The organism is Exiguobacterium sp. OS-77 (genome assembly GCF_000414195.2).
In the GTDB taxonomy this organism is placed as follows: Bacteria; Bacillota; Bacilli; order Exiguobacteriales; family Exiguobacteriaceae; genus Exiguobacterium_A; species Exiguobacterium_A indicum.
The window spans coordinates 1,214,649-1,272,319 of sequence record NZ_DF239008.1; the positions used below are offsets into that span (position 1 = coordinate 1,214,649).

A 57,671-nucleotide genomic window follows, 5' to 3' on the forward strand; every position below is an offset into this window, starting at 1 on the left:
TTTCAAGAGAAACTTATGATGATGGAACATGATCTATGTGTAGCTGCTCTTCAAACGACACATTTATTTCTAGAAAATCTATTAGATTCCGATGAAGAGACATTGTATAAGATGATTCATAAACTATTGATTCAGTTTAGAGATCGCGAGAAATTATTTGTCTATGCATCGCCTCAAGATTTTGAACGCTTAGTCATGATGGAAGATAAGATTCAATCTATTCTCGGAGCGACAGTCAGTGTCCAACTCCGGTTAGATCCAGAATTGTCACCACGTGATTTTAGAATCGATTCTGAAAATGGAGCGATTACGGGTGGGTTACACTCCAGTTTTAAACATCTTGAGAAAAAGATTTTTGAGGTGTTGACGGATGTATAAAGTTCAACATTTGCAAGAAGCGATTCAAGACATTAAATTTGATGATCTGCTGCGACATTCAGGTAAAGTGGTCCAAGTTATTGGTTTGATGATCGAATCGAGAGGACCTACTGCTGTATCAATAGGAGAACGCTGTTTTATTCAATTGAACGCACACCATGAAATTGAAGCAGAGGTCGTTGGCTTTAAAGAGGGGCATGTTCTACTTATGCCTTATGGTGAAACGACAGCAATCGCTCCAGGGTCCATCGTTGTTGCTTCAGGTAAACCGTTACACGTTCCTGTAGGCGAAGAGTTGATAGGTCAAGTGTTAGATGGACTAGGCAGACCATTAGACGGTGAAAACCTAGAGCATTTAAAAACAACATCCATTGTTAGAAAGCCACCAAGTCCGCTTAGTCGCCCACGTATTAGCGAAGTACTCTCAACTGGGATACGAGCAATTGATACGTTATTAACAGTAGGTGAAGGACAGCGTGTTGGGTTATTTGCAGGATCAGGCGTCGGAAAGTCCACACTTTTAGGAATGATTGCGAAACGGTCAACAGCGGATATCAACGTGATTGCTTTAATTGGAGAGCGTGGACGTGAAGTCAAAGAGTTTATCGAAGCGGAGTTAGGTGAGGAAGGAATGAGTCGGTCGATCATCGTTGTAGCAACGAGTGATCAATCGCCCCTTGTACGACTTAAAGGTGCTTACACTGCAACAGCGATTGCTGAGTACTTTCGGGATCAAGGGAAAAATGTCGTCCTGATGATGGACTCCGTTACACGATTTGCAATGGCACAACGTGAAATCGGACTAGCAACAGGTGAACCTCCCGCTTCAAAAGGATATACACCAAGTGTCTTTGCGCTACTCCCACAACTTTTGGAGCGAAGCGGTAAGACTGAAAAAGGCTCGATCACAGCATTCTATACCGTCTTGGTTGATGGGGATGATATGAATGAACCGATTGCAGATGCTGTACGCGGAATTTTGGATGGTCACTTTGTACTGGATCGGAATTTAGCGAACAAAGGACAATATCCTGCGATTCATGTATTACGCTCCATCAGTCGTGTCATGAATCAAATCACTTCAGAAGAGCATAAACAAAAGGCCATCGTTTTTCGTCAGCTTCTCTCTACTTATTTAGATGCGGAAGATTTGATTAACATTGGAGCGTATAAAAGCGGAACAAATCCAGAAATCGATCGGGCCATTCAAATCTATCCACAACTCATCGAATTTCTAAAACAGTCTGTCCATGAAGTGAGTGACTTAGATGCCGCAATTGAAAGACTATTTCAGATTATTCCATAAGGGGAGCGGACATGCGAACGATATATGAACGAATCATTCCGCTCGCTGAAGCGGAAAAGGATCGAGTCTCAAAAGAAACAGCTGAAAAAAAGATGCGTTATGAAGAGGAAATGCAGAAGCTGTATCAACTGTTAGTCCGGTACGAAACGTTTTTGAAAGAACAGGATCAAATCGGACGGATTGAGTTGGTTGATTCACAATATCGTGAAAGAGCCAGGGATGTAGTGAAGCAACAAATCGAGAGACAACAGTTGTTCGTCACGCAAGCTAAGAACGTTTATGAAAAAGCGCAATTGGCATTAAAAGAAGCCATGATCGAAGAGAAAAAATTCACCAAACTACAAGAAAATCATTTTATTGAAGTACGGCGAGAACTTGCAATAGTAGAACAAAATCAACTAGATGAGCTATCTCTTCTACATTTTAAAAGAGGTCAAACGATATGAGTGAACAAAAGACGTCAAAGCAGTGGATATTACCATTAGTGATCATCCCGTTTATCATCATCTTGCTGACAGCATACTTCGTGTTGAATTATGCGAACGGAAGACCATTATTATCTTTACCGTTCGATACAGAAAAAACAGCAAAATCTACTGCTACCTCTAATGACCAAGAGTTGGTCAAACGTTTAAAAGTAGCAAACAACGAAATTAAGAAATTACGCAATGAAAAAGAAGAACAAAAGCAAACGTTGCAAGTGAAAGAACAAGAAATCACGAAACTAATCTCAGAACGGGATCAGTTAAAAAAAGCATCAACTCCTGCTGCTTCAACTACTTCTACGAGTGAGAAGAAAACTAAGAAAACACCAGTATCTGATGTATATGCAGAAATGTCACCTAAAGAAGCGGCGTTAATCTTTAATGAACTCAGCCCAACTGAAGTGGTTTCGATCATTGAAAACATCGATGCAGAACAGCAAGCTGCAATCATTGCCAAAATGGATGCCAAAAAAGCAGCAGCATTAACTCAATTATTAGCTTCGGAATAGAGGTGAGATCATGAATATTTCAGATCTTCAAATGAATCCGGTACAAGGAACAGCGATAGGTACCGATGAGATGGGGAACGCAACAGATGCAACAGGTAAGTTTGCGACACTTTTACAATTTCTAACGAACAATGAGTTGACTGTAAATCAAGGAATACCGGATGTATCACTAAAAGATTCGGAACGTGTAGATGTAGATGGAAAATCTGAAAAGGCTGTATTGCTTCAAAATATCCAGTCGCTTATGGATCATCCAGAAATGATTTTAGAAGTGCTGGAGCAACCTGAGGTCAGTAGCCTTCCAATTCATTCGGTGAAGCATCGAGAGATTGTTCAGATTTTAAAGGCGATTCAAGATGGAAATATCGAATCTGCTGTTCAGCTACTCGATCAATCATCCATCACTCCCGCTCAAATTAATGCGTTAATCGGAAATGTATTACAGAAACAGAATCAGCAATTGAAGCCAGAAGTAAATTCCGTGCAAAGTATTGGAACGGCTCCAGTAGAAGAAAACATGGAGAAGTTGATTTTACCCGTCAAAAATGAACTGATGTCGTCGAAAGAAAAGTTCATGGAAACGGGTCAGAATAAAATAGTGAATGTTATTCAGAAACAAAGTCAAGAGCCCTCCTCAGCACTGGAACAAGATATTAAAGCGAATACAGCAGCACCGGCAGTAAGTGTAAATCGAATGAATCATGCGCTCCTTTTCAATAGCGTGAATCGCACAGTTCCATTTTTACCGGTCGATGAGCAAATCATGAATCGAATCGAAGCGGCGTTAAAGCAAGCACCTTTTATAAACGGTAAAGATGGTTCTTCAAAAATCTCTATTCGTTTATATCCTGAACAGTTAGGTGAACTAGTCGTTCAAGTAGATCGAAAAGGAAATGAACTTACGATTAAGCTTTTCATGGCGAATGAGCAAACGAAGCAATTGATCGAACAACAACTCGGAAAACTACATACGACACTACATCAACAGAGTCCGGTTGTGAAAATCGAAACAGGTATCATTGCGACTGCTGCAAGAGAATTTGAACAAGGATTCTCTTCAGAACGACGTGAACAGGAAAAACAGGAATCTTCTTCACATCAGCAAGAAGAAGAGCGAGAGGAGGAAGAAGATGACGGAAGGGATTAAAAATGACGGTTCTTCGTTTCAGTTACCTGAAAAAAAGCAAACCGTATCCAACAACTCGATGGATAAAGATATGTTCATGAAAATTTTAATCGCCCAGTTATCGAACCAAGATCCAACAGCTCCGATGGAAGATAAAGAGTTCATTGCCCAAATGGCTCAGTTTTCTTCGTTAGAACAGATGCAATCGATTGGAAAAGGGATGGAAACGATGATCCTAAATCAGCATGCGGGTGCGTTGATGACGTACAGTAACCTGATTGGGAAAGATGTCAGTTATACACCGTCTGCTAACGCTGAGGATGAAACGTCTTCAACGGAAGAGACAGCAACTGTACTAAGTGTCAAACGAGATGGTGTGGATGTCATCGCTGAATTATCGAACGGTAAACGGGTCAGTGTGTATGACCTGACGCAAATCAAATCTAAGGAGGAAAAATAATGTTACGTTCAATGTATTCAGGAATCAGTGGGTTGAAAAACTTCCAAACGAAATTGGATGTCGTCGGTAACAACATCGCAAACGTCAATACATTCGGTTACAAAAAAGGGCGTGTTACGTTCAAGGATTTAGTTAACCAATCTGTCGGATCTGCTTCTGGTGCGGGTGGCGGCGTCGGGGGAACGAACCCGAAACAAGTCGGTCTTGGGGCATCGATGTCAACAGTCGATAACGTCTACAACCAAGGAGCACTTCAAAATACCGGTCGGACGCTTGACGTCGGGATTTCTGGTGAAGGATTCTATCAAGTCATGACAGCGGAAGGTATTCGCTATACGAGATCTGGAAACTTCTATACGGATTTAGACGGAAACATCGTTACTGGTGATGGAAACTACGTTGTTGGTACTGGAACAGCTGCTGTTCCAACAGGTCCTGTTCCTAATAACTTACCGAATGGTTCTGTTCCACCTGCAGCGCCGACTCCAGGTTATCAAAAATTAAAAATCCCTACTGATGCACGAAACTTATCGATTGGGAAAGATGGATTAGTCACTTATGTAAATAATACGGGTGCGCTAACTACGGTAGGGTATATTACATTAGCAAACTTCCCTAACCCAGGTGGTCTTGAAAAGTCTGGTGTAAATTTATTTGCTTCTTCTCAAAACTCTGGTGCAGCAGCAACCGGAACCCCTAGTACAAACGGTCTCGGTCAATTGACATCTGGAACACTCGAGATGTCAAACGTCGATTTGTCAGAAGAATTTACGGAAATGATCATTGCACAGCGCGGTTTCCAGGCAAACACACGAATCATTACAACGAGTGACCAAGTGTTAGAAGAACTCGTCAATCTGAAACGATGATTCAGTTAACGACGTTACGGAAAACACCATTAGTCATTAATGCCAGCTTGATTGAATCCATTCGTTCGACTCCTGATACGACGATTCACCTCATTGGTGGACAAACGTATGTCGTACAAGAATCGATGGAGGAAGTGACGGAGGCAGCAATTCAATTTTATCGTCAAATCGGATTGACCGGTTTGACGAGTGTAAGGAGGATCGATGATGGCGGAAGAAGAGAAAAAGAAAAGTAAGCTTAAATTACCATTGATCATGGTCATCGTTGCTCTCATGATGGTTGGAGCTGGGTACATGGTAATGAAATATTTGATTGCTCCAGATGAAACGAAAGCAAAAGTAGAACAGCCGACTGGAGAAGAGCTTGATGCACGTAGTCTTCAGACTGATGATTTGACGACGAACATCTCAGACGAACGTTTCTTGAATGTACAATTTACAATCGTAACCGATGACCAAAAAACACGGGATGATTTAGAATTACGTAAATTCCAAATTAACAATATCATTCTTGGGGATTTATCTACCATGAAAAAATCGGATTTGGATTCGAAAGCCGACATGGAGAAACTGGAAGAAAAATTACGTGTCCAGTTCAAAAAACTCATCCAAGAGGGTGATGTCCAACGTGTCTACACTACGAAAAAAATCATCCAGTGAGGTGGCAGCATGAGCGAAGTATTATCACAACATGAAATTGACGCCTTGCTATCAGCTATTTCAAGTGGAGATATGGAAGTTGAGGAAATCAGGAGTCAAGAAGAAGAGCGGCGCGTTAAAGTATATGATTTCAAACGTGCCCTTCGTTTCTCTAAAGACCAATTACGAAACTTAACGCGCATTCATGAGCAATTTGCTCGAGTGCTAACGACTCACTTTTCAGCTCAGTTAAGAACATATGTCCAGTTCACAGTGAATACAGTGGAACAATTGCCTTATGACGAATTCATTCATTCTATTCCAAATATGACATTAATCAATTTGGTCAACCTTCAACCATTAGACGGGAAAGTCATTTTTGAAGTGAACCCAAATATTGCCTATGCAATGTTAGATCGTCTGCTTGGTGGACCGGGCGAAGGAATGAACAAAATTGAGAACTTAACTGAAATTGAAACACGTATTTTGACGCAACTGTTTAAACGAGCATTTGTGCAATATGGAGCGGCTTGGGAATCGATTACAGAATTAGAAGCTGAATACGATGATCTTGAGATCAATCCACAATTTCTCCAGCTCGTCTCTCCAAACGAAACGGTTATTCTTGTGTCCATTTATGTAACAGTCGGTGAAGTGAGTGGCACATTAAATGTATGTTTACCTTTCGTTACATTAGAACCGATTTTACCTAAACTATCCAGTCATTTTTGGATGCAACAAGATAAGCGTAAGTCAATCAATGATCAAGCGTCTGAACATATGCAGACTCAATTAATGAGTTCTGTCGTCGATTTGAAAGCAGTGCTTGGCCAGACGGATCTGTCGTTTGGTGAGTTGTTACACCTCGAAGTTGGCGACTGTCTATCCCTGAAGACACGTACATCTGATCCGGTTGAACTGTTCGTCGATGATCGTAAAATGTTCAAGGCGCGACCAGGTCTAAATGGGAAGCATCTCGCTTTACAAGTCATACAACGAATTGAGGAGGAATAACATGAGCGATATGCTTTCGCAAGATGAGATCGATGCTTTATTAAGAGGAACACCATCTGATTCTGATGATGCAAGCGATACCCAATCGGATGAAGAAGTTTTAGATGAGATGGAAATCGATGCGCTTGGAGAAGTAGGGAATATTTCATTAGGAAATTCAGCTACCGCTTTATCCGCATTGTTGAATCAAAAAGTAGAAATTACGACGCCACATGTTCGAATGATTACGATGGATGAATTAAGAAGTCGTTATCCCATTCCGCATGTTGCCTTACGCGTTGGATATACAGAAGGTTTTAAAGGTGAAAATGTCCTCATCTTAACACAACGGGATGCCTCCATTATTGCGAACTTAATGATGGGCGGAGATGGTGTCATTGATGAAACTGCTGAGATGGAGCCGATTGCGCTTTCAGCTGTACAAGAAGCAATGAACCAAATGATGGGAGCTGCCGCTACATCGATGTCCACGGTATTCTCCATGAGAATTGATATCTCACCTCCAGCTGTTGAAATTTTTGATTTTTCGCAAGAGAAAAGTATCGTAGATAGTTTCTCTCTTTGGGACAGTATGGTCATCATTGAGTTCGATTTGAAAATCGGGACATTGATTGATTCGAAAATCGTACAGTTGGCACCGCTCGAGTTTTCTAAACAACTCATTCAAAAGTTGTTCTTAGCAAGCACAGAAGTATCAAATGAGCCTTCACCGGTTCAACCTGCGGCACAAACTCAACCTAAATCGTCACCAGCCGTTGAAGCTTCTCCACCGCCAGCAAAACCTGCTCCAGTTCAGGAACAAGTAGTGAAAGAAAGTGTTGCTGTCAGTCCTGTCCAATTCGGTCAATTAAGTGATGCACAAGTAGACGGTACGCCGGCTAATATTGGTATGTTGTATGACGTACCGTTGAACGTCACGGTTGAACTAGGACGTACACGACGATCGGTTAGAGATATCCTAGAACTGACGCAAGGTTCCATCATTGAACTTGATAAATTAGCAGGTGAACCAGTAGATGTATTTGTAAACAACACGTTGATTGCAACCGGAGAAGTTGTAGTTATTGAAGAAAACTTCGGAGTACGCATTACAGAAATCGTAAATACAAAAGAACGTCTTCGGATGTTCTAAGGAGGAACTATAAAATGAGTGCAAAAGTATTAATCGTAGATGACGCTGCTTTCATGCGAATGATGATCAAGGAAATTTTATCGAAGAATGGCTACGATGTCGTTGGCGAAGCGGAGAATGGATTAGAGGCTGTTTCAAAGTATAAGGAATTAACACCAGATCTCGTCACACTCGATATCACGATGCCAGAAATGGACGGAATCTCTGCTTTAAAGGAAATTAAAGCAATTAATCCGGCTGCTAAAGTCATCATGTGTTCAGCAATGGGACAACAGTCAATGGTTATCGATGCCATTCAAGCAGGTGCTAAAGATTTCATCGTTAAACCGTTCCAAGCAGATCGTGTACTAGAAGCGGTTTCGAAAACTGTCTCGTCATGAAAAAAGTGACTTTGCTGATTTGTCTGCTGTTTTTGCTTTCGGTTCCCGTAAGTGCAGAAACAGTCGAAGAAAAATTAAATCCAACTCAGAACGATGCACCGGCGACTCAGCAAGTCGATGAGAGTCCTTCCATGGCGTTGACTATTTTTAAAGGAGTCGTCGTTCTTATCGTCTTGATCGGCGGATTCATCCTTGTGACACGATTCATTCACGAACGAACGCGAGGTGTCAGACATTCCGGACGATTGACCCATTTAGGTGGAGTACCACTCGGGAAAGATCGATCGGTTCAGTTAGTCAAGATACAAGATAAGATTTACGTCGTCGGTGTCGGTGAAAACGTACAATTATTAGATACATTGGATGATCTGGAAGGATATGAACCAACGGATTTTGAAGAGTCTTCCCCGAAATCCTCACCTTCGCCGTTTCTTGAGACGTTTAAACAACAACTCGAACAACTGCAAAAGAATCGAGGTCGCTCATGAATACGATTGAGAATCTGATATCACTTGATACTCCGTCAGGAACAGCGACATCGATTAAGCTACTTGTGTTACTGACGTTGTTATCACTTGCGCCGTCACTGCTCATTTTGATGACCTGCTTTACGCGTGTTGTCGTTGTGTTGTCTTTTGTCCGTTCTGCTCTTGGAACACAACAGACGCCACCCAACCAGCTCCTCGTTGGACTCGCTTTGTTCATTACATTATTCGTTATGTCGCCTGTCTTATCTGAATTAAACACGACGGCCTTAAAACCATATATGGCAGATAAAATCAGTCAAGATGAAGCGTTTGATAAAGCGGGAGATACGATGAAACGGTTCATGTCGAAACACACGCGAACAAACGATTTAGAGTTGTTTTTAAAGTACGGTAATTATGAAAAACCAGAAAAAATTGAAGATATTCCACTTGTCGCACTTGTTCCAGCTTATGCGATCAGTGAATTAAAAACGGCCTTTCAAATCGGGTTCATGATCTTCATACCTTTTCTTGTCATCGATATGGTCGTCTCAAGTGTCCTGATGTCGATGGGAATGATGATGTTGCCGCCGGTCATGATTGCGTTACCGTTTAAATTATTGTTATTTATTTTAGTTGACGGCTGGCACCTGATCGTTGAATCATTGCTCGTCAGTATGCGTTAGGGAGGGATCCGAATGACTCAAGAAATGATCATACAGCTTGCAAGTTCTGCCGTCTGGACATTACTCAAGGTATCGGCTCCCTTGCTACTCGTCTCGCTCGTCGTAGGTCTGCTCGTTAGTATTTTGCAGGCGACGACGCAAATTCAGGAACAGACGTTATCGTTCGTTCCAAAGATCGTTGCCGTATTTTTAGCACTCGTCTTTTTTGGTCCTTGGATCATGCAGGAGCTACAGACCTTTACGATTGATCTATTCAAACAAATCGCTGAGGTTTCCCGCAAATGACGTTACTTTCTTTCTTGAGTGTTTTTTTACTCATCTTTGGTCGGATCGTCGGATTTCTCGTTGCAGCTCCGTTGTTTTCTTCAAAGCAACTACCAGCACAACATAAATTAGCATTGGCGGCAGGCCTAGCTTACTTTGCAAGTTATGCCGTCAAAACAGATGTCCGCGTAGAAGATTTCGATTTTTTCTTTCGAATGGGAACGGAAGTTTTAGTCGGTCTAGCACTTGGGTTACTTGCCAGTTTTTTATTGTATGCGCCACAAATTGCCGGTTCCATCATCGATTTGCAAATGGGGCTTGCAATGGCTTCCGCTTATGACCCGATGTTTGGTGGACAGTCTCCCATCGTTGGTCGTTTTTATTACATGCTGACGTTACTCGTCTTGCTCGCTTCTGATATGCACCTGATTTTACTTGACGGAATCTACACGAGTTTTCAAATCTTTCCACCAGGTAGCCTGATTGCGGTATCGGGCGACGCAGGAATGAGCCTTGTCATCCGTGTCGTTGGGCTTGCGATGTTGACTGCCTTACAAATGGCGATGCCACTTGTCGTTTCACTCTTTTTAGTGGATCTCGCGCTCGGTTTCCTAGCGAAAACGGCTCCCCAATTCAACATTTTTGCGATTGGTTTTTCCGTCAAACTATTGATGGGATACGCGATTCTGTTTTTATTAGCAGGAGCGACGATCACAGGAATCGGTCGATTCGTTCCATTACTACAAGATGTACTTGCAGATGCCATTCGATTACTAGGAGGTTGAGGACATGCATTCATATCGATTACGCCTTGACCTTCAGTACTTCGCTGGTGAGAAGACGGAGAAGGCGACACCTCGAAAGCGGGATGATTCCCGCAAGAAGGGACAAGTCGCAAAATCAGCGGATCTGACAAGTAGTTTTATGTTATTCGCGATGTTCCTCGTCCTCTATTTTTTTGGTCCATTTCTAGGACGACGATTCGTCCTCGTTCTACAAGATGGTCTAAGTGCAAGTCAAGTGTTGCAGGCTGTTGAGGAGGGACGAATTGAACAGATTTTAGTCGAGATGCTGATTCAAATGGGAATTCTCGTCGCACCGTTCTTTTTAACAGCGGTCGTCATCGGTGTTCTCGGGAATTTTGTTCAAATTGGTGTACTTTTGAGTGGCGAGGCGATCCAACCGAAACTGGATCGGATTAATCCACTACAAGGCGTCAAACGAATTGTTAGTGTCAAAGCGCTCGTCGAATTTTTAAAATCGGTCTTTAAACTGCTTGTCATCGGTGTGACGAGCGGCACGGTCTTATGGAATAACAAGGTCGAAATTTCACGGTTGACTTCGGAACCAATCGGTGATGCATTAGCTATCATTGGTCATTTAACATTTTTACTCGGTTTATCTGTTAGTATCGCTTTGATTGCATTAGCCATTTTGGACTTCGCTTATCAAAAATTTGATTTCGAGAAGTCGATCCGAATGAGTAAACAGGATTTAAAAGATGAGCATAAAAACACAGAGGGTGACCCTCAAATCAAAGGGAAAATCAAACAACAACAACGGGAGATGGCGATGCGGCGGATGATGCAAGAAATACCAAATGCCGACGTCGTCATCACGAACCCAACCCATTATGCGGTAGCGATTCAATACGATGACGGAAAACATATGGCACCGATTGTCGTTGCTAAAGGCGTAGATGCTGTCGCGTTCCGGATTCGGGAGAAGGCGACAGCAGCTGATGTCCCGATTGTTGAAAATCGTCCGCTGGCGCGGGCGTTGTTCGCTCAATCAGAAATTGGTATGGCAGTGGATGAAACGTTCTATCAGGCGCTCGCTGAAACACTCGCCTTTGTCTATCAACTGAAACAAGCAAAATGAAAGGATGAAGCATCATGAGTATATCAACACGAGATTTAACGGTTCTGCTAGGCGTCATCATGATCGTCTTCATGCTCGTCATTCCACTGCCCGCTATCATGCTCGATTTTTTAATCATCATCAATATTTTAATTGCCTTGATGGTACTACTCGTTGCGATGAATGCCAAAGAGGCACTTGAGTTTTCTGTATTTCCGACATTGTTACTGATCGTTACGCTGTTTCGTCTTGCGCTCAATGTCTCAACGACACGGGCGATTTTATCAAACGGAAACGGTGGCGAAGTCATCGAGGCTTTCGGTAGTTTTGTTGTCGGAGGTAACGCGCTTGTCGGCTTCGTCGTCTTCTTGATTCTCGTCTTGATCCAGTTTCTTGTCATCACAAAGGGGTCAGAACGAGTCTCGGAAGTCTCGGCACGTTTTACGCTCGATGCGATGCCAGGGAAACAAATGGCGATCGATGCTGATTTGAACTCCGGCATGATTGACGAATTGCAAGCCCGGACTCGTCGCCAAAAAATTCAGTCGGAAGCGGATTTTTATGGTGCGATGGATGGGGCGTCGAAGTTCGTTAAAGGAGATGCAATCGCAGGCATCATCATCGTCATCATCAACTTGATTTTCGGGATGATCATCGGTGTTGTCCAGCAGGGTTTACCGATGATGGAATCCGTCAATTTGTATACGTTGCTAACAGTTGGTGACGGTCTTGTCAGTCAGATTCCAGCCCTTTTGATATCGGTTGCGACCGGTATTATCGTCACACGTTCAACGTCTGATGGAAATCTTGGAGAGGATGTCATCGGTCAATTGACACGGACACCACTCCTCGTTGGAATTGCAGCAGGAGCGATCTTCTTACTTGGACTGTTCACGGCGATTCCGGATTACGTCACGATGCCGATCGCTGCACTGTTTGGATTCTTTGCTTGGCGAATGAAGCAGGCGACGAAGACGATGCAAGAAGAAGTTGCTGTCGAAGAAGCACCAAGCGAAAATTTACGATCAAGCGAATCAGTTATTTCCTTACTGAATGTTGATACGATTGAATTCGAATTCGGTTATGGTTTGATTCCGCTTGCTGATGAAGCGCAAGGTGGTGATTTACTCGATCGTGTCGTCATGATTCGTAGGCAACTAGCTCTTGAACTCGGATTCGTTCTTCCGACCGTTCGGATTCGGGATCACTTACAGTTATCACCGAATCAGTACCGGATTAAGATACGCGGAAGTGAGATGGCAACCGGCGAACTGTTACTTGATCATTACTTAGCGATGAGTCCGGGTGTCGACGATCCAGAGATTCGAGGGATCGAGACAGTTGAACCGGCATTTGGTATGCCAGCACTTTGGATTGATGAACAGACACGGAGCCGAGCAGAAATGTCAGGCTATACGGTCGTTGATCCACCATCTGTTGTTGCCACGCACTTAACAGAACTCTTAAAGAAACATGCTGCTGAATTACTTGGTCGAGAAGAAACGAAACAATTGGTCGATCATTTAAAAGAATCTCATCCGATTTTAGTGGAAGAAGTTACGCCGCAACTACTTTCGATTGGGGATTTGCAAAAAGTGTTCGTTCAATTACTAAAAGAGAAAATATCGATTCGAAATTTACCTTTAATTTTTGAAACGCTTGCTGATTATGCCGCAGTAACCAAGGATAGTGAATTACTAGCAGAGTATGTTCGCCAATCCTTATCACGTCAAATCACTGAACAAGTCATGCAAGGAGAGGTGTTACACGTCGTAACAGTCTCAAGTGAGATGGAACTCGATATCCAGTCGGCGATCCAGAAGACAGAGTTTGGTAATTATTTAGCGCTTGATCCCGAAAAAGCGAGTCGCTTCATCGAAACGCTGCAAGAACGGACGATGGAGTTTGAACGCTATGGCGCACATCCAATCATTCTGACTTCTCCAAGTATTCGAATGTTCGTTCGTCAGTTGACGGAACGATACTTCCCGGATATTCCGGTCTTATCGTATAACGAATTGATGCCGACGATCGAAGTGAAGAGTATTGGGGTGATATAAGCAATGATAGTGAAAAAAATCGTAGCAGATACGGTGGCTGAAGCAATGGAGCGAGTTAAACAGGAGTTAGGCGAAGAAGCTATCATCTTGAATACACGGCATATAAAAGTCGGTGGTATTTTCGGGGTTTTTGCAAAACGAAAAGTAGAATTGGTCGGTTCGGTGGATGAACATGTAGAGGATAAAAGGACTGTTAAAGTAGAACAGCCGAATAGAGTGAACCCTCATGTAAACCAAATAGAACAGCGATCAATCGTAGAACGCCCTACAATTATTACGACAGGGGAAAGACCATTACCAAGAGAACTAAGACAGTACGCTAAGTTACTTGCGGAGCCAGCGTTGAATCAGTTGGCAGAACACCTACACGAGAAACTTGTGTCAACTTATTATCAAACGCAGCAAGCTGAATTGAACACGGTATTACTCGAAGAGGTTCAAGCGAAGATTCGGACGAAAACGACGCATTCGAAATTCATTATGTTAACAGGTCCTACAGGCGTCGGAAAGACGACTACGATTGCAAAACTAGCAGCACATTTTACGTTAACAGAAAAAAAACGAGTCGGTCTTATTACGACGGATACATATCGGATATCTGCCATTGAACAATTAAACACATATGCAGATATACTAGGTATCCCGATTCATGTTGCATACGATCTGAATGACTTTGAACAAGCGAAAGAAGCATTACAATCATGCGATATCGTTCTGATTGACACAGCGGGTAGGAATTTCCTTGATGTCGGGTATGTTGAACAATTAAAAAGTCGACATACTTTTGAAGAGACGGATGTATTTCTCGTACTCAGTCTGACTGCGAAATATCAAGATCTACTTCGTATGTATGATCGCTTTCAATCCGTACCTGTATCTGGAATTATTTTCTCAAAAGCGGACGAGACAAGTGAATTATGGTCAATCGTTGGTCTCGCGGAAGAAAGTGATGTACCCATCTATTGTATAACCACTGGTCAAGAGGTACCTGAAGATATCTTATTTAGTTCTGTAGAAGAGATATCCCAGATGATCGTCGAGAGAGGAATGGGATGATGCAAGAAGATCAAGCTCGAGTCCTACGCTCTAAGTTATCCGTAAATGAAACTAAAACGATTGCTATTGTTAGTGGTAAAGGTGGCGTTGGGAAAACGAACGTCGCTGTCAACTTAGGTGTTGCTCTATCTCTTCAAAACAAGAAGGTACTTATTATCGATTTAGATATCGGTATGGCCAACATTGGTATTTTACTCGGTAAATCTTCTAAGTTATCACTGATGGAATGTGTGAAGAAAAGAGAATCACTACAACAGTCAATTGTAGAATATTCACCAACCCTTCAGTTCATTCATGGGGGAAGTGGATTTGCTGAATTGACGAATTTCACGAGTGATGACATTACCTTTTTATTACGTGAATTTCGATTCTTCTATGAATATGATTATGTATTACTTGATCTAGGTGCCGGTGCTAATCATCAAACGTTTGATTTCATTGGTAGTGCAGATGAAGCATGGCTAGTTGTTACACCAGAACCTACTTCCATCATGGATGGGTACGCGTTTGTAAAATTAGCCCATCATCATGCGAATGAATTGCCTGTTTCCGTGATTGTTAATCGAGCTACGAATGGTGAAGAAGCTCTTGAAACATTTGATCGGCTCGAATTAGTCAGCTCTCAATTTTTAAGAAAATCACTACGTTTCATTGGTTTTCTACCTGAAGATCAAACAGTAGTGAAAGCGGTCAAAGCCCAAATGCCATTTTATATCATGGATCGAAAAAGTCATGTCAGTTGGCGAATGGATCACATTACTACTTCATTGACGGGTGTTCGCGTAAAAGAACGAAAGTTTTTAGATCGATTATTAAGTCGGCTAAAGCATGGGAAAGATCATGTCCATTAAGTTGGAAATAAAGGAGGAAATCATTCATGGACTTAAATGAATATGTAGGATTGTTCCTTGATGAATCAATGGAGCACCTTCAAGCAATCAATACAAGCTTATTGGATTTCGAACAACGTATGGATGACGAAGCTGTCATTGATCAAATTTTCCGGTCAGCTCACACACTCAAAGGAATGGCAGGAACGATGGGGTATGATGCTATCGCTGACTTAACGCATGAAATGGAGAGTGCTCTCGATTTAGTTCGCTCTAAAAAACAACCAGCTACTTCCGAACTGATTGATGTATTATTCGTCGCGGCAGAACAACTTGAAACGATGGTTGAAGATATTAGTCGAGGCGGAAAAGGAAAGTTAGATGTAACGGAGACGGTTAATCGATTGAAGCGATTCATTCAACCGAATGATGTACAAGTTGAAACGAATGTTCTACCTACTACGCAACAGAATTTTGAATGTGATGTCTATTCAAAAGCGGTTGTCCAACAATCGATTGCAGCAGGCTATCAAGCATACGTGTTATCAGTCGAACTATCAGCTGATGTCATCTTAAAAGCTGCTCGCGTTTATATGGTGTTTGATCGTCTTCAATCACTGGGGGACGTCATTTTATCAAATCCGACTTCAGATGACTTAGAGCAAGAACATTTTGATACATCATTTGAGATTTTATTCGTAACACAAAGTGAAAAAGAGACGATTCGAGAAGCAGTTGAAGCCGTATCAGAAGTGGCGAATGTTTCCATCGTCCCTTTTGAGACGACGTCAGAAGCAGAAGTTGCCACTTCTACGTTGCAACAAGAACCTGTTACTGAAGAGATTCAAAAAGAGGCGACTTCTACGACGAGTGAACCAATGGATGTCACTGCACCAGTCGCTTCAAAAACGATCCGTGTCAATCTTGAACGGATTGACCGCCTCATGAACTTATTTGAGGAGTTCATCATCGATCGAGGTCGCTTAGAACGAATTGCGGCAGAAGTAGGTTCTCCTGAATTGACGGATACTGTTGAGCGAATTAAGCGTGGGACGAACGAATTACAGTCTCTCGTATTGACTTTACGTATGATGCCAATTGAACAAGTATTTAATCGTTTCCCACGAATGGTACGTTCTGTATCGAAAGATGTCGGAAAACACATAAAACTTCATATCACTGGTGCTGAGACAGAGTTGGATCGAACAGTCATCGATGAGATCGGAGATCCATTAGTTCACTTGATTCGTAATGCAATCGATCATGGAATCGAAAACAAAGCGGACCGAATTCTTGCTGGAAAACCTGTTGAAGGGAATTTATCATTACGCGCCTATCATTCGGGAAATCGAGTCTTCATTGAAATCGAAGATGATGGTGCTGGAATTAACCACGAGCGCGTCACACGAATCGCGATTGAAAAGGGGCTAATTACGGAAGAAGAGGCGGCACTATTAACAATTGAAGAAGCATCGATGTTATTATTCGCTCCAGGTTTTTCGACAGCAGAAACGGTGACAGATTTGTCCGGGCGAGGTGTAGGACTCGATGTTGTGAAATCCAAGATTGAATCTCTTGGTGGGGAAGTATTTGTAGAAACACGTCGTGGTGAAGGTACTATTTTCCGAATTAGTCTACCACTTACGTTATCTATCATTTCAGCAATGTTGGTTGAACTTGGTAAAGAAACGTATGCTATTCCGTTGACGGCAATCATCGAGACAACATCATTAAGAAGCTCTTCGATCTTACAGGCGCATCGCGAGAAAGTATTCGATTTCCGTGGACAATTGGTTCCATTGATTTCGTTAAATGAAGTCTATGGATTGCCGCAACATGATGCGGAGGCTTACTCCGTTGTTGTTGTTCGTAGTGGTGAAAAGCTGGCAGGTTTAATCGTTTCTGAATTGATTGGACAACAAGAAATTGTCATGAAGCCGCTAGGTAGTTATCTCGAAGGTATTCGGGCTATTTCCGGAGCAACTATACTTGGCGATGGGCAAGTGGCATTAATCATTGACAGTAACGCTCTATTACGAAAGTGAGGGAATTGAAGATGGAACAAAAGTGGGTTGTTTTTCAACTAGAAGAGAATTCATATGGGATTGACGTACAATCTGTTCGTTCAATTGAACGTCTCATTCCCATCACACGAATTCCAAATGCTGCTTCTTACGTTAAAGGTGTAATTAATTTGCGTGGAGTCGTAACACCTGTGATTGATTTACGTTCACGTTTAGGTTTTGACGTGATCGAAGAAACAGAAGAAACACGGATCATCATTGCAACACTTGAGCACGGAGACGCTGGATTCATCGTTGATCGAGCGAATGAAGTCGTAGAATCTTCTGAAGTTAGAATCGAGCCTTTGGGCGAACAAAAACAGGAAGATGCATCTTACCTAACGGCAGTCGCAAAAGGAGAAGACCAACTGTTTTCTTTAATCGAACCAAATCGATTATTTGAGGATATCGTTCATGCTTAATTCAGATCAAAAAGATATTTTCAGAGAAATTGGAAATATCGGAGCAGGTCATGCTGCTACAGCATTGTCTACACTTTTAGGGAAACCAATTGAAATCGAAGTGCCTTCTGCCGAATTAGAATCGTTTACAACGATCATAGATCGTGTGGGCGGTGCAGAAGCTTACACGGCTGGCGCATTGTTACGGTTTTCAGGTGATATTCGAGCGACCTTGCTTTTTTTGATGCCACTCCATGATGCAGAAAAGTTAATTGGACAGCTAATGAAATCTGAATTCCAATTTTTCTCTGATTCTCATGAAATGGGGGTTTCTGCCTGGGAGGAAATCGGGAATATACTAATTGGGGCATATGCACGATCGATTTCAGATTGGTTGGATTTGTCCCTCCAAGTCAGTGTTCCTGCTTCTGCATTTGATATGGTTGGTGCACTTCTCGAGGTGGCATTGCTTGAATCTTCAACATCGGGAAATATGGCTTTGTATATCGACACTCATCTTTCTAGTGCCGGGAATGAATTGACTGGACACTTGCTTCTCCTTCCAGAAGCAAATGCGTTTCAGACAGTTTTTCAGCGATTGGGTGTGGACATTGATGGATGAACTCATACGTATTGGAATTGCAGAATACGCAATCAGTAAACAGCCTGTCATTCTTCGCACTGCTGGTCTTGGTTCTTGCGTTGGGGTCGTCATCTATGATCAAGAGCGAGGGTTATCAAGCATGGCACATGTGATGTTGCCAGATTCGGCCATTAGTCGTAATCGCGAGGCAGAAATCGGTAAGTTTGCAGATACTGCTATTTTAGAAATCGTAAAACGCTTACGAGCAAATGGTGCATTACGCTTACGTGCTAAGATTGCTGGTGGTGCACAGATGTTCCAATTCAAATACGAACATGAATCGATGCGAATTGGAGAACGAAACATTGCGTCCGTCAAAGATATGTTACAAAAGACAGGAATCCCACTCGTTGCAGAAGATGTAGGTGGCACGAATGGGCGGACGATCGAGTTCCACTCAAAGTCAGGACGTCTCGTTATCCGGACAGTAAATGTCGGGACGTTGGAAATATAGAGGAGGAATGGTCATGCGTGAGGAATTACAACAACTTTGGGATCGATGGCTATCGACACGTGATATCACGGTAGCAGATGAATTACTTTTGAATTACGAGCCTCTCGTTCAGTATCATGTTCAACGACTAAGTGCAACATTACCTAAAAGTGTCGATCGGGATGAATTGAAAAGTTTAGGGATGATGGGATTGTACGATGCTCTTCAAAAATTCGATCAAAATCATAATAATAAATTCGACACGTATGCCGCCTTTCGGATTCGAGGAGCAATTTTAGATGGATTGCGAAAAATCGATTGGTTACCACGTTCTTTACGAGAAAAAGCAAAGCGGGTCGAAGCAGCTGTTGAAATACTAGAGCAATCTCTTCAAAGAACTCCGACGATTGAAGAAGTATCTTCGATTGTAGAAATGTCTACAGATGAAGTGAAGAGTGCGTTAGCTGAAAGTTATTTTGCAAATATATTATCGATTGACGAAGCCGTCACTTTACAAGATGAAGGGAAAGCAATGACCGTTTCCTATCTAGACCCTGATACTGCGACTCCGGAAGACATGTTATTAATGCGTGAGTTGATTGCTAAATTAGCAGAGGAAGTGAAAGAGCTGTCAGAAAAAGAACAACTCGTCGTTTCCTTGTTCTACTATGAAGAATTAACATTGACTGAGATTGGCGAAATCCTTGAATTGTCAACATCTCGAATTTCTCAAATCCACTCTAAGGCTCTCCGTAAATTAAAAAATGCATTGGGAAGTGCCTACTTAGCAGATCGTGTCGCAATGTGAAAGGAAATCAATCATGACAGTCGTGTATATACTCTTAGCAGCTCTTATATGCTACGCACTACTTGTGCTGTTTCGTCAGCAAGCGGATTTAAAAGATCGTATATCCCGTTTAGAGCTTGAAAAAAGCGAAACAGAGCAAGTTTTATTAAGCTTTATGGAGCAAGTAAATGAAATGACCGAGCAGAACGTAAAATCTGAGGTATCATCTAATCCTATAAATGAAACATATCAGAATCCATCAATAGAATCAGTTTTACCTGAGGAAAATGTTGTACAAAATGAACGAGCTGAATCATATATTGAAACACCAGTTCCTTCTGAAGTACAGAACGAAGAACAGGTCTTAACAGATGTGGAGCAGGCTTTACGCGAAGGAACAGATATTGAGACACTCGCTCGTTCTTTGAACCGGGGAACGGGTGAGGTCGCTTTAATTGCTAAACTTTCTCGTCAAACGAAGGTTGCTCCTCGTTAATCTTTATGCTATATTAGTCTACGGTGTTAATTACGCACGCATGTATCGCCAGCTGCGGTGCCTTTAATAGGTTAGCTGGACAGACGATCATCGCGGAGGACATCCAAAACCCAAAAGGAGGAATTCATCATGGCAGTAATCTCGATGAAACAATTGTTAGAAGCTGGTGTACACTTCGGTCACCAAACACGCCGTTGGAACCCAAAAATGGCGAAATACATCTTCACAGAACGGAACGGAATCTACATCATCGACCTTCAAAAAACGGTCAAAAAAGTAGACGAAGCATACAACTTCATCCGTGAAGTAGCGTCTGAAGGCGGAAACGTTCTTTTCGTTGGTACGAAAAAACAAGCTCAAGACACTGTGAAAGAAGAAGCGATCCGTGCAGGTCAATACTTCATCAACGAACGTTGGTTGGGTGGAACTCTCACGAACTTCTCTACAATCAAAAAACGTATCAACCGTTTGAAACAACTTGAAAAAATGGAAGAGAACGGTACATTCGAAGTTCTTCCTAAAAAAGAAGTCATCATTCTTAAAAAAGAAATGACTCGTCTTGAGAAATTCCTCGGCGGTATCAAAGATATGCCAGGCGTTCCGGATGCACTCTTCATCGTTGACCCACGCAAAGAGCGTATCGCGATTGCAGAAGCACACAAACTCAACATCCCAATCGTTGCGATTGTTGATACGAACTGTGATCCAGACGAAATCGACTACGTCATCCCAGCGAACGACGATGCGATCCGTGCAGTCAAATTGCTCACTGGTAAAATGGCTGACGCAATCCTCGAAGTTAAACAAGGCGAAGATAACGTAGCACCTGAAACTACTGAAGAAGTAGTAGCAGACGCTGAGTAATTCGTGATGCCAGGTGATAAAGGGAATCGACCTTTTATCACCTTTTTTTTGAAACTAAGGATGTTATAAGGAGGAATATCGAATGGCTATTACAGCAGCAATGGTTAAAGAACTTCGTGAAAAAACAGGTGCAGGTATGCTCGACTGCAAAAAAGCACTCGTTGAAACTGACGGTGACATGAACGCAGCAGTAGATTTCTTGCGTGAAAAAGGGATCGCTAAAGCAGCAGCAAAAGGCGATCGTATCGCAGCTGAAGGGTTGACTGCAGTTGCAGTTGACGGCAACAAAGCGGCACTCGTTGAAATCAACTCAGAAACAGACTTCGTTGCGAAAAACGAACGTTTCCAAACACTCGTTCAAAACATCGCAGACGCTGTTCTCCGTAACGGTTCTGAGACAGCAGAAGCTGCTCTTGCTTCTGAATACGAAGCAGGCAAAACAATCGACACATACATCTCAGAAGAAGCTTCAACAATCGGAGAGAAAATCTCACTCCGTCGCGTAGCGCTCTTCACAAAAGCAGATGATGCAGTCTTCGGTTCTTACCTCCACATGGGTGGTCGCATCGGTTCAGTCGTCGTTATCGAAGGTACGACAGACGAAACAGTTGCAAAAGACGTTGCAATGCACATCGCAGCAGCACGTCCACTTTACGTTGACCGTACTTCTGTCACAGAAGAAGAAAAAGCACGTGAAGAAAAAGTCCTCACTGAGCAAGCATTGAACGAAGGAAAACCAGCTAACATCGTTGAAAAAATGATCGTTGGTCGTATGAACAAGTTCTTCGAGGAAATCTGCCTCGTCGATCAAACGTTCGTTAAGGATCCAGACTTCAAAGTTGGTAAATATGTAGAATCTAAAGGCGGTAAAGTCGTGTCATTCGTACGCTTCGAAGTTGGAGAAGGTATGGAAAAACGCGAAGAGAACTTCGCTGAAGAAGTTATGAACCAACTTAAAAAATAAGAATCGGGATCATCCTGATGACAAGAGAAGGAACACGTATGCTTCAATCCACTTTCGTGTGGAAGTGGTTCGTGTTCCTTTTTTACGGAATTTAGCAAGGGGGACATAGTCATGCAACCGAAATATAACCGGATTGTGTTAAAATTGAGCGGAGAAGCGCTCGCAGGAGATCAAGGGTTTGGGATTAATCCTGTCATCGTCAAATCCATCTCGGAACAGATTCGCGAATTGATTGAATTAAATGTTGAAGTAGCGGTCGTTGTCGGAGCTGGAAATATTTGGCGTGGTAAAACAGGTGCAGAACTTGGGATGGACCGGGCCAATGCCGATTATATGGGGATGCTAGCGACAGTCATGAACTCGCTTGCGCTTCAAGACAGTTTAGAAGATGTAGGTGTTGAAACACGTGTTCAAACATCGATCGAGATGCGCCAAGTAGCAGAACCATATATTCGTCGCCGTGCAATGCGTCATCTTGAAAAAGGACGAGTTGTTATTTTTGCAGCAGGTACCGGAAATCCTTATTTCTCAACTGACACAACGGCTGCTCTTCGTGCAGCAGAAATCGAAGCAGAAGTCATCTTGATGGCGAAAAACAATGTCGATGGTGTGTACTCAGCGGATCCGAACGTTGATCCAGAAGCGAAAAAATTCGAGACGCTCTCTTACTTGGATGTCTTAAAAGATGGACTCCAAGTCATGGATTCTACAGCTACATCACTTTGTATGGACAATGACATCCCGCTCATCGTCTTCTCGTTGATGGAAGAAGGTAACATCAAACGTGTCGTCATCGGTGACGAAATCGGGACAATCGTAAGGGGGAACTAATATGTCAAAAGAAATCTTAAAACAAGCCGAAGAACGGATGGAAAAAGCACATCTTTCACTTAAGAAGGAACTTGCGACACTCCGTGCAGGTCGTGCGAACGTTGCGATTTTGGATCCCGTTCAAGTCGAATACTATGGTTCACCAACACCGCTGAATCAAGTAGCGAATGTCAACACACCAGAGGCACGCCTAATCTTGATCACTCCTTGGGATAAGTCAATGGTGAGTGAGATTGAAAAAGCGATTCAACGTGCTGATCTTGGTCTTGCACCATCATCTGATGGTACGGTCATCCGTCTTGCGATTCCACCATTAACGGAAGAGCGTCGGAAGGAACTGGTTAAACTCGTCAAGAAGTATACGGAAGAAGGCAAGGTTGCCCTCCGTAACATTCGTCGTGACACGAACGAACAGTTGAAGAAACAAGAAAAAGATGGTGCATTGACAGAAGATGATCTACGTGGTTATACAGAAGATGTTCAGACGTTGACAGACAAGTTCGTCAAACAACTTGATCAAACGGCAACGGAAAAAGAACAAGAAATCATGGAAGTATGACGCGACGGATCGTCATGTGGGGGACTCTTTGTCACACGAAGAGTCCCTTTCTTCATAATTGAGAGAGGAGGAAGTGCGAATGTTTCAATGGTTGAATCAGACGAAAGAAACCGAAACCTATGAACGGGTGCCAGAACATGTTGCGATCATCATGGATGGAAATGGACGATGGGCAAAAAAACGTGGGCTTCCGCGAATTATGGGACATCGTGAAGGGATGAAATCGATTCGAGAAGTCGTTCGAGTTGCAAATGAGCTTGGTATCAGAAGCTTGACACTATATGCCTTTTCAACTGAAAACTGGACGCGTCCAGAAGAAGAAGTTAATTTTTTGATGAAGCTCCCAGCTCAGTTTTTAGAATCAGATTTGAAAGAACTCGATGCCCAAAATGTTAAGGTCGAGGTAGCAGGTGAAGTATCTCGCCTCCCTCATTTCACGCGTGAGGCGGTCGAACAAGCGAAACTGGATACGCAACACAATACAGGACTTCGTCTGATTTTCGCTCTGAATTATGGAGGACGCGATGAACTCGTGCAAGTCATGCAAAAACTGGGCGCACAGGTTCAGGCAGGAACATTGTCACCGGATGCGATTACACCGGAGACGATCGAGCGCGAGCTAATGACAGGATCTGTAACCGATGTCGATTTCGTGATTCGAACGAGTGGCGAACAACGGTTATCGAACTTCTTACTTTGGCAAGCGGCGTACGCAGAGTTTTATTTTACAGATGTCTTGTGGCCAGAGTTTCGTCGGGATGCTTTCTTGGCAGCAATTGAAGATTACAATCAACGGACACGCCGATTTGGCGGCGTCTGATTAAATGAGGAACTAGCTTATGAAAACTCGGATTATCACAGGGATATGGGCAGGCGCCATCTTTTTGGCGCTTTTGTACATCGGTGGACTTCCCTTTTTAGCGTTTATGGCAGTACTAACGATTCTCGGTTATACCGAGCTCGTCCGGATGCGACAATGGAGCGGCTCGCGCATTCCACGGATTTTATTCGGGATCGGTACGTTATTACCATTCGTCGGTATCTATGAAGAGGCAGTCGATCGGACACTCCCAATCGGACTTTCACCAATCGCTTGGGCAATGATCATTTTATTGATCGGTCTCTTTTGGAACGTGTTTTCGAAAAATGTCTTTACGTTCGATGATGTCGCCTTTTTACTTCTGACTGCGGTTTATGTTGGTGTCGGTTTTGCATCGTTCGCCTACATCCGCTTACTCGAACATGGATTAACGTGGTCGCTCTTGATCATTCTCTTGATCTGGTTTACGGATTCAGGGGCGTACTTCGTCGGGAAACGATTTGGTAAGAATAAACTGTGGCCGTCAATCAGCCCGAACAAAACGATTGAAGGGGCAGTCGGTGGCGTGCTACTTGCCATCTTACTCGGTGTCGTGTTTGAAAGTATCGAACCGACAGTCGGTTTTGGGAAAGTCATTGTCCTTGCCATCATCGTTGCCGTCGTTGGGCAACTTGGTGACTTGGTCCAGTCCGCTTACAAACGCCATTATGGTGTGAAGGATTCTGGAACGTTACTACCGGGCCATGGTGGTATTCTAGATCGGTTCGACAGCATGATGATCGTCTTTACGGTCCTCGTCGTACTCGATATCTTTGCTTGAGGAGGCACTTCATTATGAAGAAAATCAGTATCATCGGTGGAACGGGATCGATTGGTACGCAGACACTTGATGTCATTGCGGCTAATCCAGACCTTTTTGAATTGACGAGTTTTGCATTTGGTCGCAACACGACGGTCGCCGTACCGTGGTTGAATCGTTTGCAACCGATGCTTGTCGGAGTTCAAGATGAGACAACACGTCAAGAACTCGAGCAGCAGTTGAGTTATCAGCCGACGATCGTCATCGGTGAAGAAGGATTGCTTGATATCGTGACGCATCCTGAAGTCGATACAGTCATTACAGCGGTCGTAGGAGCTGTCGGCTTACGTCCGACGCTTGCCGCGATCGAGGCGGGTAAGACGATTGGTCTTGCGAACAAAGAAACACTCGTCACGGCAGGGCACCTTGTCATGAAGCTCGCGCGCGAAAAAAACGTGACGATTTTACCTGTTGATAGTGAACATGCGGCAATCTTCCAATGCTTGAACGGGGAGCGGCGAGAGGATATGCGTCAAATCATCTTAACGGCGTCAGGCGGAAGCTTCCGTGATCAATCACGGGAAGATCTGGCAGACGTGACGGTCGAACAAGCACTGGCGCATCCGAACTGGTCGATGGGAGCAAAAATCACGATTGATTCGGCGACGATGATGAACAAAGGGTTCGAAGTCATTGAAGCGCACTGGTTATTTGATGTCGACTATGCGGATATCGATGTCGTCATTCATCGTGAATCGATCATCCACTCGATGGTTGAGTTCAACGATGGTGCCGTCATGGCGCAGCTTGGTATGCCCGACATGCGGGAGCCGATTCAGTACGCTCTTACATATCCGTCCCGCCTTGAAATCCAAGGGGGAGAACGGTTAAACTTAAAGGAAATCGGACGCTTACACTTTGCTGATGCTTCATTCGAACGTTATCCGTTGTTACGACTTGCTTTTGAAGCGGGTCAAGCCGGTGGTTCGATGCCATCAGTACTCAATGCTGCGAACGAACAAGCAGTGGACCGTTTTTTAAAAGGGGACATTCGCTTTTTAGAAATCGAAGCGAGCGTTGAGGCGGCGCTTCAAGCTCATACCCTTATCGACGAGCCTTCCTTGGATCAAATCCTTGAAGCCGATCGATGGGCGCGTGAGTTCGTATCGTCTCTTACATTCGCTAACTAAGGATGGGATAAGTAATGACGACCTTTATTTCAATCGTACTGATGTTCGGTGTACTCGTCGCCGTCCATGAATGGGGTCATCTCGTAATGGCGAAGCGGGCAGGTATTCTCTGTCGGGAATTCGCGATTGGATTTGGACCGAAGATCTTTTCAGTGTTTAAGAATGAGACGTTGTATACGGTACGCCTGTTGCCGATTGGCGGTTATGTCAAGATGGCGGGTGAAGAACCTGAACTCGTTGAGATCAAATCAGGTCAAACCGTCGGATTACAGTTAAAGGACGGTGTCATCGAGACGATTTATTTCGATGCAGATCAGCCACAAGTCGACCAAGTCGTTACTGTCGAGCGGATTGACTTGTTGCGTCAACTCGAACTCGTTGGGTTACAGGATGAGACCTCGGTCCGATACCCTGTCTCCCCGACAGCATTTCTTGTCGAAGGTCAGACACGGACACAAATTGCGCCGTATGATCGCACATTTGGTTCGAAATCCGTTTGGAAACGCGTCCTTGCGATTGCTGCAGGACCGTTCATGAACTTTGTCCTCGCGTTCGTCATTTTATTCGGTCTTGCCTTATATAATGGCTCTCCGACAGGGGAAAGCGTCATCGGAACAGTACAAAAAGGTTCACCTGCCGATCAAGCAGGACTTGTTGAAGGTGACCGGATCATCTCAGTCAACGGACAGGATACAGCCAAATGGACGGATTTGCGTGCTGGATTCCAAGATCGTGCTGGGAAAGCGACAGAAGTAAAATATGAGCGTGATGGGAAAGAGACGACAACTGAGATCACGCCAAAAGTGCAACAGCAAGGAGAACAGAAGGTCGGCATCATCGGTGTTACGAATGAGACAGAAAAATCATTCGGAACAGCACTACAAACGGGCGTTTCAGAAACATGGCGGATGTCGACGCTCATCGTCGGAGCGGTTGGAGATCTCGTGACCGGTGTCGTTGGCGTCGATCAATTATCAGGACCAGTCGGGATCGTCAAGATGACCGATCAGGTCGCAGATAGTGGGTTCTCGATGCTATTGACATGGACTGCATTGTTGTCCGTGAACTTAGCAGTCTTCAACTTGTTGCCACTTCCAGCACTTGACGGAGGACGCTTGCTGTTCCTCTTCCTTGAAGCCTTACGCGGTAAACCGGTCGATCCTCAAAAAGAAGGATTGGTTCACTTCGTCGGTTTTGCGCTTTTGATGTTACTCATGCTCGTCGTTACTTGGAACGACATTCAAAAATTCTTTTAATTAATCACTCAGTCAAAGGAGTTCGTGACTCATTATGAAACAATCAAAACTATTCATGCCAACGTTGCGTGAAGTACCATCTGATGCAGAAGCCATCAGTCACCAACTCTTGCTTCGTGCAGGATTCATGCGTCAAAATGCCGCTGGAATCTATTCGTATCTCCCACTCGCAAAACGCGTTCTCGCAAACATCGAGACAATCATTCGCGAGGAATTAGAGGCAGCGGGTGCGCAAGAATTACTGATGCCAGCGATTCAACCAGCTGAACTATGGGAAGAAACAGGGCGCTGGGATATCTATGGACCTGAATTAATGCGCTTGACGGATCGTCATGATCGCCGGTTCGCGCTCGGAGCAACGCACGAGGAACTGATCACTTCAATCGTTCGTGATGAATTGAACTCGTATAAAAAGTTACCGGTCAATCTTTTCCAGATTCAAATGAAGTACCGTGACGAACGTCGTCCACGTTTCGGTTTATTACGCGGTCGTGAGTTCATCATGAAAGATGCCTACTCCTTCCATTCGTCACAAGAGAGCTTAGACGAAGAGTATCAAAACATGTTTGATACGTATTCGCGGATTTTCTCACGTGTTGGTCTTGAGTTCCGTCCAGTCGTCGCTGACTCAGGTGCAATCGGTGGTAGTGGAACACATGAGTTCCATGCGTTAGCAGCAATCGGTGAAGACACGATCGTCTACTCGGACCAATCGGATTATGCAGCGAACTTAGAGATGGCAGAGTCGATCGATGCCTATCCGAAGCAAGACAAAGCACCAGAAGCACTTGAAGAAGTGCATACGGCAGATGCGAAGACGATTGAAGCGGTCAGTGCACATCTGAACTTACCAGCAAATGAATCGATCAAGACCGTCATTTTCAAAACGGAACAAGGACTTGTCATGGCACTCGTCCGGGGCGATCACGAAGTCAACGATATCAAATTGAAAAACTATCTGGGCGCACTCGACATCACGATGGCGAGCGACGAAGAGATTGAAGCAGCGCTTCACTCAACGCCTGGAACACTCGGACCGATCGGGGCAGACATGAAGATCGTCGCCGATTACGCGGTACGTGCCTTGACGAACGCTGTCTGTGGTGCAAACAAAGCGGAAACACATTATATCCATGTCGATCCAAGCCGTGATTTCGAAGCAGACTATACGGACTTGCGCTTCGTCGAAGAAGGTGACGCGTCACCAGACGGCAACGGAAACGTTAAATTCGCACGTGGCATCGAAGTCGGTCAAGTCTTCAAACTCGGAACACGTTACTCTGAAGGAATGGGAGCGACGTTCCTTGATGAAGGCGGTAAAGCACAACCACTCATCATGGGATGTTACGGCATCGGTGTCTCGCGGACATTGTCGGCAGTCGTCGAACAACATTATGATGAGCGCGGAATCATTTGGCCAAAAGCGATCGCACCATACGATGTCCATTTGATTGTCGTCAATGGTAAAAATGCAGAACAGCTTGAACTCGGAGAAACACTATACCGTGAATTGACAGCTGCAGGATTCAGCGTCCTGCTTGACGACCGGAAAGAACGAGCAGGCGTCAAATTCGCCGATGCGGATTTGATTGGTCTACCGGTTCGCTTGAACGTCGGCAAAAAAGCGGCAGAAGGAATCGTCGAATTAAAAGCTCGTCGCGGTGGCGATGCAGAAGAAATTGGACAAGAACAAGTCGTTGAGGCTGTTCGTTCACTCTATGAAGGTTTAGAATAAAGAATGGAGACGGTCACTTTTCATAAAGTGACTGTTTTCTTGTCTCACACCCATTCGCCCCTTGGGCAATCCGCAAGAGGAGGAGGAGTTGCTGTCACGGTGTGAAGCGATCAGACAGCACAATTGCGAGTGGATACACAACAACGCATGTCACTGTTGCTGAGTGACTTGGAATTACCGAACGGTATCATTGAAGAATACTTTAACGAAGCAGTTCTTGAGAAGCTTCGCGTCAATAAAGCAAAAGCAACCTGGACATTTGAAATCCGCTTGCCACACGTTTTGCCCCAAAACGTCTATCAACTCTTTACGAGTCGTTTGATAAGTCGGTATCAGCAATTCGCCGAAGTCAAAGTTATCCTATACGCGGATAGTCGACCAGACGAACGCCTATATCATGATTACTGGCCATATGTCGTGCAAGATCTCGCCGACGTTTCATCGGCGCTGCGGACACAACTCGGACGTGTCTTACCGGAGTTCAAAGAACAGAAATTATTCATTCCAGTCCGAAGTGAACCGGAAGCAGGATTCTTAAAAAGTAGCTTATGTGGGGAATTGCAGTTACTTTATAGTGCTTACGGATTTCCGAAATTCAACTGTGAACCGATTGTTCAAATCAACGAATCGAAACAAGAAGCGTTGCGCAATCAGGTAAAACAGGAAGACATGGAAGAAGCAAAACGGATGCTCGAGTTGCAGTTCAAACGAGAACAATCGCGGGATGACGATGAAGGACCGGTTGAGATTCGGATCGGGAAACCAATTCAAGATGAGATTGTCCCGATTAAGACGATCCAAGATGAGGAACGACGGATTGCGATTCGTGGTCTCGTCTTCTCGGCAGAGAGTCGTGAACTACGAAGTGGAAAGACAATCTTTACGTTCAAAATGACGGATTATACGGACTCCCTCGTCGTCAAGATGTTTGCGCGTGACGAAACAGACGTCAAGATACTCTCTGCGATCAAAAAAGGGATGTGGATTCAAGCTGCAGGTCGCGTTGAGTTCGATACGTTCCTGCGCGATCTTTGTATGATGATTGCCCAACTGTCAGAGGTGAAGATGGAAGCCCCTGCTGACCCTTGGGCAGGCGAGAAGCGTGTCGAGTTACATGCGCACTCGCAAATGAGTCAAATGGACGCCGTCATGAACGTGACGAAATACGTTGAACGCGCGGCGAAATGGGGTCATCCTGCTGTTGCGATCACGGATCACGCGGGTGCCCAAAGTTTCCCGGATGCCTACTATGCCGGAAAGAAAAACGATATCAAGGTATTGTATGGAATCGAAGCGAATGTCGTCGATGACGGGGTGCAAGTCGCCTATCATCCCGTGGACCGTAACTTAGATGACGCGACATTCGTTGTCTTTGACGTCGAGACGACGGGTCTATCGGCGATGTACAACAAGATCATCGAACTTGCAGCCGTCAAGATCCACGACGGTGATATCATAGATAAGTTCGAAGCGTTCGCGGATCCGAAGCATCTATTGTCGGCGACGACGATTGATTTGACAGGAATCACCGATGATATGGTCCGCGGAAAACCAGACCCGGAACAAGTCGTCAAGGAATTTATGGACTGGGTCGGCGATTCGATTCTCGTTGCCCATAATGCCTCATTCGATATCGGATTCTTGAATGCGACACTCCGTTCCGGTGGACACGATGAATCGGTCTTGCCAGTCATTGATACGCTTGAGCTAGCCCGTGTTTTGATGCCGACGCTAAAAAACCATCGATTGAACACACTCGCGAAACGATTTGACATCGAATTGACGCAGCATCACCGCGCCATCTATGACGCGGAAGCGACAGGCTATTTGATGGTCAAATTGCTGCAAATGGCAGATGAGATGTTCGACATGAAGACACACGCTTCGCTCAACCGGGAGATGGGGAAAGATATCTCGCGGGCACGGCCATACCACGCGACGGTCTATGCGAAGAACCGGACGGGCTTGAAGAATCTGTACCAATTGATTTCGATTGCTCACACGAAACACGTGCACCGTGTCGTCCGCACACCACGCTCGCAACTCGTCGCGCATCGGGATGGATTGATCATTGGATCAGCTTGCGATAATGGCGAGGTGTTTGATGCTGCCTTGAACAAGTCGGACGAAGATTTAGCAAAAGTGATGCAGTTCTATGATTTCATCGAGATTCAGCCACCCGCAATGTATGGTCATTTGATTGAACGGGAAATCGTTCAGAATGAACTCGAACTGCGCGAACTGATCAAAAAGATCATCCGCGTCGCGGAAGAACATGATATCTTACCAGTCGCGACAGGGAATGTGCATTACCTCGATCAACATGACGCGACGTACCGGGAGATCTTGATCCGGACGCAAGGTGGAGCGAACATGCTGAACATGCGAAAACAATTGCCACCGGCACACTTCCGGACGACGAAGGAAATGATGGATGACTTCAAGTTCCTCGGACCGGATGTGTCGGAACGTCTCGTCATCACGAACAGTCAAGCCGTCGCGGAACAGTTCGAGAACATCGACATCATTCCAAAGGATCTCTATACACCGAAGATCGAAGGGGCAGATGAAGAAGTACGGAACTTGTCGTACGATATGGCGCACCGGATTTACGGCGACACGTTACCGGAGATCGTCGAAGCCCGCCTCGAAAAAGAGTTGAAGTCGATCATCGGTCACGGATTCGCCGTCATCTATCTGATTTCCCATAAACTCGTTAAAAAGTCGCTTGACGACGGCTATTTGGTCGGTTCACGAGGATCGGTCGGATCAAGTCTCGTTGCGACGATGACCGAGATCACGGAAGTCAATCCATTGCCACCGCATTACGTCTGTCCGAATTGTAAGGAATCGGAGTTCTTCGATGACGGTTCCGTCGGTTCGGGATTCGATTTACCGGATAAGTCTTGTTCGAAATGTGATGTCCCATTGTTTAAGGATGGTCATGATATTCCGTTCGAGACGTTCCTCGGATTTAAAGGGGATAAAGTACCGGATATCGATTTGAACTTCAGTGGAGAATACCAGCCACAAGCACACGCCTATACGAAAGTCCTGTTCGGTGACGATTACGTCTACCGTGCCGGAACGATCGGTACGATCGCTGAGAAGACAGCGTATGGCTACGTCAAAGGGTATCAGTCGGAGAATGAGTTGACGTATCGGAATGCGGAAGTCGATCGTCTCGTCAGTGGTGTCACCGGTGTCAAACGGACGACCGGACAACACCCGGGTGGGATCATCGTTGTACCGGACTATATGGATATTTACGATATTAGTCCGATTCAGTATCCGGCAGACGATATGGGTTCTGAATGGAAGACGACACACTTTGACTTCCACTCGATTCACGATAACTTACTCAAACTCGATATCCTCGGTCACGATGACCCGACAATGATCCGGATGCTACAAGATCTGTCAGGACGTGATCCGAAGACGATTCCGGTCGATGACCCAGAAGTCATGAAAATCTTCAGTTCGACGGAATCGATCGGTGTAACGCCGGAACAGATTGATTCAAAAACAGGAACGCTCGGCATTCCGGAGTTTGGAACAAAGTTCGTCCGCCAAATGTTAGAAGAGACGAAACCGACGACGTTCTCAGAGCTCGTTCAGATTTCAGGACTCTCGCACGGAACGGATGTCTGGCTCGGAAACGCCAGCGAATTGATCTACAACGGAACGTGTGAACTAAAAGACGTCATCGGTTGTCGAGATGACATCATGGTCTACTTGATCTACGCCGGTCTTGAACCGTCGCTTGCCTTTAAAATCATGGAGTCGGTCCGAAAAGGGAAAGGACTCTCGATTGACATGGAAGAGGCGATGATCGAGAACGATGTACCGCTCTGGTATATCGATTCTTGTAAGAAAATCAAGTACATGTTCCCGAAAGCCCATGCTGCCGCCTACGTCTTGATGGCTGTCCGGATTGCTTACTATAAGGTCCACCATCCGATGTATTACTACGCTTCGTACTTTACGGTTCGTGCGGGTGACTTTGATATCGGTGCGATGAATAAAGGCTCTGCTGCCGTTCGGAAAGTCTTGCAAGACATCAAGGATAAAGGATTTGAAGCGACGGCGAAGGATAAAGGGCTGTATACGGTTCTTGAAATCGCGCTTGAGATGATCGAACGTGGCTTTACGTTCCAAAAGGTCGATCTCTACCGCTCAAGTGCAACGGAATTCCTCATTGACGGAGATACGTTGTTACCACCGTTTAATGCCGTGACAGGTCTCGGGACGAATGCAGCGAAGCAGATCGTCGAAGCACGTAAAGGCGGCGAATTCCTCTCGAAGGAAGACCTCCAAAAACGCGCTAAGTTATCGAAATCGATCATTGAGACGCTCGATAACCTAGGCTGTCTCGAAGGGTTACCGGACGAGAATCAGCTCTCCTTGTTCGACTTGTAAGCCCTTAGGAACACTTGCTTTGAGCGCTTTCCTATGCTATATTGAGTGAGGAAATGTTTTTTATACTACGACTTGGAAGGAGTAGGGGGACCTGCTCCTTTCTTGTTTGTTTTTTGAAGGAGGATGAAGATGACGAACGTAACGGAAAAGGTCGAAGCGCTCGCAAAACCAATCGTCGAACGAGAGGGGATGGAGCTAGTCGACGTTGAATTCGTCAAAGAAGGGGCGGATTGGTTCCTACGTGTCTCCATCGACAAAGAGGGTGGCGTAGATCTTGAAGACTGCGTCAAAATCAATGAACAGTTATCGGAAGCATTGAATGACAATGATCCGATCGACGAGCCGTATTACCTCGACGTCGCTAGTCCAGGAGCGGAACGTCCACTGAAGAAAGACGAGGACTTCGAAAAGGCGATTGGGAAACATGTGTACATCAAAACGCACGATCCAGTAAAGAATGCGGTTGAATTCGAAGGAACGTTGCTCGCGTACACACCTGAGATGCTTGAAATCGAAGTGCGTGTCAAAACAAGAAAATTGAAAATTGAGATACCGGTCGACAAGATTTCACTTGCGCGACTTGCGGTAATGTTCTGACGGAAAGGAAGAGAACGATGGGACCACAGTTACTCGAGGCGATCAATCAAATCGCGAAAGAGAAGGAAATTGACAAGAACATCATCATCGATGCGCTCGAACAGGCATTGATTTCAGCGTACCGACGCAACTTCGGAAAAGAATCGGAGGCTGTAAAGGTCGAATTCGACCAGCAGACAGGAGACATCCGTGTCTTTGCGCTTAAGGAAGTCGTCGAACGATTGACACAACCAGAAGAGCAACTTTCGCTTGAAGAAGCGCACGAGATCGATCCGACATATGAACTCGGCGATTTCCATAAAGTCGAAGTGACGCCAGGCGACTTCGGTCGTGTTGCAGCACAAACAGCGAAACAGATCGTCACACAAAAAATGCGTGAAGCAGAACGCGAACGCATCTACAATCACTTCGCGGATCGTGAAGATGAGATCATGACAGGTATCGTCGAGCGTCAAGATGCACGCAACTTGTACGTCAACCTAGAAGGTATCGAAGCTGTCTTGACGACACACGAGCAAATGCCGAACGAGCGTTTCGGGATTCGTGATCGCATCAAGGTGTACGTCACGAAAGTTGATCCAATGGTCAAAGGATCAGGGGCATCGATTCTTGTATCACGGACACATCCAGGTCTCTTAAAACGTCTCTTTGAAATCGAAGTACCAGAGATTTCAAGTGGCGAAGTCGAAGTCAAGTCTGTGGCGCGTGAAGCGGGCGACCGTTCGAAAATCGCAGTCGCGGCGGATGACATCGATCCAGTCGGTGCATGTGTCGGACAAAAAGGGGCGCGTGTTCAACGCATCGTCAATGATTTAAACGGGGAAAAAATCGATATCGTCCGTTACTCGGATGATCCGAAAGAATATGTCGCGAACGCACTCAGCCCAGCTCAAGTCGTTGCGGTCTATGTGAACGAACCAGCGAAAGCGACAATCGTCGTCGTTCCAGATTTCCAATTGTCGCTTGCAATCGGGAAACGTGGTCAAAACGCGCGTCTCGCAGCGAAATTGACAGGATGGAAAATCGACATCAAGAGCGAGTCTGAAGCGGAAGCAATGGATCTCGAAGATGTCTTCGCGACGGAAGAGCCGGCAGTAGAAGCGGTCCAAGTCGAAGGCGAGGAATAATTCGTGCAAAAAAAGGTACCATTACGTAAGTGTGTCATCACACAAGAAATGAAACCGAAAAAAGAATTAATTCGTGTCGTCCGGACACCTGAACAAGAGGTCGTCATCGATTTAAATGGTAAGATGAATGGGCGAGGTGCCTATTTATCGAAAGATGCGGCAGTCATTGCGACGGCGAAGAAAAAACGGACGCTTGATCATCATTTGAAGGTCAAGACGACAGATGCCTTATACGATGAATTGCTTGAAATCGCGGGAGGTACAAATGAGTAAATGGGAATCCCTTCTCGGTCTCGCGAATCGAGCTAGAAAAGTGACGACGGGAGAAGAACTCGTACTGAAAGAAGTACGAGGAGGACAAGCGAAGCTTGTTCTTTTAGCAGCAGATGCGGGGGCTGCCACGCGTAAGAAAGTCACAGATAAATGTACGAGTTATCAGGTTCCTTACCTAGAAGTCGCCGACCGGACGATTCTCGGTCAAGCATTAGGAAAGGATGCGCGTGTTGTCGTGTCAGTCAATGAAGCCGGATTTGCGAAAAAGCTAACTGAACTCCTCTCGAACGACTAATTGGAGGTGGATCCTTTGGGTAAGCGTGTATACGAATTCGCCAAGGAACAAAACGTAACAAGTAAGCAGGTCATCACCCAGCTCGAAAAGCTGGAGAAACCAGTCAAGAATCATATGGCAGTATTAGATGAACAGACAGTACAGAAACTCGATCAAGTATTTAATCCCGAAAAATATCGGGCTCAAAAGACGGAGGCTCCAAAACAAGTGAAATCAGATAATAAACCGAACCGACCAGGAAGTACAAACAAACCAGCAGGTAACCAATCACGTAACAGCAAAGGCGGACGCCCAGAATTCGGCAACCGTAACAACCGTGGCGGCAAACGTCGTCCGAACCAAAAGAAAGCAGAACCACGCAAACTTGAAGTAGCGGATCCGAACTCGAAGTCGAGTCAACGGAAAGCAGCTCGCCGAGCGCAAGAAGAGGCGATGGCAAACGTCGTTCAATACTCTGACAACTTGACAGTCGGTGAACTCGCTGAAAAAATGGCGAAAAAACCGAATGAACTGATCATGAAATTGATGGGTCTCGGTGTCATGGCGACGATCAACCAAGATCTTGATGACGAGACAGTCGAACTGCTCGCGACAGAGTTTGGTTTTGAAGTCGAAAAGACTGTCCAAGTCGATGAGACGGACTTTGATCAATACGAATTGAACCTTGACCAGTACGAATTGTCTGAGCGTCCACCGGTCGTTACGATCATGGGACACGTCGACCACGGTAAAACGACATTACTCGATTCGATCCGTAACACGAAGGTCACTGCAGGCGAAGCCGGCGGGATCACGCAGCACATCGGTGCTTACCAAGTTGAGATCGACGGCAAGAAGATCACGTTCCTTGATACACCAGGTCACGCGGCGTTCACGACGATGCGTGCACGTGGAGCAGATGTCACGGATATCGCAATCATCGTCGTTGCAGCCGATGACGGTGTCATGCCGCAGACGGAAGAAGCGATCAGCCACGCGAAAGCAGCTGGCGTTCCAATCATCGTCGCTGTCAACAAGATGGATAAAGAGGGTGCGAACCCTGACCGTGTCAAACAAGAATTGACAGAGTTCGAACTCGTTGCAGAGGACTGGGGCGGCGATACGATCTTCGTACCGGTTTCAGCTCTTAAAGGAGACGGTATCGACGAATTGCTCGAGATGATCCTTCTCGTCTCAGAAGTTCAAGAATACAAATCAACACCAGACATGAACGGTCGCGGAACAGTCATCGAGGCGAAACTCGATAAAGGACGCGGTCCAGTCGCTACACTTCTCGTTCAACACGGAACACTTCGCGTTGGTGACCCGATCGTTGTCGGTCACACGTTCGGTCGTATCCGGGCAATGGTCAACGATATCGGTCGTCGTGTCAAAGAAGTCGGACCATCGACGCCAATCGAAATCACAGGTCTAAACGATGTTCCGAAAGCGGGCGATCAATTCTTCGCATTCGAAGATGAGAAAAAAGCACGCCAAATCGGTGAAGCACGTTACCAACGTGAAATCGAAGCACAACGTCGCGATTCAGCGAAAGTTAGCTTAGAAGATCTCTTCGACCGCATCAAAGAAGGCGAAGTCAAGGACCTCAACATCATCATCAAAGGTGATGTCCAAGGTTCAGTTGAAGCCTTAGCCGGTTCATTGAAGAAAATTGATGTCGAAGGTGTTAAAATTAACATCGTACACTCAGGTGTTGGTGCGATCACGGAAGGTGACGTCATCCTCGCCTCGGCAGCAAATGCGATCATCATCGGATTCAACGTTCGTCCGGATGGTAACGCGAAATCAATGGCGGATCAGGAGAAGGTTGAAATTCGTCTTCACCGGATCATCTATAACGCGATTGAAGAAATCGAGCAAGCGATGAAAGGTCTCCTTGATCCTGAGTTCGTCGAGAAAATCATCGGTCAAGCTGAAGTCCGTGATGTCATCAAAGTATCGAAAGTCGGTACGATCGCGGGTGGATATGTCACGGAAGGTAAGTTAACGCGTGATGCAGGTGTCCGTGTCGTTCGTGACAGCATTGTCATCTACGAAGGAAAACTCGATACACTTCGCCGCTTCAAAGATGATGTCAAAGAAGTCGCTGCTGGTTACGAGTGTGGTATTAAGATCGAACGTTATGATGACGTAAAAGTCGATGATGTCATCGAAGCGTTCATCATGGAAGAAGTCAAACGGAAGTAACAGAACGGAATCCATTCTTCCGAACTGGAGGGAACAAACATGAGTTTACGCTCGAATCGTGTCGCCGAACAGGTGCGTAAGGAAATTACGCAACTGCTCATCAAGGATGTCAAGGATCCACGCGTCAAGCCGATTACCGTCACAGGTGTCGAAGTGACAGGAGACTTGCAACAAGCGACGATCTTCTATTCAGTCCTCGGTGACGAAAAAGCACGTGAGGATGCGCGCATCGGTCTTGAAAAATCAAAAGGCTTCATGCGTAAGGAAATCGGATCGCGGATTCGTCTGCGGAAAACACCTGAACTATTGTTCGAGGTCGATTCTTCTGTCGAATACGGATCACGCATTGATGAGTTGCTTCGGAATTTGAACAAAGATTAACACCTAAGGCAACCACGCGTGTGGTTGCCTTTTTTCAAGGAGGACATCACGTGGAACCCATCGGAGTATTACCACTAGATAAACCAGCCGGCATGACGAGTCATGATTGTGTCTTTCGTCTACGTCGCTTGTTTCAGACGAAAAAAGTCGGACATACAGGGACGCTTGACCCAGAAGTAACAGGTGTCTTACCGATTTGTCTCGGTCGAGCGACGAAACTTGCCCGTTTCATCACGGATGAAGGAAAACGTTACGCGGCGGAAGTGACGATCGGTTTTGCAACGACGACAGAAGATGCACACGGAGAGATCGTTCGTGAAACACCGGTCGAACCCGAAAGTATTACTGAAGAGGCGATCGCTGATATTCTGAGCGCCTTGACAGGAGAAATCGAACAGACGCCACCGTATTATTCAGCAGTCAAAGTGAACGGGAAGAAACTATACGAATATGCACGAAAAGGGATTGAAGTCGAGCGACCGACACGGATCGTCCGTATCGATCGATTGGAACGGACATCGGACCTTGTGTTCGAAGATGGTCTTTGTCGCTTCCGCCTTGATATCGCATGTGGAAAAGGGACCTATATCCGGACACTAGCAGTCGAAATCGGAGAACGACTCGGTTATGCGGCACACATGAGCGACTTACGCCGGACAGGTTCTGGTGCGATTGCTGAGACGGACACCGTCACACTCGAGACACTCGAATCGTATGAGACAGTCGAAGAGCGGATGCAACACGTCCTTCCGATCGAACACGTCATCCAAAAATGGCCACGATTGACGGTTGATGCAGCAACAGCGCAACGTGTCTTGAACGGAGCAAAGCTGACAAGCATTCCAGTCGAATTCGAGCTGTTTACTGTCTATAATGAAGAGGACGTACCTTTAGCGCTATATCGACGTCTTCCAGAAGAACAGGTAGCACGCGTCGAGGTCATGCTACAAATCGATTAAGATCGGAGAGAGCATCATGGACATCATACATTTGACATATCCGGAACAGCCTCAAAAAGCCCCTGCTGTCATCGCACTTGGCTTTTTTGACGGTGTACATCTCGGACATCAGCAAGTCATCGAAGCAGCACGGAAAGAAGCGGAGGCTCGTCGCCTGCCTTTGGCTGTCATGACCTTTGATCCACATCCGAAACAAGTACTTGGTAAAGGGGATGAACCGGTCCGCTACATCACGCCGCTTGAACGTAAATTAGAGAAAATCGAACGCCTTGGTGTCGATCGTGTTTACGTCATTGAGTTCACGATTCCTTTCTCGGAATTGTCACCGCAAGCTTTCGTCGATGAATATCTGATTGCGTCCGGTGCAGAGCATGTCGTCGCTGGATTTGATTATTCCTATGGTCGCTTCGGAGCTGGCAAAATGACGACGCTTGATTTTCATAGTCGTGGCACGTTCACGCACACCGTTGTAGCAGAGTTCCAAGAAGAAGCAGAAAAAATCAGCTCAACCCGGATTCGTCGTTTACTTGCTGCAGGAGAAGTCGAACCGGCTGCACGTTTACTCGGAGAACCCTACCAAATCAAAGGCACGATCATTCACGGTGACGCACGCGGTCGACAAATTGGCTTCCCGACAGCCAACATGCGCCCAGAATTCGCCTACGTCATACCGAAACTTGGTGTGTATGCGACATTCGTTCGCTTAGCGGACGGTCGTCGATTCAAAGCGATGACGAACGTCGGCAGACGCCCGACGTTTTATGAGACGGGAGACGTCAGTATTGAGACACATCTTCTTGACTTTGATGAGGATCTTTATGGTCAAGAATTGACGCTTGAATGGATTGCTTATTTACGCGATGAAAAAGCCTTCAATGGTATCGATCAATTGAAAGAACAGTTGACACGAGACCGCGAAGAGGCAAATACACGATTAAGCGTTTGACAGTACGGACAGGGTTCGTTATGATAGGTCAGTACGATTACGTACAGCCGATTCACTTGGCATCTGGTCTCACCATCCGATGCTCGGGAATACGGTCATTCATAAGATGGAGGTGGAGTGACAATGGCACTCACAAAAGAACGTAAAAACGAAATCATCGAAGCATATGCTACGAAACAAGGCGATACTGGTTCGCCGGAAGTACAAGTTGCTGTTTTAACTGAACAGATCACAACTTTGAACGATCACTTACGTACACACAAAAAGGATCACCACTCACGTCGTGGTCTCTTGAAAATGGTCGGTCGTCGCCGTAACTTGCTCACATACCTTCGTAACAAGGATGTTGCACGTTACCGTTCGTTGATCGAGCGTCTTGGTCTCCGTCGCTAATCCCGACGAGAACGAGGTAGGGAAGCAGGAGCATCGTCTCCTGTTTCTTTTTTTTGCCGATTCATGGACTTTTTGCGCAAGAACCTACATAATTAGATTTGAATGAAAAAACGGATAGCAGTGAGAGGAGATTTGTGCATGTCACAAACAAAACAGACGTTTTCGACCGAACTCGGTGGACGTCCATTAACGATTGAAATCGGTCAATTAGCAAAACAAGCGAACGGAGCAGCATTGATTCGCTACGGCGATACAGCCGTTCTTGCTACGGTCGTTGCATCAAAACAACCGAAGGACTTAGATTTCTTCCCATTAACAGTGAACTATGAAGAAAAATTATATGCGGCAGGGAAAATCCCAGGTGGATTCCTTAAACGTGAAGGACGCCCTGGAGAGAGCGCGATCTTGACTTCGCGTCTGATCGACCGTCCGATCCGTCCATTATTCCCGGACGGTTTCCGTCACGACGTACAAGTCGCGACGACGGTCCTTTCGTCAGATGCTGATAATTCACCAGAAGTCGCTGCGATGATCGGGGCTTCGATTGCCCTTTCGATCTCGGATATTCCATTCGATGGTCCAATCGCAGGCGTGACGATCGGTCGCGTCGACGGAGAGTTCGTCGTGAACCCGACTTCAGCGCAAATGGAAGTCAGCGATATCGACCTTCAAGTTGCCGGAACAAAACATGCCGTCAACATGGTCGAAGCAGGTGCGAAGGAAGTATCGGAACAAGCAATGCTTGAAGCGATCTTGCTTGGACACGATGTCATCAAGGAAATGATCGCTTTCCAAGAGGGGATCGTCGCACAAGTCGGTAAAGAGAAGTTCGAATATACGGTATCAAGCTTCGATGAGACAATCGTCAATCGCCTGAAAGCAGAAGCATTGGCAGAAGTCACACAAGCAGTTCAAGTCGAAGAAAAACAAGCACGTGACGTTGCCATCAACGAAGTCATCGCAAAATACATCGAGTTGTATGCAGCTGACGAGTCAGTCACAGCAGAACAACTAGCAGAAGTATCAGGCGTTCTCAACAAGTTCGTCAAAGACGAAGTCCGCCGTCTGATCACAGAAGATAAAATCCGTCCAGATGGTCGTGGTCTTGCTGAGATCCGTCCACTTGATTCAGAAGTCGGTCTCTTACCACGTGCACACGGTTCAGGTTTGTTCACTCGCGGTCAGACACAAGTCTTGTCTGTTGCGACACTCGGTGTTGCGGGTGACGCTCAAATCATCGATGGACTGGGTCTGAAGGAAGAGAAGCGTTTCATGCACCACTATAACTTCCCGCCATTCTCAGTCGGGGAAGCACGTCCGATGCGTGCACCAGGTCGTCGTGAAATTGGTCACGGGGCACTTGGAGAACGCGCACTCTTACCAGTTCTTCCGAATGAAGTCGATTTCCCGTACACGATTCGTCTCGTGTCAGAAGTCCTTGAGTCGAACGGTTCTTCATCACAGGCTTCAATCTGTGGTTCGATCCTTGCCATGATGGATGCTGGTGTTCCACTTAAAGCACCTGTCGCTGGTATCGCGATGGGCTTGATCATGGAAGGCGACAATTACTCGATCTTGACAGATATCCAAGGGATGGAAGATCATCTCGGAGATATGGACTTCAAAGTCGCTGGAACTCACGAAGGTGTCACAGCTCTGCAAATGGATATGAAAATCGGCGGAATCACGCGTCAAATCCTCGAAGAAGCACTCGAGCAAGCACGTCTTGGTCGTCTGCACATTCTTGAGCATATGCAAACGGTCATCGCTGAACCACGTGTCGAATTGTCACAATACGCACCAAAAATCGTCACACTCAAAATCAATCCAGATAAAATCCGTGATGTCATCGGACCTGGTGGTAAAGTCATCAACGGTATCATCGATGAGACAGGCGTCAAGATCGACATCGATCAAGACGGAACCGTCTTTATCGCTTCGACTGATCAAGCCGGCATCGATCGTGCCCGTCAATTGGTCGAAGATATCGTCCGTGAAGTCGTCGTCGGTGAAGAGTTCGATGGAACAGTTCGTCGTGTTGAGAAATTCGGTGCATTCGTCGAATTGTTCAAAGGAAAAGACGCACTCGTCCACATTTCGGAACTCGCACTTAACCGTGTCGGTCAAACGGAAGATGTCGTCAAACTTGGAGATAAGCTAAAAGTCCGTGTCACGGAAATCGATGACAAAGGACGCGTCAACGCTTCACACAAAGTCCTGCTCGTCGAAGGCTTAAGTGAAGAAGATCGTGCTGCATACGAAGAAAAGAAAAAGACAGAGCGTGAGAACCGCCCGCCACGTCGGGATCAGGGTTCACGCCCACCACGTGACGGACAACGTCCACCACGTCGTAACTAATGAATCCAAGGTGGCTCGACGGTGCAGAGAATGCAACGAGAGCCACCTTGTTTCCTATATTTGGAGGAATTACTATGATCGAACGGATACAATTAGAAAACGGAGTTCGACTGATCGTTGAACGGATGCCGGAAGCACGCAGCGTCGCGACCGGAATCTTCATTCAAGCAGGAAGTCGGACGGAACAGATCGAGGAGCATGGTATCAGTCATCTCATCGAGCATATGATGTTTAAAGGAACAAAACGCCATACGGCAAAAGAGATTGCGGTTTACTTTGACCGACTTGGTGGAAATATTAATGCGTTCACGAGTAAGGATCAAACGTGTTATTACGTCAAGACACTAGATGAACATGCAGGCGAAGCCTTTCACGTATTGGCGGACATGTTCCTTGAATCGACGTTTGACGCGGATGAACTGGAAAAAGAGAAAAAGGTCGTCATTGAAGAGATCAAGATGTACGATGACACACCGGATGATCTCGTCCATGAGTTATTAGCTGTTGCGGCTTACGGAGAAGATGTCATGGCTCGACCGATTCTTGGAACGGAAGAGAGTGTGCTTCGGATTGATCGTGCGATGATCGGACGATATCTCGAAGAAGCGTATGCTCCGGATCAAATCGTCATTTCCGTTGCCGGAAACGTCTCAGACGAGTTGATTGCGCAGATTCAAGAGCGGATGTCGATTCTCGAATCACGATCGAAGACACGCGAGACGACAGAGCCAAGGTTACAAAATGGTGTGATTCGTAAGGAAAAGGATACGGAGCAGGCTCATATTTGTTATAATTTCCGTGCGATTCCTTCTGCTGACCCACGTTTGCCTGCCCTCGCCTTACTCAATAATGCATTCGGTGCGACGATGTCGAGTCGCTTGTTCCAATCCATCCGAGAGGAACGCGGTCTTGCCTATTCAGTCTTTTCCTATTACACGACGTTTGACGATCATGGAACGTTCACGATCTATGTCGGCACGTCTCCGGAATCGGTCGAAGAGGTCGAACAGGTCCTCGCTGCTGAAATCGATCGCTTGAAGCGGGATGGATTATCGACGAAGGAACTCGAAGATGGGATTGAACAGCTGAAAGGTTCTCTGATTCTAGGCAACGAAGGCACATCGAGTCACATGAATCGAAACGCCCGAAATGAGTTGCATCTACATCGCCATCCATCACTTGAAGAAGTGTTAGCGGATGTCGAACGGATTCGTCCATCGGATATCGAAGGGCTGATTGAGCACATCTTTTCGGAGGAACCGGCAAAGGCCTATATTCTTCCGGCAGACGAAGAAGAGGAAGCATGATAGCAGAACGGAATAGATGAAACATATGAAATGACGATGTCGAGAAAGAAGGAATACCGTTGAATTTAGCTGAATTGATTCAAGTCATACAGACGCAAAAAATCGAACGAATGGTAGAAGTGGACGTTACGTCCATTACGACCGATTCACGGGATGTTAAACCGGGAACATTGTTCGTCGCCATCAAAGGATATACTGTTGATGGACACGACTATGCTAAACAGGCGGAAGCACAAGGAGCGGTCGCGATCGTTGCGGAACAACCGGTCGACGTGTCGATTCCTGTCATTCTTGTTCGTAGTACATCACGTGCCATTGCCGAGTTGGCTGGCAAATTCTATGATTATCCTTCTGAAAAGATGCGGATGATTGGTATTACGGGAACGAATGGGAAAACGACGACGACGACGATCGTCCGTGATATATTAGCGCACCTTGGTCGGAAGACGGGCATCATCGGTACGGTTGAAGTCAAGATTGGTGACCGCGTCGTGCCAAGTCGCAATACGACACCACAAAGCTCCGAGTTACAAGCCTTTCTGTATCAGATGCACGAAGAAGATGTCCAAGATGTCATCATGGAAGTCTCTTCACATGGATTAGAGCTTGGTCGGGTAACGGGTGTCGATTACGACGTTGCGGGATTCACGAATCTGACGCATGATCACCTTGATTTCCACAAAACGTTTGAAAACTATGCGCGTGCCAAAGGATTGTTGTTTGCACAACTCGGTCAACGGCTGTCGACAGAGAAAGTCGCGGTCTTGAATGCGGATGATCCGACGAGTGAGCTGTATGAGATGATGACAGGTGCTCGTGTCATGACATACGGCATCGACAACGCAGCTGATCTTCGAGCAACAGCGATTGAACAGTCGCTTCAACAAACGACGTTCACGATGCTGTACAAGGAAGAACAAGTCGATGTCACGGCGAATTTCATCGGTCGCTTCAACGTCTACAATCTGTTGCTTGCGACAGGGATCCTCTTATCTTGCGGATATGAGCTAGCGACGATTGCAGGCGCGATTTCAGCAATCCGTCCGGCAAAAGGTCGGATGCAACGCTTGCCGATTGAAGGATATAACGTGTATGTCGACTATGCGCATACGCCTGACGGCATCGAACAGTGTCTGAAAGCACTCGTTGACGTACCGAAGGAAAAGATCGTCTTCCTGATCGGGACAGGTGGAAATCGCGATGTGACGAAACGACCAAAGATGGGCGAACTCGCTTCGACGTACGCAGGAACCGTTGTCATCACAACGGATGATCCACGATATGAAGCATATGAGTCGATTACATCCGGCATCGCCAAAGGGATGACCCACGATCAGTTCGTTGAAATCGGTGATCGGGAAGAGGCTGTGCGTTACGCAGCACGACTCGCACGACCAGATAATATCGTCATCTTAGCCGGTAAGGGCCATGAAAAATATCAAATCATTGGGGATGAGAAATTCCCGCTCGATGAGGAAATCATCGTCAAAGAGATGATACGGCAAATGGAGGAACAGAAGTGACTTATCAACCAATCGTTGTAACCATAGATCAATTTGAAACATTCGTAAAAACACATCCCAAAGGCGACTTACTCCAGCTTCCAGCATGGGGAGAAGTCAAAAGCGCGACAGGATGGACACATGAACGGATCGCGGTCGGAACGGCTTCCGGTGAGATTGCCGGAGTTGGTCTTCTTTTGTTCAAGAAAGTACCGAAGCTACCGTTCACGCTTTGTTATGCACCGCGCGGTTTCGTCGTCGATTATACGGATACGGACGCACTTCGCGCCCTTCGTGACGAAGCGATTCGTGTCGCAAAACAACAGAAGGCAATTGCGATTAAATTTGATCCAAACGTCGAGCGGGAAGAATATCCTGGTCTGTTGCAGGAGATGCAAGGACTTGGCTTTAAACATAATGGCTTCGGTGGCGGTTTTGACTACGCGCAGCCACGCTTTACGATGGAGACGAGTCTTGTAGGGACAGAAAAAGAGATCTTCGACGGTTTCCATTCGAAGTTCCGCTACAACGTCCGCCTTGCTGAACGCAAAGGTATCGTATGCGAACAAGCGGATCGTGAAGGGCTAAAGACATTTGCGAAACTGATGGTCGAGACGGGCGAACGGGATGGTTTCTCAATCCGCGGTCTGGATTATTTCGAGAATCTGTACGATCATCTCCATCCAAAAGGTGATGCGGTCTTGTTTTTGACGAAACTCGATGTCGTACGTGCGCTTGAGAATACAGAAGCCTTATTACTTCAAGCCGATAAGGAACTCTCGAAGATTCATCGTCAGCTTGAGAAAGAGACGGCTGAGAAAAAGTTAAAGAGCTTAAACAATCGCTTGGAGCAGACGACAGCACAAATCGAAAAAGCCGAGAAGTCGAAGACGGAACTGATGACGATTGCTGCCAAACATCCAAACGGTGTCATCCTGTCTGGTGGTCTTTTGACGCTTGCTGGTCGTCGCTCGTATTACTTATACGGCGCTTCATCGAACGAGTACCGGGAATTCATGCCGAACCACTTGATGCAGTGGACGATGATGCAATATGCGAAAGAACATGGTGCGCTCTCCTATGACTTCGGTGGAGTCAGTGGTTCGACAGACCCGGATGATCATTACGCGGGACTCTATGCCTTTAAATCTGGTTGGGGTAGCCGGATGATTGAAAAAATCGGTGAGTTCGATTATGTACTCAATCGTCCACTCTATCTGTTGCTTGAGACTGGGTTACCGATTCTACAAAAACTTCGGAAGAAGCTTCGCCGCTGATGAAACGGGGAACAATCTTCGGTTGGATCGTATTTTTATTGACGATGTTTGCGATTGGATTGTTTCTTGCGGCATCCATGAATCGGATGCCGACGATTTTGATGGATCAACCGGAGCTCGGGATTGATAGTTGTCCACGAGATGTAGCGGGAGAAAATCGTTTGATTAATGCAAGCGAGACGAACCTGAAGCGTCTCCACCCAGCTGTCGAAGCAGGGGTAAAGGATCTGATCCGTGTGGCGCATTCTTGCTACAATATCGATATCAAGATTACGCAAGGATACCGCTCGATTCAGCAACAGAATGCGCTTTATGAACAGGGACGTTCTGAGGCAGGGGAAGTCGTCACGAATGCACGAGGTGGTGAATCGATGCACAATTATGGACTCGCTGTCGATTTCGTTCAGCTCGTGAATGGAGAGATTTCATATGATCTTGAGTATGATGGGAATCGGTCAGGGAAAAGTGATTGGCGTGAAGTCGCTGATATCGGAAAAGCGCTCGGTTTCGAATGGGGAGGCGATTGGAAACGATTCGTCGACTATCCTCATTTTGAGATGACGTTCGGGTATTCGCTCGACGAACTGAAGGCTGGTGAACGTCCAAGCCGTTCGGAAAAAGCGAAACGAACGGAAGAAGTCGAAGATTTGTTGAATACGTGATCAACGTCATTCCTGGAGTAATGTGGCAGGAATGACGTTTTTTTTAGATTTCCTAGTCCGATTGTTGGCAGATTGTGAAAATTCGGCTAGAATAGTGATAGTGATAAGTGGACGGCTCACGAAAAGTGAATATGAATTATAGGAGGTCATGTTGTGTCAAAGAAGAAGACGGAAAAAGTAAGCGTCTTTGCTCTTGGTGGCGCCGGTGAGATCGGGAAGAACATGTACGTCGTCGAACTCGACGAGGACATCTTCGTCATCGATGCCGGATTAATGTTCCCAGGAGACGAGATGCTTGGAATCGATAAAGTCATTCCAGACATCAGTTATTTAAAAGAAAACAAAGAGCGGATTCAAGGGATTTTCATTACCCATGGTCACGAGGATCATATCGGGGCACTCAGTTACGTCTTGCGTGACTTAAAAGTACCGGTTTACGGAACGCGTTTGACGCTCGGTTTGATTGAACACAAATTAAAAGAAGCCGGTTTATTGAAAAAGGCAGATCTTCGTCCAATTGATGCCAAGACGAAATTAACCGTTGCAGGTCATTTTATTACGTTCTTCCGGGTCAACCACTCGATTCCGGATGCAGTCGGGGTATGTATTCAAACATCTCAAGGTGCGATCGTCCATACAGGGGATTTCAAGTTCGATTACACACCAGTTGATGGAAAACAGGCGGATTTCGGGAAGATTGCAGCAATTGGTCAACGGGGAGTGCTTTGCTTACTGTCTGACTCAACGAATGCAGAGCGACCAGGGATGTCTGGATCAGAATCGATCGTCGGTTCTGAACTGAACGACGTCATCTATGAGGCACCAGGTCGTGTCATCGTCGCTTCATTTGCTTCGAACATTCATCGTCTACAACAAGTGTTTGCGGCAGCAGAAGCGAACAATCGAAAAGTAGCGGTCGTTGGTCGTAGCATGGTCAATAACGTCGAAGTGGCACAGCGTTTGAATTACTTACGCTTCAAACAGAAAACATTGATTGATCTATCTGACATCAACCGCCTCGACGACAACCAAGTCGTCATCTTGACGACAGGATCGCAAGGTGAGCCGATGGCAGCCTTGACACGAATGGCGCGTAACGCACATAAGCAAGTCAATATTCGCTTGAACGATACGGTCGTCGTTGCGGCTTCGCCGATTCCGGGTAACGAAAAGTCGGTTTCGAAAACGATCGATCTTTTGTTCCGTGCTGGTGCGAATGTCATTTACAACCAACGGAAAGTACACGTGTCCGGTCATGGTCATGCGGAAGATCTGAAGTTGATGCTCAACTTGATCAAACCGAAATTCTTCCTACCGATTCACGGAGAATTCCGGATGCAAAAGGCACACAGTCGTCTCGCACAGACGGTTGGCGTCAATGCGAACAACATCTTCATCATCGAGAATGGGGATGTCGTTGAGTTCGAGAAGCGCAAAGCACGGATGTCACGCAAAGTGAACGCTGGAAACGTCTTGATCGACGGAATCGGTGTGGGTGATGTCGGAAACATCGTCCTTCGTGATCGTCGCTTGTTATCGCAAGACGGTGTCGTCCTTTGTGTCATTACGATCAGCCGGAAAAACAAAACGATCGTATCGGGACCAGAAATCATCTCTCGCGGATTCGTCTACATGCGTGAATCAGAGGATATGATCAACGAAGCAAACCGAATCGTTGCGAAACAACTACAAGGTAAATTAAACGGAGAATTGGATTGGACGGAGATGAAGTCGTTGATTCGAGATAAACTGAGTGCTTATCTCTATGAACAGACGAAACGCCGCCCGATGATTCTTCCAATCATTATGGAGATTTAACAAACGAGCGGCTCAGATTGACCAATACCTGGTCCACTGAGCCGTTTTTTTATCAGGAGGGATGACGTATGGCGACGACGAAACGAAAACCTGTACGAAAAAAAACGCCGCCACGGAAACGACCGGCAGCGAAGAAACAACGTCAGCCGATTGCGTATCGTACATATGCGACCATCATCGCAATCGTCTCATTATTAGCTTTCGTTCTCGCTTTCGGGGAGTTCGGGAAAGTCGGACTGACGCTAGCCGATGGAGGAGAGCGGTTAATTGGTCAGTTCGGTTCCTTATTATATGGTGGAATCGGTGCTGTGCTACTTTTACTCCTCTCGAATGCGTCGCGTGCTCAAAAATGGGCATGGTCGATGTTACTGATGGGTTCAGTCGTCTGGATTGATCTATTGCTCGGAGCACCGCGTGGCATTCTCAATGGATGGCTCTATCAAAACGCAGCTTATTATATTTCGAGCGCGGGTGCCTTCTTGATTGGTCTGTTCTTCATCGGAACGGCCGTTCATATCCTACGCCCATCGTTTTATGGAGAGCTGTGGCTTGGGCTCCGGGAACGTGCAGAAGAGTTTCGCAATCGTGAACGGACACCACGTCCTCGTGTCGAAAAAGAGTTGAAACCGAAACCGGTTCGTGAGAAAAAACCGAAGACGTTGCGACCAGCAACTGTCGAGGAACCGATCGAAACGGAACAAGAAGCAGAAGATCCTTCCGTCAACATTCAAGACGTTCCAATCATCGGTTTCACGGATCACGTTGAACCGCAAGCAGCGGAGACACAAGGACCGTTGACGATGACAGAGACACCCGACGGTTATCAATTGCCGTCGCTTGATTTGTTAGCAGAACCAACATCAAAAGACTTGTCCGGTGAGAACAAACGATTGAAGGACAATGCGACGAAATTGATTGCGACCTTAAAGTCGTTCGGGATCGGAGCAAAAGTTTTAAAGATTCATCTCGGACCTAGTGTCACGAAGTACGAGATTGAACCAAAACAAGGAATCAAGCTTAGTCGAATCACGGGACTCGCCGATGACTTAGCGCTAGCGTTAGCCGCAAAAGATATCCGGATCGAAGCACCGATTCCGGGTAAAGCGGCTGTTGGAATCGAGGTGCCGAACCGTGAAGTCGCCATGGTATCACTTCGAGAAGTACTAGGAGCGGAGAGCGTCCAATCGGACAGCGATCGTTTGCTCGTCGCACTCGGACGAAGCATTTCTGGTGAGACGGTGACAGCGAAGTTGAATAAGATGCCACACGTCTTAGTTGCCGGCTCAACCGGTTCCGGTAAATCGGTCTGTATCAATGGGATGATTGTCTCGATATTGATGCGGGCACGACCGGATGAAGTCCGCTTGATGATGATTGACCCGAAAATGGTCGAATTGAATGTCTACAATGGCATTCCGCACCTCTTAGCGCCCGTCGTCACCGATCCTAAAAAAGCGGCACAGGCATTAAAACAGGTCGTCTCGGAAATGGAACGCCGTTATGAGATCTTCAGTCAAAACGGAGCGCGCAACATCGAAGGCTACAATGCACTGATTGATAAGATGAACGCAGAGGAGAAAGTGCATCAACGATTACCGTACATCGTCGTCATCGTCGATGAGTTAGCTGACTTGATGATGGTCGCGTCAAACGAAGTCGAAGATGCGATCATGCGACTTGCACAAATGGCGCGAGCAGCAGGAATTCATATGGTCATTGCGACGCAGCGTCCGAGTGTTGACATCATCACCGGTGTCATCAAGGCGAATATCCCGTCGCGGATCGCATTCAGTGTATCGAGTGCGACTGACTCGCGGACGATTCTTGATACGGGAGGCGCTGATAAATTGCTCGGACGAGGAGATATGTTGTTACTTGGTAATGGCATGAACAAACCGGTCCGCGTACAAGGAGCCTTTTTATCGGACGAAGAAGTCGAGAAGATCGTCAATCATGTCATCAGTCAGCAAAAGGCACAGTATGTTGAAGCGATGATTCCAAAAGATGTACCAGAGGGCGAAACAGAGGTCGACGATCCACTTTACGATGAGGTCGTCCAGTTCATTCTGACACAAGAGACGGCATCAACGTCGATGATTCAACGAAAGTACCGCATCGGTTACAACCGAGCTGCCCGTCTTATTGATGCGTTAGAAGAAAATGGTCTGATTGGTCCATCTGAAGGATCTAAACCACGTCGCGTCATGGGACGTTAATCGAGTAGAAAGGAAGTCGTGGAATATTCCAAGGCTTCCTTTTCTTTTCTAGAAAAATGTATAGAGAAGACCCGGTATCTCGAAAAAAGTAAAAGACATATGAAAAAAAGACATGATGATTTTGTATAAATAGAAATGACTGGAAAAATTAATGAAGGCATCAAAAATAAAATCGCTTTCATGAAAATAGTTGTCAGACGTCTGTTGATTTTCAGTAGTGTTTTTGGCATACTCAGTCATATGAGTGACCGACCTTCAACACGAGGGCTGGGAGCGGCTTTTTCACAAATAGATAATGAAAGCGCTCTCATAATTGCAGAGGAGATGGATGAAATGAAGAAGAAACAGGTAATCGTATCGATGATGTCAGTAGCGACAGTTGGTCTTGCTGCTTGTGGTGGTTCAGGTGAGAAAGCCGATCAAAAAGATCAATTCTCTGTTGCGATGGTAGCCGATAAGGGTGGGATCGATGATAAATCGTTCAACCAATCCGCTTGGGAAGGTCTGCAAGCGTACGGTAAAGACAACAAACTTCAAAAGAATGAAGGGTTCTCTTATCTACAATCTAAATCGCAACAAGATTATCAACCGAATCTATCGCGTCTTGCTCGTGGGGGAGAAGATTTAGTTTTCGGAATCGGGAACACGTTCAATGAGGATATCAAAACAGTTGCTGATCAATTCAAAGACACACAATTCGCAATCATCGATAACGTCGTGGAAGGAAAGAACGTCACGTCGATCACATTCAAGGAAAATGAAGGAGCATATCTTGCAGGGATTGTTGCTGCAATGGAGACGAAAAAAGATCATATCGGTTTCGTTGGTGGGATGAAGATGGACGTCATCGAGCGTTTCCGTTCCGGTTTCGAAGCAGGTGCTAAGTCCGTCAATCCGAAGATTAAAATCGATGTCCAATATGCGGAAGACTTCGCAGCTCCAGAAAAAGGTCAAGCGATCGCAGCTGGAATGTATGGTAAAGGCGCAGATATCATCTTCCCAGCAGCAGGTGGTACAGGAAACGGTGTCTTCACAGAGGCGAAAAACCGCAAGAAAAACGGTGAAAACGTCTCAGTCATCGGTGTCGACCGAGACCAAAAAGAAGAGGGGATGCCGGAAGACGTTACATTAACTTCTGTCATCAAACGTGTCGACCGTGCAGTCGAAGATACAGCAAACGCAGCGAAGGATGGTAAACTCGAGGGCGGCAAAACGATTCGTTATGGTCTGAAAGAAGATGGAGTTGATATCGTACCATCTGAAAAGATTTCGAAGAAGACGTTGACTGCGCTTGAGAAAGCAAAATCAGATGTCGTTTCTGGAAAAATCGAAGTACCTGAGCAATAAGCGTTGAAAAAAGAAGGGGCATTCTTAGGTAGAATGCCCTATTTTCTTCCATTATTGATTGCGTTATGAAAAGGGTTACAAAAGCGCCAGAAGTCAGACTTCTAACCTGTTACAAAATGATTGCAGGATTGTGTTGGGCGTCATATACTTATCTTGGCTGGAGTTCTCATACGTCAGAAGTCTGAGCACTGGTTACAACTAGATAGAGGATGGAGATGCGTCATGTCGATTAAATTAGATCATCGTTTGCTTTATTTACGTGTGATTGAAAAGATCAAGTCTGACATCGATGACGGCGTTTACAAGGAAGGCGAGAAGCTCCCTTCAGAGTTTGAACTTTCAAAGCAACTTGGCGTCAGTCGAGCTACTCTTCGAGAGGCATTACGAATTCTTGAAGATGAGAACATCGTCATCCGTAAACACGGTGTCGGTACGTTTATCAATGCAAGACCACCGTTTACTTCTGGAATCGAAGAATTGTACAGCGTAACAGAAATGATTGCGCGCGCAGGTATGGTTCCGACATCAGAAGTGTTATCATCCGAGATGGTCCAACCGACTGAGCGCGACCGAGAGCGTTTTCAACTTGGTCCGGATGAATTGGTTTATCGAATCGAACGAATCCGACTCGCAGGGGATGTTCCTGTCGTCTATTGTATCGATAAGATTCCAAGCCATTATATTAAAAATGAAGAGCAGTTCACCTCTTCGACATCATTATTTGATGCTTTAGAAAAAGAACTTGGACGACGTGTCACGCATGCCGTGACGCACATCGAGCCACGTATTGATCCGAAAATCGCTGAACAATTACATACGGACCAACCTCTGCTCGCTTTGCGTCAAACGCATTATGATGAGCTCGACCGTTCCGTTCTTTTTTCAGCGAACTATTTCCGAGCAGATAAGTTTGATTTCCACGTCATCCGTAAACGTGTGTGAGCCATTGTTTTAGGATGAATACTGAAAGCGCTTTCCGTCATAACCTACGTAACGCTCCTCATCGCCAGCCTCGGGTGCTAGACGTAGTCTTGAACTTTGTATGACCATATTCGAAAGGGGATTTTCCAGATGAAAAAGAAGTCACTTCTCGCATTAGCAGCAACAGGTTTAGCAATGAGTTCGGTCCTTGCAGCATGTGGTGGCAACGACGATTCAAAAGATTCAGGTAGCGGTAGCAAATCAGAAGGCTTTAAAGTAGGTATGGTTACAGATACAGGCGGCGTGGATGATAAATCATTCAACCAATCTGCTTGGGAAGGTATCCAGAAGTTCGGAAAAGACAACGACTTAAAAGAAGGTACTGGCTACAAATATCTTCAATCTGCAAAACAATCGGATTACCAACCAAACCTTCAGCAATTAGCTCGTGCTAAATACGACTTGATCCTCGGTATTGGATTCTTGATGGCTGAAGATATCGGTAAAGTAGCGGATCAGTTCAAAAAGAACAACTTCGCACTCGTCGATATGGTCGTTGACAAGCCAAACGTCGCGTCAATCGTCTTCAAAGAAAATGAAGGATCATTCCTTGTTGGTGTCGTTGCTGGTTTGACGACGAAATCAGATAAAGTCGGATTCGTCGGCGGCGTTAACTCTGACTTGATCAAGAAGTTCGAAAGTGGATTCAAAGCAGGTGTTAAAGCAGTCAACCCAGACGCTGACATCGAAGTTCAATATGCAGAAGACTTCAACGCTGCTGAAAAAGGACAAGCGATCGCTTCAGGTATGTACGGTAAAAAAGTCGACGTCATCTATCATGCAGCTGGTGGTACAGGACAAGGGGTATTCACAGAAGCGAAAAACCGTAAGAAAAACGGTGAAGATGTTTGGGTTATCGGTGTAGACCGTGACCAAGTCGAAGAAGGTATGCCAGAGAACGTCACATTGACGTCAATGGTCAAACGCGTTGATACAGCAGTTGAACAAGTCGCGAAAGATACGAAAGACGGCAACTTCCCAGCAGGTAAAGTCGTTGAGTTCGGTTTGAAAGACGGCGGTGTTGATATCGCACCTTCAAAAGACAACGTTTCGAAAGAAGCGCTCGACAAAGTCGAAGAGTACAAAAAACAAATCATCGATGGCGACATCAAAGTCCCAGCGACAGACGACGAGTACAAAGAATACGAAGCGTCACTGAAATAATAATGAAAGCGGGGGTCGCTAGCATTGCGGCTCCCCCTTTTAAACTAAACATGGGAGTGGATTTTCTTGGAATACGTCATTGAGATGCTAAACATCAGAAAAGAGTTTGGCAGTTTCGTCGCAAATGATAACATCACGCTCCAGCTTCGGAAAGGTGAGATTCACGCTTTACTTGGTGAAAACGGTGCCGGAAAATCGACGCTGATGAACGTCTTATTTGGTTTGTATCAGCCTGAGGCTGGAGAAATTCGTGTACGTGGTGAAAAAGTCAATATAACGAGTCCGAACGTCGCGAACGATCTTGGAATCGGTATGGTGCACCAACACTTCATGCTCGTTCAAAATTTCACTGTTACTGAAAACATCATTTTAGGTGCAGAGCCACGTGCCGGAATTAAGATCGACCGTGCAACTGCACGTGAGAAGGTACGCCAGATTTCTGAACAGTATGGTCTTGCTGTTGATCCTGATGCAAAAATCGAGGATATCTCAGTCGGAATGCAACAGCGTGTTGAAATTTTAAAGACGTTGTACCGTGGTGCAGACATCTTGATCTTCGATGAACCATCTGCTGTCTTGACACCACAAGAGATCAAGGAATTGATTCAGATCATGAATCGTTTGATCGCAGAAGGAAAGTCGATCATCCTCATCACGCATAAACTGAAAGAAATCATGGAAGTAGCTGATCGCTGTACGACGATTCGCCGTGGTAAGTATATTGGAACGGTCGATATCGATGAGACGATGACACAGTCGCGTCTTGCTGAAATGATGGTAGGTCGTGAAGTCAACTTTAATGCGGAGTATTCCAAGGCAACTCCACAAGAACTCGTTCTCGACATCAAGGACTTAGTCGTCAAGGACAGTCGTGGCATCAAAGCCGTCGATGGATTAAATCTCGACATTCGTGCTGGAGAGATCGTCGGAATTGCCGGAATCGACGGAAACGGGCAGACGGAATTGATTGAAGCCATCACTGGTCTTCGTAAAGCGGATAGTGGGGAAATCTTCCTCAACAATAAATCGATCAAAAACTTGAAGCCACGTAAAGTGACGGAATCAGGTGTCGGTCACATTCCGCAAGACCGTCATAAACATGGACTTGTCCTCGATTATTCAATCGGACATAACATGGTCTTACAAACGTATTACAAACAACCGTATTCAAAAGCAGGCATCATGAACTATAAACAAGTCATGGAAAAAGCAAAAACGCTCATCGAGAAGTTCGACGTCCGAACTCCAAGTCCAGAGACGTTTGCTCGTGCCTTGTCAGGTGGTAACCAGCAAAAAGCGATCATTGCGCGTGAAGTGGATCGTTCACCAGACCTATTGATTGCAGCACAGCCGACACGTGGCCTTGATGTCGGAGCAATCGAGTTCATTCATGAACAGTTGGTTCTTGAACGCGAAAAAGGTCGCGCTGTCTTGTTGATTTCATTCGAACTCGAAGAAATTCTTCAAGTATCAGATCGGATTGCCGTTCTTTATGAAGGAAAAACAGTTGCCTTCTTGGATCCAAAAGAAACGAATGAGATCGAGCTTGGCTTCTTGATGGCCGGCGGTAAGAAAGAGGAGGTAGGTCATTCATGAAGTTAGAGCGTTTTTACGGCATCCTCATTCCGATTCTTTCCATCATCCTTGGAATGGTCGTCGGGGCGATCGTCATGGTCATCGGCGGGTATGATCCGATTGCCGGTTTTGATCAGTTATTCTATGGTATTTTTGGCGAACCATACAGCATCGGTGAAACATTGCGAGCAGCAGCTCCGTTGATCTTTGCCGGTCTTGCTGTCGCATTTGCTTTCCGAACTGGACTCTTTAACATCGGGGTTGAAGGTCAGGTTCTCGTCGGGTGGATGGTCGCAGTTTGGATCGGGATTGAGTTTGATCTACCGATGGCGATTCATTTACCGCTTGCTCTAATTGGAGCAGGTTTAGCAGGTGCACTTTGGGCATCGATTCCTGGTATCTTAAAAGCGAAGTTCCACGTGCATGAAGTCATCACGTCAATCATGATGAACTATATCGCGTTGTATGTGACGAATGATATTTTACGTCACGTCATCGGTATTACGAACGAGCGGACGGAGTCAG

57 protein-coding genes (2 of these 57 cut by a window edge) are annotated in these 57,671 nt (G+C 45.8%); all 57 read left to right on the forward strand.

Annotated elements, in window-relative coordinates; translation table 11 throughout:
• On the forward strand, positions 1–378 hold the 3' portion of the coding sequence (locus EXG77_RS05910; RefSeq protein WP_023468719.1) for a FliH/SctL family protein. It extends 348 nt beyond the left edge of the window; only the last 378 of its 726 coding nucleotides appear in the window; the start codon falls outside the window, past its left edge; it ends in the stop codon at positions 376–378.
• Entirely contained in the window at positions 371–1,684 is a 1,314-nt protein-coding gene (fliI, locus tag EXG77_RS05915) for a flagellar protein export ATPase FliI (RefSeq protein ID WP_035396772.1), read from the forward strand. The genes EXG77_RS05910 and fliI overlap by 8 nt, the downstream gene beginning before the upstream one ends.
• Before the next feature lie 11 nt (positions 1,685–1,695).
• The gene (locus EXG77_RS05920) at positions 1,696–2,130 is read left to right on the forward strand and encodes a flagellar export protein FliJ (protein ID WP_023468717.1); all 435 of its coding nucleotides are present in this window, start codon (positions 1,696–1,698) and stop codon (positions 2,128–2,130) included.
• A complete protein-coding gene (locus EXG77_RS05925) occupies positions 2,127–2,678 on the forward strand; it encodes a MotE family protein (protein ID WP_023468716.1) in 552 nt (183 codons plus the stop codon). The genes EXG77_RS05920 and EXG77_RS05925 overlap by 4 nt, the downstream gene beginning before the upstream one ends.
• Positions 2,679–2,688: 10 nt before the next feature.
• The gene (locus EXG77_RS05930) at positions 2,689–3,825 is read left to right on the forward strand and encodes a flagellar hook-length control protein FliK (RefSeq protein WP_052017098.1); all 1,137 of its coding nucleotides are present in this window, start codon (positions 2,689–2,691) and stop codon (positions 3,823–3,825) included.
• Complete coding sequence (gene flgD / locus EXG77_RS05935; RefSeq protein WP_023468714.1) at positions 3,809–4,264, forward strand: flagellar hook assembly protein FlgD; 456 nt, start codon at positions 3,809–3,811, stop codon at positions 4,262–4,264. Before EXG77_RS05930 ends, flgD begins: the two co-directional genes overlap by 17 nt.
• Positions 4,264–5,133 (forward strand): flagellar basal body rod protein FlgG, encoded by an 870-nt coding sequence (gene flgG / locus EXG77_RS05940; RefSeq protein WP_023468713.1) that lies wholly within the window; start codon positions 4,264–4,266, stop codon positions 5,131–5,133. Before flgD ends, flgG begins: the two co-directional genes overlap by 1 nt.
• Entirely contained in the window at positions 5,130–5,369 is a 240-nt protein-coding gene (locus tag EXG77_RS05945; RefSeq protein ID WP_023468712.1) for a flagellar FlbD family protein, read from the forward strand. Before flgG ends, EXG77_RS05945 begins: the two co-directional genes overlap by 4 nt.
• Positions 5,341–5,793, forward strand: coding sequence for a flagellar basal body-associated FliL family protein (locus tag EXG77_RS05950; protein WP_023468711.1), 453 nt, complete (start codon positions 5,341–5,343; stop codon positions 5,791–5,793). The genes EXG77_RS05945 and EXG77_RS05950 overlap by 29 nt, the downstream gene beginning before the upstream one ends.
• A gap of 9 nt (positions 5,794–5,802) precedes the next feature.
• Positions 5,803–6,786, forward strand: a complete 984-nt coding sequence (gene fliM / locus EXG77_RS05955; RefSeq protein ID WP_023468710.1) for a flagellar motor switch protein FliM — start codon at positions 5,803–5,805, stop codon at positions 6,784–6,786.
• 1 nt (position 6,787) lies between these two features.
• Positions 6,788–7,918: a flagellar motor switch phosphatase FliY gene (gene fliY, locus EXG77_RS05960; protein WP_035396775.1), complete on the forward strand. Its 1,131-nt coding sequence runs from the start codon at positions 6,788–6,790 to the stop codon at positions 7,916–7,918.
• A 14-nt stretch (positions 7,919–7,932) separates the two neighbouring features.
• Complete coding sequence (locus EXG77_RS05965; protein ID WP_023468708.1) at positions 7,933–8,298, forward strand: response regulator; 366 nt, start codon at positions 7,933–7,935, stop codon at positions 8,296–8,298.
• Positions 8,295–8,786 carry a flagellar biosynthetic protein FliO gene (locus EXG77_RS05970; protein WP_023468707.1) on the forward strand — a complete coding sequence of 164 codons (492 nt, stop codon included), beginning with the start codon at positions 8,295–8,297 and terminating at the stop codon, positions 8,784–8,786. The genes EXG77_RS05965 and EXG77_RS05970 overlap by 4 nt, the downstream gene beginning before the upstream one ends.
• Positions 8,783–9,451: a flagellar type III secretion system pore protein FliP gene (gene fliP, locus EXG77_RS05975; RefSeq protein ID WP_023468706.1), complete on the forward strand. Its 669-nt coding sequence runs from the start codon at positions 8,783–8,785 to the stop codon at positions 9,449–9,451. The genes EXG77_RS05970 and fliP overlap by 4 nt, the downstream gene beginning before the upstream one ends.
• A gap of 12 nt (positions 9,452–9,463) precedes the next feature.
• Positions 9,464–9,736: a flagellar biosynthesis protein FliQ gene (gene fliQ / locus EXG77_RS05980; protein WP_023468705.1), complete on the forward strand. Its 273-nt coding sequence runs from the start codon at positions 9,464–9,466 to the stop codon at positions 9,734–9,736.
• Positions 9,733–10,500: a flagellar biosynthetic protein FliR gene (gene fliR, locus EXG77_RS05985; protein ID WP_023468704.1), complete on the forward strand. Its 768-nt coding sequence runs from the start codon at positions 9,733–9,735 to the stop codon at positions 10,498–10,500. The genes fliQ and fliR overlap by 4 nt, the downstream gene beginning before the upstream one ends.
• Positions 10,501–10,504: 4 nt before the next feature.
• Positions 10,505–11,596, forward strand: a complete 1,092-nt coding sequence (flhB, locus tag EXG77_RS05990) for a flagellar biosynthesis protein FlhB (RefSeq protein ID WP_023468703.1) — start codon at positions 10,505–10,507, stop codon at positions 11,594–11,596.
• Positions 11,597–11,610: 14 nt separating this feature from the next.
• Complete coding sequence (flhA, locus tag EXG77_RS05995; protein WP_023468702.1) at positions 11,611–13,635, forward strand: flagellar biosynthesis protein FlhA; 2,025 nt, start codon at positions 11,611–11,613, stop codon at positions 13,633–13,635.
• Positions 13,636–13,638: 3 nt separating this feature from the next.
• Positions 13,639–14,691 (forward strand): GTP-binding protein, encoded by a 1,053-nt coding sequence (locus tag EXG77_RS06000; RefSeq protein ID WP_035396778.1) that lies wholly within the window; start codon positions 13,639–13,641, stop codon positions 14,689–14,691.
• Positions 14,688–15,542, forward strand: coding sequence for a MinD/ParA family protein (locus EXG77_RS06005; protein WP_035396779.1), 855 nt, complete (start codon positions 14,688–14,690; stop codon positions 15,540–15,542). The genes EXG77_RS06000 and EXG77_RS06005 overlap by 4 nt, the downstream gene beginning before the upstream one ends.
• A 26-nt stretch (positions 15,543–15,568) precedes the next feature.
• Positions 15,569–17,566 (forward strand): chemotaxis protein CheA, encoded by a 1,998-nt coding sequence (locus EXG77_RS06010; RefSeq protein WP_035396781.1) that lies wholly within the window; start codon positions 15,569–15,571, stop codon positions 17,564–17,566.
• 11 nt (positions 17,567–17,577) lie between these two features.
• Positions 17,578–18,006 (forward strand): chemotaxis protein CheW, encoded by a 429-nt coding sequence (locus EXG77_RS06015; RefSeq protein WP_023468698.1) that lies wholly within the window; start codon positions 17,578–17,580, stop codon positions 18,004–18,006.
• The gene (locus EXG77_RS06020; RefSeq protein ID WP_035396783.1) at positions 17,999–18,607 is read left to right on the forward strand and encodes a chemotaxis protein CheC; all 609 of its coding nucleotides are present in this window, start codon (positions 17,999–18,001) and stop codon (positions 18,605–18,607) included. Before EXG77_RS06015 ends, EXG77_RS06020 begins: the two co-directional genes overlap by 8 nt.
• On the forward strand, positions 18,600–19,082 hold the full coding sequence (locus tag EXG77_RS06025; protein ID WP_023468696.1) for a chemotaxis protein CheD: 483 nt from the start codon (positions 18,600–18,602) through the stop codon (positions 19,080–19,082). Before EXG77_RS06020 ends, EXG77_RS06025 begins: the two co-directional genes overlap by 8 nt.
• A 13-nt stretch (positions 19,083–19,095) precedes the next feature.
• Complete coding sequence (locus EXG77_RS06030) at positions 19,096–19,869, forward strand: FliA/WhiG family RNA polymerase sigma factor (protein ID WP_023468695.1); 774 nt, start codon at positions 19,096–19,098, stop codon at positions 19,867–19,869.
• Positions 19,870–19,882: 13 nt separating this feature from the next.
• Positions 19,883–20,344 carry a hypothetical protein gene (locus EXG77_RS06035; RefSeq protein WP_035396785.1) on the forward strand — a complete coding sequence of 154 codons (462 nt, stop codon included), beginning with the start codon at positions 19,883–19,885 and terminating at the stop codon, positions 20,342–20,344.
• Positions 20,345–20,473: 129 nt separating this feature from the next.
• Complete coding sequence (gene rpsB, locus EXG77_RS06040; protein ID WP_012370721.1) at positions 20,474–21,208, forward strand: 30S ribosomal protein S2; 735 nt, start codon at positions 20,474–20,476, stop codon at positions 21,206–21,208.
• 82 nt (positions 21,209–21,290) lie between these two features.
• On the forward strand, positions 21,291–22,172 hold the full coding sequence (gene tsf, locus EXG77_RS06045; protein ID WP_023468693.1) for a translation elongation factor Ts: 882 nt from the start codon (positions 21,291–21,293) through the stop codon (positions 22,170–22,172).
• 111 nt (positions 22,173–22,283) lie between these two features.
• Complete coding sequence (gene pyrH, locus EXG77_RS06050) at positions 22,284–23,003, forward strand: UMP kinase (RefSeq protein WP_023468692.1); 720 nt, start codon at positions 22,284–22,286, stop codon at positions 23,001–23,003.
• A 1-nt stretch (position 23,004) separates the two neighbouring features.
• On the forward strand, positions 23,005–23,562 hold the full coding sequence (gene frr, locus EXG77_RS06055; RefSeq protein WP_023468691.1) for a ribosome recycling factor: 558 nt from the start codon (positions 23,005–23,007) through the stop codon (positions 23,560–23,562).
• Between the two features lie 79 nt (positions 23,563–23,641).
• Complete coding sequence (locus EXG77_RS06060; protein ID WP_023468690.1) at positions 23,642–24,382, forward strand: isoprenyl transferase; 741 nt, start codon at positions 23,642–23,644, stop codon at positions 24,380–24,382.
• 19 nt (positions 24,383–24,401) lie between these two features.
• On the forward strand, positions 24,402–25,202 hold the full coding sequence (locus EXG77_RS06065) for a phosphatidate cytidylyltransferase (protein ID WP_023468689.1): 801 nt from the start codon (positions 24,402–24,404) through the stop codon (positions 25,200–25,202).
• A gap of 14 nt (positions 25,203–25,216) precedes the next feature.
• Complete coding sequence (locus EXG77_RS06070) at positions 25,217–26,371, forward strand: 1-deoxy-D-xylulose-5-phosphate reductoisomerase (protein ID WP_035396787.1); 1,155 nt, start codon at positions 25,217–25,219, stop codon at positions 26,369–26,371.
• Positions 26,372–26,385: 14 nt separating this feature from the next.
• The gene (gene rseP, locus EXG77_RS06075) at positions 26,386–27,627 is read left to right on the forward strand and encodes an RIP metalloprotease RseP (RefSeq protein WP_023468687.1); all 1,242 of its coding nucleotides are present in this window, start codon (positions 26,386–26,388) and stop codon (positions 27,625–27,627) included.
• Between the two features lie 34 nt (positions 27,628–27,661).
• A complete protein-coding gene (locus EXG77_RS06080; protein WP_023468686.1) occupies positions 27,662–29,362 on the forward strand; it encodes a proline--tRNA ligase in 1,701 nt (566 codons plus the stop codon).
• Between the two features lie 147 nt (positions 29,363–29,509).
• Positions 29,510–33,781 (forward strand): PolC-type DNA polymerase III, encoded by a 4,272-nt coding sequence (locus tag EXG77_RS06085; RefSeq protein WP_174316770.1) that lies wholly within the window; start codon positions 29,510–29,512, stop codon positions 33,779–33,781.
• A 129-nt stretch (positions 33,782–33,910) separates the two neighbouring features.
• Positions 33,911–34,378 (forward strand): ribosome maturation factor RimP, encoded by a 468-nt coding sequence (rimP, locus tag EXG77_RS06090; protein ID WP_023468684.1) that lies wholly within the window; start codon positions 33,911–33,913, stop codon positions 34,376–34,378.
• A gap of 17 nt (positions 34,379–34,395) precedes the next feature.
• A complete protein-coding gene (nusA, locus tag EXG77_RS06095; RefSeq protein WP_023468683.1) occupies positions 34,396–35,505 on the forward strand; it encodes a transcription termination factor NusA in 1,110 nt (369 codons plus the stop codon).
• A 3-nt stretch (positions 35,506–35,508) separates the two neighbouring features.
• Positions 35,509–35,778: an RNase P modulator RnpM gene (rnpM, locus tag EXG77_RS06100; RefSeq protein ID WP_023468682.1), complete on the forward strand. Its 270-nt coding sequence runs from the start codon at positions 35,509–35,511 to the stop codon at positions 35,776–35,778.
• Complete coding sequence (locus EXG77_RS06105) at positions 35,771–36,073, forward strand: YlxQ family RNA-binding protein (protein ID WP_023468681.1); 303 nt, start codon at positions 35,771–35,773, stop codon at positions 36,071–36,073. Before rnpM ends, EXG77_RS06105 begins: the two co-directional genes overlap by 8 nt.
• Positions 36,074–36,088: 15 nt before the next feature.
• Positions 36,089–38,260, forward strand: a complete 2,172-nt coding sequence (gene infB, locus EXG77_RS06110) for a translation initiation factor IF-2 (protein WP_035396789.1) — start codon at positions 36,089–36,091, stop codon at positions 38,258–38,260.
• A 39-nt stretch (positions 38,261–38,299) separates the two neighbouring features.
• The gene (rbfA, locus tag EXG77_RS06115) at positions 38,300–38,641 is read left to right on the forward strand and encodes a 30S ribosome-binding factor RbfA (protein ID WP_023468679.1); all 342 of its coding nucleotides are present in this window, start codon (positions 38,300–38,302) and stop codon (positions 38,639–38,641) included.
• Positions 38,642–38,691: 50 nt separating this feature from the next.
• Complete coding sequence (gene truB, locus EXG77_RS06120) at positions 38,692–39,600, forward strand: tRNA pseudouridine(55) synthase TruB (RefSeq protein ID WP_023468678.1); 909 nt, start codon at positions 38,692–38,694, stop codon at positions 39,598–39,600.
• 16 nt (positions 39,601–39,616) lie between these two features.
• Positions 39,617–40,546, forward strand: coding sequence for a bifunctional riboflavin kinase/FAD synthetase (locus tag EXG77_RS06125; protein WP_035396791.1), 930 nt, complete (start codon positions 39,617–39,619; stop codon positions 40,544–40,546).
• Between the two features lie 123 nt (positions 40,547–40,669).
• Complete coding sequence (gene rpsO / locus EXG77_RS06130) at positions 40,670–40,939, forward strand: 30S ribosomal protein S15 (RefSeq protein WP_023468676.1); 270 nt, start codon at positions 40,670–40,672, stop codon at positions 40,937–40,939.
• 138 nt (positions 40,940–41,077) lie between these two features.
• Positions 41,078–43,297 carry a polyribonucleotide nucleotidyltransferase gene (gene pnp, locus EXG77_RS06135; protein WP_035396793.1) on the forward strand — a complete coding sequence of 740 codons (2,220 nt, stop codon included), beginning with the start codon at positions 41,078–41,080 and terminating at the stop codon, positions 43,295–43,297.
• 74 nt (positions 43,298–43,371) lie between these two features.
• Positions 43,372–44,604, forward strand: a complete 1,233-nt coding sequence (locus tag EXG77_RS06140; RefSeq protein ID WP_023468674.1) for a pitrilysin family protein — start codon at positions 43,372–43,374, stop codon at positions 44,602–44,604.
• Positions 44,605–44,663: 59 nt separating this feature from the next.
• On the forward strand, positions 44,664–46,127 hold the full coding sequence (locus tag EXG77_RS06145) for a UDP-N-acetylmuramoyl-L-alanyl-D-glutamate--2,6-diaminopimelate ligase (protein ID WP_023468673.1): 1,464 nt from the start codon (positions 44,664–44,666) through the stop codon (positions 46,125–46,127).
• Complete coding sequence (locus EXG77_RS06150; protein WP_029342035.1) at positions 46,124–47,383, forward strand: lipid II:glycine glycyltransferase FemX; 1,260 nt, start codon at positions 46,124–46,126, stop codon at positions 47,381–47,383. The genes EXG77_RS06145 and EXG77_RS06150 overlap by 4 nt, the downstream gene beginning before the upstream one ends.
• Positions 47,383–48,045, forward strand: coding sequence for a M15 family metallopeptidase (locus EXG77_RS06155; RefSeq protein ID WP_035396796.1), 663 nt, complete (start codon positions 47,383–47,385; stop codon positions 48,043–48,045). The genes EXG77_RS06150 and EXG77_RS06155 overlap by 1 nt, the downstream gene beginning before the upstream one ends.
• Before the next feature lie 153 nt (positions 48,046–48,198).
• Positions 48,199–49,863 carry a ribonuclease J gene (locus EXG77_RS06160; protein ID WP_023468670.1) on the forward strand — a complete coding sequence of 555 codons (1,665 nt, stop codon included), beginning with the start codon at positions 48,199–48,201 and terminating at the stop codon, positions 49,861–49,863.
• Between the two features lie 68 nt (positions 49,864–49,931).
• Complete coding sequence (locus EXG77_RS06165) at positions 49,932–52,079, forward strand: DNA translocase FtsK (protein ID WP_035396798.1); 2,148 nt, start codon at positions 49,932–49,934, stop codon at positions 52,077–52,079.
• A gap of 333 nt (positions 52,080–52,412) precedes the next feature.
• Positions 52,413–53,426 (forward strand): BMP family protein, encoded by a 1,014-nt coding sequence (locus tag EXG77_RS06175; RefSeq protein WP_035396802.1) that lies wholly within the window; start codon positions 52,413–52,415, stop codon positions 53,424–53,426.
• A 222-nt stretch (positions 53,427–53,648) separates the two neighbouring features.
• Positions 53,649–54,368, forward strand: a complete 720-nt coding sequence (locus EXG77_RS06180; RefSeq protein WP_023468666.1) for a GntR family transcriptional regulator — start codon at positions 53,649–53,651, stop codon at positions 54,366–54,368.
• A gap of 129 nt (positions 54,369–54,497) precedes the next feature.
• Positions 54,498–55,571: a BMP family protein gene (locus EXG77_RS06185; protein WP_023468665.1), complete on the forward strand. Its 1,074-nt coding sequence runs from the start codon at positions 54,498–54,500 to the stop codon at positions 55,569–55,571.
• Between the two features lie 66 nt (positions 55,572–55,637).
• On the forward strand, positions 55,638–57,167 hold the full coding sequence (locus EXG77_RS06190) for an ABC transporter ATP-binding protein (protein WP_023468664.1): 1,530 nt from the start codon (positions 55,638–55,640) through the stop codon (positions 57,165–57,167).
• Positions 57,164–57,671, forward strand: partial view of an ABC transporter permease gene (locus tag EXG77_RS06195; RefSeq protein WP_023468663.1) — the beginning only. 563 nt of this gene lie beyond the right edge of the window; 508 of the gene's 1,071 nt are visible here — the first part of the coding sequence; its start codon is at positions 57,164–57,166; its stop codon lies beyond the right edge, outside the window. Before EXG77_RS06190 ends, EXG77_RS06195 begins: the two co-directional genes overlap by 4 nt.

Coding starts and splice junctions, on each gene's coding strand:
- EXG77_RS06065 (WP_023468689.1), top strand. CDS start 24,402: ATGAAAACTCGGATTATCACAGGGATATGGGCAGGCGCCATCTTTTTG.
- EXG77_RS06180 (WP_023468666.1), top strand. CDS start 53,649: ATGTCGATTAAATTAGATCATCGTTTGCTTTATTTACGTGTGATTGAA.
- EXG77_RS06105 (WP_023468681.1), top strand. CDS start 35,771: ATGAGTAAATGGGAATCCCTTCTCGGTCTCGCGAATCGAGCTAGAAAA.
- fliP (WP_023468706.1), top strand. CDS start 8,783: ATGAATACGATTGAGAATCTGATATCACTTGATACTCCGTCAGGAACA.
- EXG77_RS06125 (WP_035396791.1), top strand. CDS start 39,617: ATGGACATCATACATTTGACATATCCGGAACAGCCTCAAAAAGCCCCT.
- rbfA (WP_023468679.1), top strand. CDS start 38,300: ATGAGTTTACGCTCGAATCGTGTCGCCGAACAGGTGCGTAAGGAAATT.
- EXG77_RS06085 (WP_174316770.1), top strand. CDS start 29,510: ATGTCACTGTTGCTGAGTGACTTGGAATTACCGAACGGTATCATTGAA.
- EXG77_RS06005 (WP_035396779.1), top strand. CDS start 14,688: ATGATGCAAGAAGATCAAGCTCGAGTCCTACGCTCTAAGTTATCCGTA.
- EXG77_RS05920 (WP_023468717.1), top strand. CDS start 1,696: ATGCGAACGATATATGAACGAATCATTCCGCTCGCTGAAGCGGAAAAG.
- EXG77_RS06015 (WP_023468698.1), top strand. CDS start 17,578: ATGGAACAAAAGTGGGTTGTTTTTCAACTAGAAGAGAATTCATATGGG.
- tsf (WP_023468693.1), top strand. CDS start 21,291: ATGGCTATTACAGCAGCAATGGTTAAAGAACTTCGTGAAAAAACAGGT.
- rpsO (WP_023468676.1), top strand. CDS start 40,670: ATGGCACTCACAAAAGAACGTAAAAACGAAATCATCGAAGCATATGCT.
- fliY (WP_035396775.1), top strand. CDS start 6,788: ATGAGCGATATGCTTTCGCAAGATGAGATCGATGCTTTATTAAGAGGA.
- EXG77_RS06185 (WP_023468665.1), top strand. CDS start 54,498: ATGAAAAAGAAGTCACTTCTCGCATTAGCAGCAACAGGTTTAGCAATG.
- flhB (WP_023468703.1), top strand. CDS start 10,505: ATGCATTCATATCGATTACGCCTTGACCTTCAGTACTTCGCTGGTGAG.
- EXG77_RS06000 (WP_035396778.1), top strand. CDS start 13,639: ATGATAGTGAAAAAAATCGTAGCAGATACGGTGGCTGAAGCAATGGAG.
- pyrH (WP_023468692.1), top strand. CDS start 22,284: ATGCAACCGAAATATAACCGGATTGTGTTAAAATTGAGCGGAGAAGCG.
- EXG77_RS06035 (WP_035396785.1), top strand. CDS start 19,883: ATGACAGTCGTGTATATACTCTTAGCAGCTCTTATATGCTACGCACTA.
- EXG77_RS05965 (WP_023468708.1), top strand. CDS start 7,933: ATGAGTGCAAAAGTATTAATCGTAGATGACGCTGCTTTCATGCGAATG.
- EXG77_RS06025 (WP_023468696.1), top strand. CDS start 18,600: ATGGATGAACTCATACGTATTGGAATTGCAGAATACGCAATCAGTAAA.
- EXG77_RS06010 (WP_035396781.1), top strand. CDS start 15,569: ATGGACTTAAATGAATATGTAGGATTGTTCCTTGATGAATCAATGGAG.
- fliQ (WP_023468705.1), top strand. CDS start 9,464: ATGACTCAAGAAATGATCATACAGCTTGCAAGTTCTGCCGTCTGGACA.
- fliR (WP_023468704.1), top strand. CDS start 9,733: ATGACGTTACTTTCTTTCTTGAGTGTTTTTTTACTCATCTTTGGTCGG.
- EXG77_RS06165 (WP_035396798.1), top strand. CDS start 49,932: ATGGCGACGACGAAACGAAAACCTGTACGAAAAAAAACGCCGCCACGG.
- rpsB (WP_012370721.1), top strand. CDS start 20,474: ATGGCAGTAATCTCGATGAAACAATTGTTAGAAGCTGGTGTACACTTC.
- fliI (WP_035396772.1), top strand. CDS start 371: ATGTATAAAGTTCAACATTTGCAAGAAGCGATTCAAGACATTAAATTT.
- EXG77_RS06060 (WP_023468690.1), top strand. CDS start 23,642: ATGTTTCAATGGTTGAATCAGACGAAAGAAACCGAAACCTATGAACGG.
- EXG77_RS06140 (WP_023468674.1), top strand. CDS start 43,372: ATGATCGAACGGATACAATTAGAAAACGGAGTTCGACTGATCGTTGAA.
- rseP (WP_023468687.1), top strand. CDS start 26,386: ATGACGACCTTTATTTCAATCGTACTGATGTTCGGTGTACTCGTCGCC.
- flgG (WP_023468713.1), top strand. CDS start 4,264: ATGTTACGTTCAATGTATTCAGGAATCAGTGGGTTGAAAAACTTCCAA.
- EXG77_RS06020 (WP_035396783.1), top strand. CDS start 17,999: ATGCTTAATTCAGATCAAAAAGATATTTTCAGAGAAATTGGAAATATC.
- rimP (WP_023468684.1), top strand. CDS start 33,911: ATGACGAACGTAACGGAAAAGGTCGAAGCGCTCGCAAAACCAATCGTC.
- pnp (WP_035396793.1), top strand. CDS start 41,078: ATGTCACAAACAAAACAGACGTTTTCGACCGAACTCGGTGGACGTCCA.
- EXG77_RS06155 (WP_035396796.1), top strand. CDS start 47,383: ATGAAACGGGGAACAATCTTCGGTTGGATCGTATTTTTATTGACGATG.
- nusA (WP_023468683.1), top strand. CDS start 34,396: ATGGGACCACAGTTACTCGAGGCGATCAATCAAATCGCGAAAGAGAAG.
- EXG77_RS06175 (WP_035396802.1), top strand. CDS start 52,413: ATGAAGAAGAAACAGGTAATCGTATCGATGATGTCAGTAGCGACAGTT.
- EXG77_RS05945 (WP_023468712.1), top strand. CDS start 5,130: ATGATTCAGTTAACGACGTTACGGAAAACACCATTAGTCATTAATGCC.
- EXG77_RS05925 (WP_023468716.1), top strand. CDS start 2,127: ATGAGTGAACAAAAGACGTCAAAGCAGTGGATATTACCATTAGTGATC.
- flgD (WP_023468714.1), top strand. CDS start 3,809: ATGACGGAAGGGATTAAAAATGACGGTTCTTCGTTTCAGTTACCTGAA.
- EXG77_RS05930 (WP_052017098.1), top strand. CDS start 2,689: ATGAATATTTCAGATCTTCAAATGAATCCGGTACAAGGAACAGCGATA.
- EXG77_RS05950 (WP_023468711.1), top strand. CDS start 5,341: ATGGCGGAAGAAGAGAAAAAGAAAAGTAAGCTTAAATTACCATTGATC.
- EXG77_RS06070 (WP_035396787.1), top strand. CDS start 25,217: ATGAAGAAAATCAGTATCATCGGTGGAACGGGATCGATTGGTACGCAG.
- flhA (WP_023468702.1), top strand. CDS start 11,611: ATGAGTATATCAACACGAGATTTAACGGTTCTGCTAGGCGTCATCATG.
- EXG77_RS06030 (WP_023468695.1), top strand. CDS start 19,096: ATGCGTGAGGAATTACAACAACTTTGGGATCGATGGCTATCGACACGT.
- frr (WP_023468691.1), top strand. CDS start 23,005: ATGTCAAAAGAAATCTTAAAACAAGCCGAAGAACGGATGGAAAAAGCA.
- fliM (WP_023468710.1), top strand. CDS start 5,803: ATGAGCGAAGTATTATCACAACATGAAATTGACGCCTTGCTATCAGCT.
- EXG77_RS05970 (WP_023468707.1), top strand. CDS start 8,295: ATGAAAAAAGTGACTTTGCTGATTTGTCTGCTGTTTTTGCTTTCGGTT.
- EXG77_RS06080 (WP_023468686.1), top strand. CDS start 27,662: ATGAAACAATCAAAACTATTCATGCCAACGTTGCGTGAAGTACCATCT.